The organism is Paraburkholderia haematera (assembly GCF_905220975.1).
Lineage (GTDB): Bacteria > Pseudomonadota > Gammaproteobacteria > Burkholderiales > Burkholderiaceae > Paraburkholderia > Paraburkholderia haematera.
On sequence record NZ_CAJNBK010000012.1, the window covers coordinates 115,100 to 172,770 of the forward strand.

Genomic DNA, 57,671 nt, shown 5'->3' on the forward strand with positions numbered 1-57,671 from the left:
CGATCGCCATCGGCACCATGCCGATCACCATCGCGAGCGCTGTCATCAGCACCGGACGGAAACGCGTGAAGCCTGCATCGATCGCCGCACGCGGCGCGTCGCCGTGTTCGAGCAACTGTTCGCGTGCGAAGCTGATCACGAGAATCGAGTTCGCGGTGGCGATGCCGATACACATGATCGCGCCGGTCAGTGCCGGAATCGACAGCGTGGTGTGCGTGAGAAACAGCATCCACACGATGCCCGCCAACGCGCCCGGCAGCGCCGTGATGATGATGAAGGGATCGAGCCACGACTGGAAATTCACCACGATCAGCAGATACACCAGCAGGATCGCAAAGACCAAACCGGCGAACAGACCGGAGAACGATTCGTTCATCGTCTGCACCTGGCCGCGCACGATGAGGGTCGAGGTTTTGGGGAGATCGGCTTTGGCGTCCGCGATGATCTTGCTGATGTCGTCGGAGACGCCGCCGAGATCGCGGCCGTCGGCGGTGCCGAAAATGTCGATGGTGGTTTGCGCGTTGTAGTGCGTGAGCACCGCGTTGCCGGCTTCGCGTTTCATCGTGGCGAGCGAGCCGAGAATATTGCTGCGGCCGTTAGCATTCAGCGGAATGTTCGCGAGCGATTGCAGCGAATCGATCGTGTATTGCGGCGCTTCCGTGATCACGTTATAGCTGACGCCGTTGTGCGGATTGAGCCAGAACGTCGGTGTGGTTTGCTGGCTGCCGGACAGCGTAATTAGCAGATCGCTTGCGATGTCGCGTTGCGAGAAGCCCGCTTGCTGGGCGCGCGTGCGGTCCACGTCGATAAAGATGCGCGGCAAATCGGCGGGCTGCTGGACGCGCGCGTCGGCAAGACCCGGCACCGTGCGCAGGCGATTCAGCAATTGCGCGGCGAAGGCGCGATTGCCCGCTACGTCGCGCCCGACGATCTGAATATCGATCGGTGAAGGCAAGCCGAAGTTGAGCGTCTGACTGACGATATCCGCGGGCAGGAAGGCGAACTGCACGCCGGGGAATTCATCGGTGAGCGTTCGGCGCAGGGTGCGCACGTAATTCGCGCTCGGATGATGATCGGGATTCAGCGTAATGAGCACATCCGAATCCGAGGTGCCGATCGTGCCGGTGTTGCTATACGACAGATTGATACCGGAGACCGGCAAGCCGATATTGTCGATGAGCGAATGCAGTTCGCCCGCCGGTATCAACTGACGAATCCGCGTGTCGACGCGATCGGTCACCACCGCGGTTTCTTCGACCCGCATGCCGGTTTTCGCACGCAGATGCAATGCGATGGTGCCCGCATCGACTTGCGGGAAGAAGTCGCGGCCGAGAAACGGCATCAGCAGCATCGAGGCGCCACAGCAGACGAGAAACAGCGTCACAAACAGACCCGGCCGTGCCACCCGCGCTTCGAGAAACACGCGATAGCGCGCACGAAAACGTGCAAAGCCGCGCTCGAAGGAATAGTGCACGCGCATGAACGGATTGCGTGTCTGCACGGGGGCGTGATGCAGGTCGGCCGGCGTGTGGTGATAACGCAGCAGATACTTCGCGAGCGTCGGTACCAGTGTGCGCGAGAAGAAGTAGGACGCCAGCATCGCGAACACAACCGCTTCGGCGAGCGGAATGAACAGATAGTGCGCGACGCCCGTCAGCAGAAACATCGGCACGAATACGATGCAGATGGAGAGCGTCGAGACCAGCGTCGGAATCGCGATCTGGTGTGCGCCGTCGAGAATCGCCTGCTCCAGCGTCTTGCCCTGTTCGAGTTGATGGCTGATGTTTTCGATGGCGACGGTCGCGTCGTCGACCAGAATGCCGACCGCGAGTGCAAGCCCACCCAAGGTCATGATGTTGATGGTTTCGCCGAGCATCGACAGCGCGATGATCGAGGTGATCATCGACAGTGGAATCGACACGGCGATGATCAGCGTCGCGCGCCAGTTGCCGAGGAACAGCAGAATCATCAGCCCGGTCAGGCACGCGGCGATCAGCGCCTCGCGCAGCACGCCCTGCACGGAGGCGCGCACGAACAGCGACTGATCGGCGACCGGATCGATATTCAGCGAGGCGGGCACGAGATTGCGCAGCGTGGGCATCATCTGCTTGATGCGATCCACGATTTCGAGCGTAGATGTATTGCCGCTTTTGTTGATGGTCAGCAAGGCGGCGCGCTGGCCGTTCACGCGCACGATGTTGGTTTGCGGCTGGAAGCCGTCGCGCACATGCGCGACGTCGCGGATATAGACGGTGCCGTTAGCGGTGGATTTGATCGGAATGTTATTGAGGCCGGCGAGCGAATCCGGACTGGCGTTCAGTTCCACCGAATATTCCGTCGAACCGATTTTCGCGGTGCCGGAGGGCAGGATCAGATTCTGCGCGGTGACGGCGTTGACCACGTCCATCGGCGACAGATTGCGCTCCTGCAGCTTGCGCGAATCGATATCGACCATGATCTGCCGCTGCTTGCCGCCGTACGGCAACGGTGCGGAGGCGCCGGGCACGGTGGCGAGCTGCGTCTTCAGGAAGTTGTTGCCGAAGTCGTATAGCTCCTGCTCGGTGAGCGAAGCGGACGACAGCGCGAGGCGCAGGATCGGCACCGTCGAGGCGTTGTAGCGCAGGATGAATGGCGGGTTGATGCCGGGCGGCAGCGAGCGCAATTGTGCCTGTGACAGCGCGGTGACTTCGGCGAGCGCTTCATCGATATTCGCGTGCGGCTGAAAGAAAATCTTGACCACCGCAATGCCGTTCAGCGAGGTCGACTCGGTGTGCTCGATATCGTTGACCGCCACCGACAGCCCGCGCTCGTAGTTGAGCACGATGCGCTTTTCTATTTCGTCGGCCGGCAAGCCGTTATACGACCAGATCACCGACAGCACCGGAATGTCGATATTTGGGAAAATGTCGGTCGGCGTACGCAGGATCGTCAGCGGACCGACGATGAGCAAAAGCAGGGCCAGCACGACGAATGTATAAGGGCGCCGCAGCGCCAGGCGAACGATCCACATGGCTAGTGAGGTCGACGAAAGCGGGCGCCGCCGGCGTGGCCCGCACAGCGGCCATCGCGCAGGCCGGCGTGCGGGGTGGCATGCGCCATGGGCGGATCAGGCGGATCGTTCTGGCGGTGCATGATTTTGATATATCACCCCGGCAGGGTTTATGATGGTCTCGTTACGACGCTTTACGCCCAGATCATCGGCCCGGCGCGCTGTAATGGGAATAGGGCGAAACGACGGGTGAACAGCCCCGAGTTCGCACTTTTCATGGCCCCGCAAATCGGGAACAATGACTCGAACCTCTCACGCGTCTTACGCGCAGCAGATTGGGTGCGTACGCAACGTTATTGGCGAAGCGGCGCTTTTATCATCACCTTGACCGGCGCGGAAACCATAAAGCCGGCTATAGGAGAAACGGGGAAACATCATGCAAATCGGTTCCATTGTCCGATCGGTGCATATCGCCGTGCCGAAAGATGCACGTGGGATTGTCATGCGCATTCTCGGCGACATGGCGATGGTGGCCTGGTATGCCGGCGAGCCCGGCACGTCGGAGCATCTGAACACTGAACCCTTTTTCCTTGAAGATCTGATCGATACGGGCGAGCAGGTACGCCCGGCGAGCGCGCAGGTGCATTGAAGCTGTTTGAGTCCGATTCATGGTGTTGCCACGTCGTTGCAGCTGGCAGTCAACCGCAAGGTGAGCCGGCGCCCTCGTCTTTGACGGCGGCGCGGCGCACAATGCGGACATGAACGACGACAATCTCGACCTGCAGGACGGCGCCGATAGCGCCGTTCCTTTCGCCCGGCTCAAGCCGGAAATCGTGCTCGACGCGCTCGACAGCGTGCTCAGCAGCGTCGGTGTGTACACCGACGGCCGCATGCTGCCGCTCAACAGCTACGAGAACCGCGTGTACCAGGTGGGCGTGGAAGACGGTCCGCCGGTAGTCGCCAAGTTCTACCGTCCCGAGCGCTGGACCGACGCGGCCATTCTCGAAGAACACGCCTTTGTCGCCGATCTCGCCGCGCGCGAAATCCCGGCGGTGACCGCGCGTGTTTTCGAAGGCCGCACGTTGCATACCTTCGACGGTTTCCGTTTCGCGATCTTCGAACGCCGCGGCGGCCGCGCACCCGATCTGGACCGGCGCGATACGCTCGAATGGCTGGGGCGTTTTATCGGCCGCATCCATGCGGTTGGGCAGACGCAGAACTACCTTGAACGTCCCACGCTCGACATCGACACGTTCGGCTACGAGCCGCGCGATTTCCTGCTGTCGCACCGCTTCGTGCCTGACGATGTGCGTGCCGCGTGGGAAACCGTGGTGAATCTCGCGCTTGAAGGTGTTGAACGCGCGTTCGAGCGTGCCGGCGATATTCGCATGTTGCGAATGCACGGCGACTGTCATCCGAGTAATGTGTTGTGGACCGACGCGGGCCCGCATTTCGTCGACTTCGACGATAGCCGCATGGGTCCGGCTGTGCAGGATTTGTGGCTGTTGCTGCCGGGCGAGCGTGCCGAGGCTTCGCGAGCGCTTGCCGATCTGCTCGCCGGTTATGAAGACTTCTGCGACTTCGAGCCGCGCGAACTGTATCTCGTCGAAGCGTTGCGCACGCTACGGCTGATTCACTACCAGGCGTGGCTCGCCCGCCGCTGGGACGACCCGGCGTTCCCGGCGGCATTTCCGTGGTTCAACACGCAGCGCTATTGGGAAGACCGTATTCTCGAATTGCGCGAGCAGCTCGGCGCGATGCAGGAAGGGCCGCTCTGGCCGGTTTGAACGTTTGCGCTTCTACGGCGCCTGCGAGGCCACGCTCGACGATTCCACCAGCGTCGATTTGACAATCACTTCGGCGCGCACGTCGCGCCCGATTGCTTCGATCGCGGGACGCATCTGCACGAAGTCATCGGGTGTGCAGACGTCGCTGTCGAAATGGGTGGCGCCGTCGCGCGTCATCGTCACCACGTTGCTGAGCGGGTCGAACGTGTACTGCGACTGAAAATCGACGAAGCGGTCCTGGGTTCGTTTCGCCTCCGGCATCTCGAGCACGTGGAAATTCGCGGGCAATTCAATGCGCGCGCGTTCATGCAGCTTCAGGTTGTGGCAGATGAACGGCTGCGTGCGCTGCCGTTCGCCGAGCCAATAGCGGGTGTCCGCTTCGAAGCCACCGGCCAGACTCGTCAGCGCCGGAATCGATGCCGCTGCGCCCGGCACCACGAGACTTTCGAACGTGCCTTTCATGGTGATCGTCAACGGGCCGTCGGTCACGCCGAGGTCGCTGGTGGTCAGCGTGGCGGTGCCGCGCAGGTTGACACTGCGCAGTTCCGCCTGGATCGAGTCCTCACGTTGCGCGGGCGTCTGCGTGCGCAACATCGCGCGCGCCTGTTCGGCGGTGGCGCCCGATGCCTCCAGTCGATACGTGAAGCTCGCCGAGCCGTCCGGTTCGACCTTGATCGACAGGTCGCTGCTGCGCGTCGTCAATTCGGTGGCCGGCGTTTGCGCGAGCACACTCTGACTCACCAGCACGGTAGGCCGGTTCATATCGGACGACGGCAGAAAACCGAATTCGACATTCGACGCCGTCGAGTCGGCGTATTGCTGCAAGTCCGGCAGCCACGTGATGGCGTGATTGATGACGCCGTAGCCCGGCACGCTGGGCAGCGTATAGATCGAGCCGCTGCTGATCAAAGCCGGCTCGTTGCGAATGCCGACCGCGTCGAGCAGCGCGCCATATAGCGCTACGTGATCCTTGCAGTCGCCGTAACGGTTCGCGAGGATCGCGCTTGCGCTGTGCGGGACCACCGAGCCGCGCCCAACGTAGATCGCCACATAGCGGACGTTGCGGCGCACCCAGTCGTACAGCGTCTTGGCTTTGTCGTGCGGGGTGTGGTCGCGCGCGGTGAGGTTTTGCGCGAGGCGCGTGACGGCGGGCTCGCGCGTGCTCGGGTCGGCGCTCGACGCTCTATAGCTCGCGGCGAATGCGGCGTAGTCCGGAAAGGTCGAAACCATCAACCGGTCGCCATACGATACATACGCGATCGAGCCGTGCTCGAGCCGGCTGAAATGTGCCTTGTCGTAACGATATTCGTAGCGGGTGCGGCCCTCGTGCGTGACCGGTTGCAGCACGGTGAAACCGCGCGCATCCGCATACAGCCGCTTCTCGGCGGGCAGGTCGTAGATGAGGTGAAAGTTGTGGGTCGGCGCGAGATCGGGCGGCGTGAAATCACTGAATTCGCCGGGCACGATCGGCTGCTTTTGCGTCTTGCGATAGGTGAGGTGCACGCGCGCGCCGGGCTCGACGGCGGGAAACACGATCACCTTTTCCTGGATGTCCTGAAACATCGGCGCGTCGAACGAGCGTGCTTCCTGCACGTCGCGGATCTGCTCGGGCTGCACGTCGTGACGCACGCCGTCGGCAGTGGTGGTGTATGCCTCGAGGATCTGCACGTCCGCCATATTGCGGTTGAACCAGACGTATTGTTGAGCCACCCGCGCGACGCCTGCCTCGTTATTCACGCGCAGTGTCATCGAATCGAGCTTCGAGAAGGAGCCGTCGGCGTTGACGGTGAAGGTCTGCGTCTCGCCTTCGTTGGTATAGGGATCGTCCAGTTTGGCGGCGATGCTCGCGCTCGCGGCGTGGGTGCACGCAAGCCAGCCGAGAGAAGCGAGACAGACCCAGGAGGCGAGGCGCATGGCAGTCAGGTATCCGGAACGGCAACGTTGACGGGATCGCCAGCTAGAGTCGGTTTGCGCCGCGCGGATGTCAAGCGGTTAGCGCGCTTTGCGATTGAGCAAATGTCCTAATTGTGTAATGATATCCATTCTCAATTGAAAGGCATCGCCAGCTTTCTGTCACATTTCTCCTCCTCTGTGACTGCCAGCCAGCCTCTCAGCCGGACGGCCTGGACCGCAAGCCGGGTTGGTCCGGCTCTTCCTTTCGAACTTTCCTTTATTGCTGATGTGAGCGAGCGCATTGTCGTCGCCTGTCGGCTGGGGTTTAACTTGCTGCGCCTGGAGCCTGGATGTGAACGCGCCTGATTCGATCGATATGAAACCTGCTGCCGGCGGCGGCACGCAATACACCGCTCATACGCCGGAGCGCGGTCATCATGTGATGGACGACGCCGAGCAGGCGGCGCGGCGCCAGCGTTCGCGGCGGGCGAATTTCATCAAGTGGTTGCGCAAGGTGCATGGCTGGGTCGGTTTGTGGGGCGCGGTGTTGGGCTTGATGTTCGGCGCGACCGGGTTCTTGCTGAACCATCGCGGCGGACCGTTGAAGGTGTCGTCTGGTGAGCCGCAGGTTGAAGAGATGCAGATACCTGTGCCGCAGAAAAACCTGGGTTCGCCGATGGAGATGGCGAAGTGGCTCAAGGGCGAGTTGAAGATTGACGGCAAGCCGGGGCGAGTGAAGCGGGAACCTGCGCATCCGGTGGCGTGGGGCGATCGCAGCACGATGCAGCCGGAGTTCTGGCAGGTCGGGATTGTTGGGCCTGGTCAGAATGTGCAGGCTGAGTATTGGGTTGGGAATGGGTTTGTTGCGGTGAAACGCACGCAGAACTCGTTTCTCACGACGATGAATAATTTGCATCGCGGGGTGGGGTTGAGTGTTGGGTGGGTTTTGTTGATCGATACGATCGCGGGGGGGATGGTTTTGTTGTCGTTGACGGGGGTTTTGCTTTGGACTGAGTTGAATAAGCGGCGTGTAGTGGGGGTGGTTTTGGTTGGGGGGTCGGTTGTTGCTGCTGTGGTTTGTGGTTTGATGTAGTGGTTTTTTTTTGCCTGTGCGGCGCTTTTTTTTGTATGCCTGTGGTGTTGGCCTTTCCTTGTGTTCTTAGTGGTTTATTAGCGTCGCCCCTGTGCGGGGCAGGCACCTACTTTTCTTTGCCTGCCGCAAAGAAAAGTAGGCAAAAGAAAGCGGCTCAAACCGCTAGCTCTTAAGCGGGTCCCCCGCGCAGCCACGGTAGTGGTGCATCTGGAATCTGTGTTTTCGCACATTCGGCGTGAGTGACAAGGGAGTCATACTTCCGGCGGCGCTGCGCGCGCCGAAGCCCATTTTATAAAACCGATCGCTGCGCGCCGACGCGTATTTCATGGAACCGTCTGTTCGGTTTCGCGCGAGGTTCAACCGCGACCGCGGCTCGTTGTGGCATCCCCAACGTTTCTCCAATGCGCCGGCGCTTCATTCGAAGTACGAATCACACCTGCATGCGCTGCCTCGGGTTGTCGCCGCTCGGAGCGCCAGGCGGCACGTTCCGAAACAGATGTATTTTTTGGCACCGCGCCGAGGCGAAGCCGATAGCCCCCCAAGCGCAAACGAAGCCCCAGGTTTCCCATGCAGACCCATCCGCGACGCACGCAGTGCGGAGTGGGAGCTGATGAGCCCTTGGTCACTAACGGTGAGTGTGCGGGGGCACGGATTCCAGATGCACCACTACCGTGACTGCGCGGGGGACCCGCTTATGAGCTGGCGGTTTGAGCCGCTTTCTCTTGCTTACTTCTCTTTGCGGCAGGCAAAGAGAAGTGAGTGCCGCCCCGCACAGGGGCAACGCTAATAAACCACTAAGAAAACAAGGAAAGGCCAAGAAGCCAGATCAAGGAAAGGCCAACACCCCAGGCAAACAACCCAAAAGCGCCGAGCAGGCAAAAAAATGGCGACTAGACACTACAAGCAGTGCCCCCCGAAGCCGCAACTTCCCGCGCGGCCTTAGCCCCTTCAACCTGCAACAAAGTCGGCAACGAAACCCCATTCTTAGCCGCAGTCACCTCAGCAAGAATAGAAACAGCAATTTCAGGCGGCGTCCGGCTGCCAATATAAATCCCAACCGGCCCATGCAACCGGGCCAACTCCGCATCATTCAGATCGAACTCTTTCAACCGCTCGCGCCGCGCCTGATTATTCCTTCTGGACCCCAAAGCACCCACATAAAAAGCCGGCGTCTTCAACGCCTCCATCAAAGCGAGATCATCCAGCTTGGGATCATGCGTCAGCGCAATCACCGCGCATCGTTCATCAAGCTTCATCTCGATCACCGTATCGTCCGGCATCGTCCGCACAATCTTCGTGCCGGGAATATCCCACTCCTCGGTGTACTCCTCGCGCGGATCGCAAACAGTCACCTGATAATCAAGCCCGACCGCAATATTGCACAAATAGCGCGACAACTGCCCCGCGCCAATCACCAGCATCCGGTAACGCGGCCCGTGAATTGTCAGCAGACGTTCGCCGTCAAAATGCACGCCGTCCGTCGCCTGCGCCGCATCGAGCCGCACCGCACCCGTCACCATGTCGACTTCGCGCGCCATCAGACGGCCGTCCTCCACCGCATGGCACAGATCGGCAATCCCGCTTTGCGGCGTCAAGGGCTCCAGCACCAGTTGGATCGTGCCACCGCACGGCAGGCCAAAGCGATGCGCTTCTTCCGCTGTGATGCCGTACTTCACCGCCTCCGGGCGTGTCTGTTCAATACCTCTTTGCCGCACGCGGTCGATCAGGTCGTCTTCGATGCAGCCGCCCGATACCGACCCCACCACGAGTCCGTCGTCACGCACCGCGAGCATCGCGCCCTCGGGACGCGGCGACGAGCCCCACGTCTTCACCACCGTCACCAGTAGCGCGCGATGTCCCTCTTCCAGCCAACGTGCGCTGGACTTCAGAACTTCGAGATCCACGCTTTCCATGATTTCTTCCTCTTTGTTCCGTCGCCGCCAGACTCCGCGTCCGCAGCCTCATTCGATTCCGTATTGTGCGCCGCCTCGTCAGTGGCTGCAGTGACCCCCTCGTCCGGAGCCGTTGCGCCTTCAGTGCCGCCGCCGACCTGCGCGCCAAAGCGCTTGAAAAATTCGCCCGCGATTTTACGCGCCGCGCCGTCGACCAGCCGGGAACCGATCTGCGCAAGCTTGCCGCCGACCTGGGCCGTCGCCGTGTAGCTGAGCCTGGTCGCGGCGTCGCCCTCGGGTTCGAGCGTGACGCGCGTATTGCCCTTGCCGAAGCCCGCGGCGCCACCCTGGCCTTCGAAAACGATGGTGTAAGCGTTCGGCGCCTCAATGTCGGTCAATTCCATACGCCCTTTGAACCGTGCTTTCACGGGGCCGACGGACGCGCTCAACACCACCACGTACGCATTTTCGCCATCGGGGTCGATGCTCTCGCAGCCGGGAATGCACGCGCGCAGGATGTCGGTATCGTTCAGCGCATCCCAGGCGCGCTGCTGGGAAACCGGCAGCGTATGGGTCTCACTCAATTCCATGGCGTTGCTCCTGCAGTTGTCGTGGCGGAAACGTCGCGACGAGGCGCGCGCGTGAGTTGCGCGAGATCGCGGCCGAATGCCGCCAGACTGTCCAGATTGTGAACAGGACGATGCGCGTCGACATACGGCAGGATCGCCTGCACGCCGCGCGCTTTCGGTGAAAAACCGCTGAAACGCAACAGCGGATTGAGCCACACGATACGGTGTGCGAAGCGGTGCAGGCGGGCCATTTCGGTGTCGAGCACATCGATCGCTTCGTGATCGAGGCCGTCGGTGACGAGCAGCACGGTGGCTCTGCCAGTCAGCACGCGGCGTGCCCAGCGTCGATTGAATTCGGCGAGCGCAGCGCCAATCCGTGTGCCGCCCGACCAGTCGACCACCTGATCGGTGAGCGTCGCGATCGCCACGTCGGGATCGCGCTCGCGCAGCGCGCGCGTCGCGTTGGTCAGGCGCGTGCCGAACAGGAACACCTGCAGGCGCTCACGCGATTGCAGCAACGCGTGGCAGAAGTACAGCACCGCGCGTGAATAGCTGCTCATTGAACCGGAGATGTCGAGCAGCAGTACCAGCGGCGGTTTGCGTTCCACCACTGCACGATATTTCCACACCGTCCAGTCGCCGCCCGCGCGCACCGCGTGCCGGGCGCTCGCGCGCAAGTCCGCATGCGTGCCGTGCGAAGCGGCCTTCAGGCGGCGCGTCGGTTCGGTGGCGAGCGGCAGGCGCTGGCCGCGGATCAGGTGACGCAAGGTGCGCCATTCGTCAGCGGAAAGCGTGTCGAAATCGCGATGACGCAGCCGCTCTTCAGCACTGAAGGTGACGTGTGCGTGCAGGTCGTGCTGTTCGGTTTCCTGCGGCGCTTTGTGGTGTGGCGAGGGCGGCGCGCGTACAGCAAGCGCGTCGGCGAGACGGTTGTTGCGTTTAGGCGGCGGCAGGCCGTCGCGAACTTTCGGCAGCAGTAGCGCGCGCAGCTTGCCTTCCCAATCCGGGTCGCGCCAGAACAGATCGAAGGCGGCGTTGAAGAGGTCGCGTTCGTCGGGCGCGCAGACCAACAGCGTGGCGAGCGCGGCGCGGACATCGTCGCGCCGGCCGAGGTCGATCCAGTGCAAGGCGGCGAGTGCATCGACGGATTGTGCCGGCGACATCGGCAAGCCTGCGCCGCGCAACACGCGCACAAAGTGCACGACGTTGCGGGCCAAAGTGGGCGTATCGATCGGTGCGGCCGAACTGTCGATCGAGGCATGCATCGAACGCGCGCCAACCTCGTCTGCGGGCACTCCGTTGCCAGCCGACGCGTCGCTGTTTCCGTCCGTTGCCTGTGCCATCGCCGCTACCCCGGCACCGCGAGACATTGTGCGATCTGCGCGGCATCGACGCGCGCCAGATCGTCCTGATACTTGAGCAGCACTCCCAAGGTGTTCTGCACCGATTGCGGGTCGAGTTCCGTCACCGATAGTGCCTCTAGCGCGCGACACCAGTCGATCGTTTCGGCGATGCCGGGCGCCTTGAACAGATCCATGCCACGCAGCCGATGCACGAAATCGACGGCACGCCGTTGCAATTCCGCCGACGTTTGCGGCGCACGCGCGGCCACGATTTCGAGTTCACGATCGCGCTCGGGATAGCCGATCCATTGATACAGGCAACGGCGCTTCAATGCGTCGTGTACTTCGCGCGTCCGGTTCGATGTCATCACGACGAGCGGCGGTTGAACCGCGCGCACGGTGCCGTATTCGGGAATCGATACCTGGAAGTCCGAAAGCAGCTCCAGCAAGAAAGCTTCGAACGGTTCGTCGGCGCGGTCGATCTCATCGATCAGCAGCACGCGCCGCGCGCCCGGGTGATGTTCGTCGGGCATCAGCGCTTGCAGCAGCGGACGCTTCAGCAGGAATTCGCTGCGATAGAGCGTGTCGTTGCCGGGCCGCTCGCCGGCGGCTTCGGCCAGACGCAGCGCCATGATCTGGCGCGGGTAGTCCCATTCGTAGAGCGCGCTGGCGGTGTCGAGTCCTTCGTAGCATTGCAGCCGCAGCATCGAAGTGCCGAGCATCCCCGCCGCGGCTTTGGCGAGTTCGGTTTTGCCCACCCCCGGCTCGCCTTCGACGAACAGCGGCCGCTCCATGCGCAGGGCGAGATACAACGCGGTCGCGAGTTCGCGGCTGGCGAAGTAGTTCTGGGCTACGAGTTGCGCGAGGGTGTCGTCGATTGAAGCAGGCTGCATGGGGTTCCTGAATCTGCACGGTGAGACGGGTTCTGCACGCTGAACGGGCTGAAGCGGCGGAGGCGCGGGGCAGAGGCAGCGCGGCCGCGGCGCGACGGACCAGAAGCTCAGGTCCGCAGCCTTGGCAGTGACGGACAGCCTCGGCCGGAAACGCGGCTAACGCACCATGCCGAGGCACGTCACGTCAGCCGCCAACCGCAAGGATCGCTAACCGTTCGCCTTCGTCACCGCTCGCGCGGCCAGCACCGGAATCAGATGCGCGCGATATTCAGCGCTCGCGTGCATGTCGGTGTTCAGGTCGGCGTCCGTCACGGTTACCGCTCGCGCAGCCTCGGGCGTGAAATTCGCCGATAGCGCGCTTTCCAGGTCGGCCACGCGAAATACCGAGGCCGCCGCGCCTGTCACCGCGACACGCACGCCGCTCGCGAACTTCGCAACGAACACACCGACCAGCGCGAAGTGCGAAGCCGGATTCTCGAACTTCACGTAGGCCGCGCGCTCCGGCACCGGAAACTCGACGGCCACGATCAGCTCGTCGGGCGCCAACGCGGTCTCATACATACCGACGAAGAAATCGCTCGACGAAATTCGTCGCCGATCGGTGACGATGGTCGCGTCCAAGGCCATCGCCGCAGACGGATAGCAGGCAGCAGGATCGTTGTTCGCGAGTGAGCCGCCAATGGTGCCGAGCGCGCGCACTTGCCTATCGCCAATGTGTCCGGCGAGGTCCGCGAGCGCCGGCAGCACGCGCCGAAGTTCGGCGTGATCGGCGACGTCCGCGTGACAGACGGCAGCGCCGACGGTCACCTTGCCGGCATCCACCGTGATCGATTTAAGCGCCGGAATCCGCGTCACGTCGATCAGTTGCGAGGGCTGCGCGAGCCGCAGACGCATGGTCGGCAACAGGCTTTGTCCACCGGCGAGGAATTTCGCTTCGCTGTCGGCGGCAAGGGCGGCGACGGCCGCTTTCGGATCCGTCGCGCGTTGATACTCGAATGAATACATGTCGAATGCTCCGCTCAGGATCTCAGTGGGGTTGGTTGGCGGCCTGGATCGCGGACCATACGCGATGCGGCGATGCCGGCATTTGCAGGTCGGTCACGCCGAGTGGCGCGAGCGCGTCGAGAATCGCGTTGATCACCGCCGGTGGCGAGCCGATCGCGCCCGCCTCGCCGCAGCCTTTCACGCCGAGCGGATTGTGCGTGCACGGTGTGCCCTTCGCGGTTTCGACGGTGAAGTTGGGCAGATCGGACGCATGCGGCATCGCGTAGTCCATATAGGAGCCGGACAACAGCTGGCCGCTCTCGTTGTCGTACACGCAGCGCTCCAGCATGGCCTGCCCGATGCCCTGAGCGAGCCCGCCATGCACCTGGCCTTCGACGATCATCGGATTGATCACGTTGCCGAAATCGTCGACTGCGGTGAACTGCTGGATGCGGCTCACGCCGGTCTCCGGATCGACCTCGATCTCGCAGATATACGAGCCCGCGGGATACGTGAAGTTGCTCGGATCGTAGAACGCGCTCTCTTCGAGACCCGGTTCGAGCACGTCGAGCGGATAGTTGTGCGGCACGTAGGCGGCGAGCGAGATGTCGGCGAATGCCTTGGTCCGATCGGTGCCCGCGACGCGGAATATGCCGTCCTTGAACTCGATGTCCTCCACTGCGGCTTCCAGCAGGTGCGCGGCGATTTTCTTCGCCTTCGTTTCGATCTTGTCGAGCGCCTTCATGATCGCCGAGCCGCCGACCGCAATCGAGCGCGAGCCGTAGGTGCCCATGCCGAACGGAATGCGGCCGGTGTCGCCGTGAACGATCTCCACGCTTTCCAGCGCGATGCCGAGGCGGTCCGCGACCACTTGCGCGAAAGTCGTCTCGTGCCCCTGGCCGTGACTGTGCGAGCCTGTGAACACGGTGACGGAACCGGTCGGATGCACGCGAATCTGGCCGACTTCGAAGAGCCCAGCGCGTGCACCGAGTGCCCCGGCGATGTTCGACGGCGCCAACCCGCAGGCTTCGATGTAGCACGAGTAGCCGAGACCGCGCAGCTTGCCGTTCTTTTCGGATTCCTGCTTGCGCGCGGCGAAGCCTTTCACATCCGCGAGTTCGAGCGCACGGCTCAGCGTGGCCTCGTAGTCGCCGGTATCGTACGTGAGGCCGACCGGCGTCGCGTATGGAAACGTGCGAATGAAGTTGCGGCGGCGAATTTCGGCGGGATCGAGCTTCATCTCGCGCGCGGCGGTTTCGACCAGACGTTCGACGACATAGGTCGCTTCCGGACGGCCTGCGCCGCGGTAGGCATCGACTGGGACAGTGTTGGTGAAGACCGCTTTCACCTCGGCGTAGATGGCGGGTGTCGCGTACTGGCCGGCGAGCAGCGTGGCGTAGAGGATGGTCGGCACGCTCGAGGCGAAGGTCGACAGATACGCGCCCATGTTGGCGGTCGTATGGATGCGCATCGCGAGGAACTTGCCGTCGGCGTCCATCGCCAGTTCGGCTTTGGTCACGTGGTCGCGGCCGTGCGCGTCGGACACGAACGCTTCCGAGCGCTCGGCAGTCCATTTGATCGGGCGGCGAATCTTTTTCGATGCCCACGTTAGCGCGACATCTTCGGCGTACAGGAAGATTTTCGACCCGAAACCGCCGCCGACATCCGGCGCGATGACGCGCAGTTTCGATTCCGGCAGCGACAGCACGAAAGCGGCCATCAACAGGCGTTCCACGTGCGGATTCTGATTCGCGACGTAGAGCGTGTAGCTGTCGTCCTGCATCGAGTAGCTCGCGTTGACCGCGCGCGGCTCGATCGCATTCGGGATCAGGCGGTTGTTGACGATGCCGAGCGTGGTGACGTGCGCGGCTTTGGCGAAGGCGGCGTCGGTCGCGGCTTTGTCGCCGTGGCCCCAGTTGTAGCAGACGTTGTCCGGCACTTCGTCGTGAACCGCGGGCTGGCCTGGATCGGCCGCGTGCGCGGTATCGACCACGGCCGGCAGCACGTCGTAATCGACTTCGATCAGTTCGGCGGCGTCTTTTGCGGCCTTGATCGAATCGGCGATGACGAGCGCGACCTGATCGCCGACGTGGCGTGCTTTCGTGTGCGCGATGATCGGATGCGGCGGCTCGTTCATCGGCTTGCCGTCGGTGCTGTGAATCAGCCAGCCGCACGGCAGTCCGCCGACGTTGTCCGCGGCCATGTCCGCGCCGGTGAAGATCGCGACGACGCCGGGCGACTGTCTGGCGGCAGTGGTGTCGATACGTTTGATTTTTGCGTGTGCGTACGGCGAGCGCAGGAACACGGCGTAGGTTTGTTGCGGCAGGACGATGTCGTCGGTGTACTGACCGTTGCCCGTGAGGAACCGATAGTCTTCCTTACGTTCGACGGAAGCGCCGATGAGATGGGTGTCGGGTGCGTTCATCGTCGTCTCCTCAGGCGGTGGCGGGCGCGGTGGCAGCGGCGTTGGCCGTGCTGGCGGACTTCATGCCTTCGGCGCCTTCGAGCACTGCTTTGACGATGTTGTGATATCCCGTACAGCGGCAGAGATTGCCGTCGAGCTGGGCGCGCACGTCGTCGCCGGTGAGATTGGGCTGGCGCTCGACGAGCGAGATCGCGCTCATCACCATGCCGGGCGTGCAGAAACCGCACTGCAGACCGTGGCAGTGTTTGAAGGCGGCTTGCATCGGGTGCAGGGCGCCGTCTTTGGCGAGTCCTTCGATGGTGGTAATGTCCGCGCCTTCGGCCTGGACCGCGAGGATGTTGCAGGACTTGATCGCGCGGCCGTTCAGGTGGACGGTGCATGCGCCGCACTGGGCGGTATCGCAGCCGACGTGCGTTCCTGTGAGGCGAAGTTGATCGCGAAGGAACTGGACAAGCAGGGTGCCAGGGTCGATTGAGGCGCTGATGGGCGCGCCGTTCACCATCAGACTGATGCTGATCGCCATGAAGTTGTCTCCTTATGGGGTGAAACCGGACCTTTGTTTTTCCTGCCTTCAGCTGCCTGTTCGTGGGGTCCGATGAGGGGGCTGCGGTTTTGTTGCTTTTTGCGGTTCGTTTTTTTTATGGGTCTGCCGAAAAGTAAAGCACAAATTGCCTGGCGGCGCTATTGGGTTGTGTGCCTGCGGCGCTTTGGTTTGGTTGTTTGCCGGTGGCGGTGGGCTTTGTTTGAATTTTTTTGCCTGTTCGGCGCTTGGTTGTCTGTGGTTTTATGGTTTTGGCCTTTCCTTGATTTCTTAGTGGTCTATTAGCGTTGCCCCTGTGCGGGGCGGCACTCACTTCTCTTTGCCTGCCGCAAAGAGAAGTAAGCAAGAGAAAGCGGCTCAAACCGCCAGCTCATAAGCGGGTCCCCCGCGCAGCCACGGTAGTGGTGCATCTGGAATCCGTGCCCCCGCGCACTCACCGTTAGTGACCAAGGGCTCATCAGCTCCCACTCCGCACTGCGTGCGTCGCGGATGGGTCTGCATGGGAAACCCGGGGCTTCGTTTGCGCCTGGGTGAGGGCCATCGGCTTCGCCTCGGCGCGGATGGGTCTACATGAGAAACCACCATCTTCGTTTGCGCCTGGGTGGGGGCCATCGGCTTCGCCTCGGCGCTGTCGGGTCTGCAAGACGAACGTGGGACTTCGGTCGAGGTCCGTGGCGTCACCGGCTTTGCCTCAGCGAGGTGCCAGAAAATACATCTGTTTCCAGAAGTGCCGCCTGGGGCTCCGAGCGGCGACAAGCCGTGGGAGCGCATGCAGGTGTGAATTCGTACTTCGAAGGAAGCGCTGGCGCATTGGAGAAATGTTGGCGAGCCACGGCGTCGGGCGAAGCTCGCGCGCGAAACCAGACAGATGGTTCGGGGAAATACGCTTCGGCGCGCGCAGCGCCGCCGGAAGAATGACGCCTTTGTCACCAGGGCCGAATGTGCGGGGGCACGGATTCCAGATGCACCACTACCGTGGCTGTGCGGGGGACCCGCTTAAGAACTAGCGGTTTGAGCCGCTTTCTCTTGCTTACTTCTCTTTGCGGCAGGCAAAGAGAAGTGAGTGCCGCCCCGCACAGGGGCGACGCTAATAGACCACTAAGAAAACAAGGAAAGGCCCACACCGCAGGCGAACAGAAACGAGCGCCTCACAGGCAAAAAACCTCAAATTTTCATTTGGCCAATTTGGAATGCCGCCGCGAATAGCCAAAATAAATAACCATCCCAATGAGCAACCAAACCACAAACGCCACCCAGGTCACAGCCTGAAGATTCACCATCAAAAACAGACAAGAGGCGACAGCCAACACCGGCACAACCGGCACCCCAGGGCACCGAAACGCCCGCGGCAACTCAGGATGCGTCTTCCGCAAAACCAGCACCGCAATCGACACCATCGAAAACGCGGCCAACGTGCCGATATTGATCAGTTCAGCCAGCACATTCAACGGCACCAGCGCGCCAATCAGCCCGAAGAAAATCCCCACGAGCCACGTCGTAAAGAACGGCGTAGCGAACTTTGGGTGCACACGAGAAAGCCGGGCAGGCAACAACCCATCCCGCGACATCGCGAAAATCACGCGCGTCTGACCATACGCCATCACCAGAATCACCGTCAACATGCCCAGCACAGCGCCGAGGTCGATAAAACCAGCAACCCACTTCTCACCCACCACCTGTAACGCATACGACACCGGATGCGAAATGTTCGCGAACTGCGCCGACGGCACGATACCGGTAACCACAGCGGCGACTGCGACATACAGCACCGCGCACACGCCCAGCGACGCAATGATCCCAATCGGCAAATCGCGCTTCGGATTCTTCACTTCTTCCGCCGCGGACGACACCGAATCGAAACCGATGAACGCGAAGAACATCACGGCCGCCGCGCCAAACACGCCGTTCCAGCCATTCGGCATGAACGGATGCCAGTTCGCCGGCGTCACATGGAAAACACCCACGCCGATCACCAGCAACACTACGATCACTTTGATCGCCACCATGATGTTGTTGATCCGCGCGGATTCACGCACGCCAAGCGACAACAGCGCCGTGATCGCCATCATCACGAGGAAAGCAGGCAGGTTGAACCATGTCTCGTGCCCGGGCAAGGCGCCCGGCGCCGCCGTCAGCACAACCGGCAGACTCACGCCGAAGCCCGACAACAACGATTGCAGATAACCCGACCAGCCGACCGACACCGCCGACGTCGCCAGCCCATATTCGAGCATCAAGTCCCAGCCGATAATCCATGCGGCCAGTTCGCCAAGCGTCGCGTACGAATACGTGTAGATGGATCCCGCAACAGGAATCGTCGACGCGAACTCGGCATAGGCGAGCGCGGCGAAACCGCAGGCAAGCGCCGCGATCAGGAACGACACCATCAGCGCCGGGCCGGCCTGAACGGCGCCCGTGCCGGTCAGCACGAAAATGCCGGTGCCGATAATGGCGCCGACGCCAAGGAAAGTCAGATCGAGCGCGCCGAGCGCTTTCTTCAGGCCGGCGTTCTGAGCGCTCGCGGCGATCATGTGCTCGACGCTCTTCTTGCGAAACAGGGACATTGGCGGTGGGTCTCCAGTAGTGCACGCATCTTGCGCGCCGAATGTCGGGAAAACCGTCGATTTTAGCGGATACGCGCTTGTGCACCATTCTGGGACGGTGTTTTTTCCGGCTGCGCGGCAGGCGGAAAATACTTTGGAAAGAAGATGGGGCGCGTTATTTGTCTGAAGATGTCGCGCCACGGAAAGGCTTTCGGCCGCCGTACGTCCAACCGGATGGGAATCGCGCTCTTGTCAGCTTGTCCGTCGCGATCGCATGCCATGCAGCGATCGCGGAAGGTGAGGGTCAGCCGGCCATCGCCGGATTCAGATCGACGAGACGGTTGCTCATCACATAGAAGGTCAGCTCGGCGTTATTGCGCAGCTTCATTTTCTCGAGCAGCCGGGTGCGGTACACGCTGACGGTCTTGACCGATAACGATAGCGTCGTGGCGATATCCGTCAGCCGCTTGCCGGAAGCGAGCATGCAAAGCGTCTGGTATTCGCGGTCCGAGAGCTTTTCGTGCGGCAATTGTTCGCCGTCGAAGGAGACGTAGTCCGCCAGCGCTTCGGCCATGGCCGGGCTGACGTATTTGCGGCCCGCCGCGACCTGCTGGATCGCGCCGATCATCTGCGCGGCATCGACCGTCTTCGACAGGTAGCCGGCGGCGCCGGCCTTCAGTGCGCGCACGGCGTACTGGTCCTCGCGGTACATCGAGAACATCAGCACGGCCACGCGCGGTGCCTTGCGTTTCAGACGCTTGAGCACTTCGACACCGTTCATGTCGGGCAGCGAAATGTCGAGCAGCACCACGTCGTAACTATGTTGGGCAACAGCCTCGAGCGCTTCAGCGCCACTTTGAGCCTCGGTGACTTCACGCGCCACACCGCGGTCGAGCAGCAACTGGCGGACGCCCTGACGAACGACCGCATGGTCGTCGGCGAGCAGGATGCGCAGGCTCATGTTGACGTACTCACGATTGCAGCACGCGGCGTCCGGCGCCCGATGCGCTTGCCAGCATCGCATCCCAAGCGAAGCGTGCGTGCACGAGCGTGCCGCGCGACGCGTCGCCGTCGGCGCTGCATGAGCCGACGCGACGGGCGCTGACGCGCAGCGTGCCGTCGAAGGCGGCGCAGCGCGCCTGCATGCCGCTCAGGCCGAAATGACCGCGACGGCTTCGGGCGTTGCGCGCCAGGCCGATGCCGTCGTCGCTGATGATCAACGTCAGGTGACGGCGGCCGGTTTCGATTCGCACGTCGGCGGATTCGGCGCGCGCGTGCCTGGCGGTATTGTTCAGTGCTTCCTGGGCGACCCGGAACACGGCCAGCGTGGCGTCAGCCGGCAGGCGCGTGAGCCGCGCGTCGGCGGCGCAAACGAAACTCGTGCGCAGGTTCGTGCGTGCGGCGAAGTCGCGGGTCCATTGCGCCAGCGCCCCGGCAATGCCTGCCTCGAGCGACGGCGCATGCAGTTCCGCTACGGCCTGGCGGCTGGCGGCGCACGCGGCGTCGAGCGAACGATTCGCGACGGCGAGCGCGGCGGCGCACTGCGGCGGCGCATCGGCGGGTAGCCAGGTTTCAATGCCGGCAAGCGCGAACCGCGTTGCGGTCAGCTCGGCGCCCACGCCGTCGTGCAACTCGCGCGCCACATGGCGGCAGGCCGCTTCCTGCGCCTGCACAAGTTCAGCCGACAGTTCGCGCACGCGGGCGCGCAGCAGCGCAAGTTCGCGCTCAGCAGCGGATTGCGGCGCGGCGTGTACAAGTGACGGCGGAATAGGGGCGCTAAACGGGACGACAGTCGACGGATCCATGACTTTCCCTCTCAGGAAGCAGTGTGGACGGCAAAGCGGATGCGCGTCGGCGGCGCGAAGACAAAAGAACGCATGCGAGTCTCTGGCCTCCAGTGATGTCCCTGACGCGCTGTGCGCGACGGACAAGTACTACGGTGCGGCGTAACGAAATTTACATTCAGTAACATGCAAGTTGTACCAGGGCAGGTAGGTATACCAGCCGATCGTGCGCCGCGATGATATCTCAAAAAAAGAAAAAATGCAGGTACACCAAGGGTTAGCGCGTACATCTCACGCAATGGTTGATGTTTTGTCACGCGGGGTTTGTAGGAATAATACCGACGCCAAATGTAAATGAGATGGCATCGATTTGTAACTGCGCAACAAAAAAGGAGCCCGAAGGCTCCTTTCTGGTGATGACGCGGCGTGAGCCGCTCGATCCCTGTGTCCGCTTAACCCACGAACGCCTTTTCGACCACGTAGTGACCCGGCGCATTGTTGCTGCCTTCCTGGAAGCCCAGGTCGTCGAGCAGCTTGCGCGTGTCGCGCAGCATGTGCGGGCTGCCGCACAGCATCACGCGGTCGTTTTCGAGCGAAAAGCCCGGCACGCCGAGGTCGGCGAACAGCTTTTCGGTTTCGATCAGTTCGGTGATGCGGCCGCGGTTCTCGAACGCTTCGCGCGTGACCGTCGGGTAGTACAGCAGCTTTTCCTGCACCAGCTCGCCCAGATGCTCATGCGCCGGCAGGTGATCCGTGATGTATTCCTTGTACGCCAGCTCGTCGACGAAACGGCAGGTGTGCGTGAGAACCACGCGCTCGTAGCGGTCGTAAATGTCCGGATCTTTGATGATCGACATGAACGGTGCGAGACCCGTGCCGGTGGAGAGCAGCCACAGCGTCTTGCCCGGCAGCAGGTTGTCGGCCATCAGCGTGCCGACCGGCTTCTTGCCGATCAGGACTTCGTCGCCGACCTTCAAGTGCTGCAAACGCGACGTGAGCGGGCCGTCCTGCACCTTGATGCTCAGGAATTCGAGGTGCTCTTCGTAGTTCGCACTCGCAAGGCTGTAGGCGCGGATCAGCGGCTTGCCTTCGACTTCGAGGCCCACCATCGTGAACTGGCCGTTTTCGAAACGGAACGACGGATCGCGCGTGCAGGTGAAGCTGAAAAGCGTATCGGTCCAGTGATGGACGCTCAGGACGGTTTGTGAATTCAGGTTGCTCATGGCTTCTTGGATAGTGCGAAAACAAAGGCGGCCAGTCGTTTTAGCCGGCCGGCACGGCAAGGGCGATGCTGCGCTAACCCGAGGTCGGGAATCACGCGCAATCCGCTATTTTACCGCGCCCGCTGCCTGTGGGCTGCGGCGCGGCGGTTGAGCGTGGTGAAGCGGGTTACCGGACCTCGAAGCGTCGGCGCCGCCGGTTGTTACGATCGGCGCCGCGAAGTACGTTGGCGTGGCTGCAGCCGCGCTTCAGCAAGGATACGGCGATGGGCGAAAACCGCGCAGGGTGGCTGCCATCGGCTGTCCGGCATGCGCCGGATAGGCGCGCCGCGCGGGCAACATTTTCAGGATGATACCGAAACCCGCCGTGCGCCGCAGCATTGACCCTGCTGATAAAACTGGCAAAAGTGGAGAAAACGGGCTGGAAAGGTGAGGAATGGGTCTGAACCGGTCGAGACGCGCCGCGAGATGTGACTGTGTGGACTTAGCCGGCTGTTTTGGTACACAAAGGTTGCCAGGCGGGCGTCGAGGCCGCCGAAAACTCAATCTGCATAAGCATTGTAGCGTTTGGTACTTTGGTCACGCCGGAGCCGCCGAACGCCTTTTGCCACGCTGCTTCAGCACTCTCGCTTGCAGCACGATCACCAGCAGCAGGAACACCCCGCGAATCACCGACTGCCAATACGCCGACAAGCTGATGAACCCGAGCCCGTTTTCGAAGTTCAGCAGGTTGAACACGAGCCCGAGCAACAGCACGCCCGCAATCGTCATGGCGATCGAGCCTTCGCCGCCGGTGAGCAAGGTGCCGCCGAGCACCACCGCCGAAATCGCGAACAGCTCCCAGCCTACCCCTTCGTTCGGCTGACCGGCACCGAATTGCGCGGCGAGGATCACGCCTGCCATGCCCGCCAGCAGTCCGCTTACCGCATAAGCCGTCACCAGTGTGCGGTCGACGTTCAGACCCATCAGCCGTGCCGCTTCCTCACTGCCGCCGATCGCCAGCGAATGCCGCCCGAAGCGCGTGCTGCGCAGCGCGAGCCACCCGGCCACCGCCGCTACAACCGCGACGATGCCGGGAATCGGCAGTCCGAACAGATCGCCCTGGCCGAAGTTGCCGAAGTTCGAGTCGGACGCGATCGAGACCGCATCGTTCTTGCCGAGCAACAGCGCGACGCCGTGCGCGCCGAGGCTGGTCGCGAGCGTCACGATGAAGGGCAGGATTTTCAGCCGCGTAATGATCAGGCCGTTGAGTACGCCGACGGCCATGCCGGCCGCGCAGCCGGCCAGCACCGCGACCCAGCCGCCGTACACGCTGGTCAACGCGGCGACCACGCTCGCCAACGCGGCTACCGTGCCGACCGACAGGTCGATGCCGCCCGTGATGATCACGAAAGCCATGCCGATCGAGATCAGCGCGAACATCGAGTTGTAACGCCAGAACGAGGTGATGTTGTAGGCCGAGCCGAAATGGTCGTAGCGCACGAGACCGAGCACGATCAGCACGACGAGAGCAAGCAGGATGGGAAGGTTCTTTTTCATCGCATCGAATCCGGGAGTGTCCCTGAAGCGTTGGGGTTACCGCGAGCGCCGCTGCACATAAACCGCCGCGACGATGATGCCGGCCTTCACCACCAGCGCCGCCGCGTCGGGAATGCCGTGCGCGAGCAGCGTATAGCGCAGCAACTGGATGATCAGCGCGCCGATCAGCGTGCCGCCGATAGACGCCTTGCCGCCCGTCAGCGCTGTGCCGCCGACCGCCACCGCGGCGATCGCGTCGAGTTCCACGCCGAGCCCCACCACATTCGCATCCGAGGACGAATTCACCGAGATCGAGATCAGCCCCGCCAGCCCCGCGAGCGCGGCGCACACCGTGTAAGCAATCAGCTTCACGGTGGCCGTCGGCACACCGCACAGATAGGCAGCCTTTTCGTTGCCGCCGGTGATCAGCAGATACTGGCCGAACAGCGTCTTGCGCACGATCCACGCGAACAGCACGACCAGCGCGAGCATCAGCAGCACCTGAAACGGCACGCCGGCGACCTTGCCCAAGGCGATCCATTGGAAGGCGGGCGTGTTGAACGCCTGCAGGCTGCCGTCGGTGACGACCTGGGCGATGCCGCGCCCGGCGATGAACAGCACCAGCGTCGCGACAATCGGCTGCACGGATAGCCTCGTCACCAGCAAGCCGTTGAAGACGCCACACGCCGCTGCCGCCAGCACGGGCAGCACAAACGCGAGCGCAATGCCGCCCGGCCCCGCAATGTTCAGGAACAGCATCGGCGCGAGCGCACCCGAGATCGCCATCGACGCGCCCACCGACAAATCGATGCCGCCCGTCGCCACCACCAGCGTCATGCCGATGCCGACGATCACGATCGTCACCACCTGGGTCATGTTGACGTTGAAGGTTTGCAGCGACCAGAAGTGCGGGGTGAAGATCAGGTTGAAGAGCACCATCGCGAGCAGCACGATCACTTCGCGTTGCATGGCGAGGCGCCGCCATGTCTTTGCCGTCGATGCGGGCGTGACGCGTGGCGCGGCAGAGGCTTGCATCGGCGGTGCGGTTTCGTTGTGCAACGACTCGGTGTGCAACTTAAGCGCCATGACGGTCGCCCTCCAACGCGTCTTCGATATGGGCGGCCTGGGCGGCTTCGACCAGTTGCGACGGGCCTTCGCTGCCGTAGGCGATGGCGTCCATGATCGCGGTCTCGCTCATGTCGGCGCCATTCAGTTCGGCGACGGTGCGACCGTCGCGAATCACCACTGCGCGGTCGGCCACCGCGGTCAGTTCTTCGAGTTCGGAGGCGGATAGCAGCACCGCGAGGCCCGCATCGCGCAGTTCGCGCACGATCTTCGCCACGTCCGCTTTGGCGCCGACGTCGATGCCACGCGTCGGTTCGTCGAGTAACAGTAACGAAGGTTGCGCGGCGAGCCAGCGCGCGAGCAGCACCTTCTGCTGATTGCCGCCTGACAACTCGCGAATCGGCTGATCGGCCGAGCGCAGCTTGATGCCGAGCGATGCAATGAAACGGTCGACGATCGCCTGCTGTTTCTTCACGTCGACCACGCCGTTCTTCGCCAGCGTGCGCAGGCAGACGAGCGTGAGGTTGTCGCGCACCGAGAGTTCCGGGACGATGCCTTCGGCTTTGCGGTCTTCGGTGAGGTAAGCGAGGCCACGCGCGATCGCGTCCTGAGGCGACTTCAACGCCACCACCTCGCCGCCGATCGACAAGGAACCGTGTTCGAGAGGATCGGCGCCGAACATCAGACGCATGGTTTCGGTCCGGCCCGAGCCGAGCAGGCCCGCCAGACCCACCGCTTCGCCCGCATGCACTTCAAGCGACACGTCGCTTACTTTCGGATGCGTGCCCAGATGCGTCGCGGCGATCGCCTGCTTGCCACGCCGCGCGAGATTCGCTTCGCGCGCGGCGGCGTCTTCCTGTACGACGGCGGCAAGCGTGCGGCCGAGCATGGTTGTGACGAGTTGCAGTTTGTCCATCTCCGCCATCGTGCTTTGCGCGACCGTCTGGCCGTCGCGCATCACGGTGACGCGATCGCACAGCGCGTACAGTTCGTCGAGCCGGTGCGACACGAAGATCACCGCGCGGCCGTCGTCGCGCAGTTTGCGCACCACGGTGAAGAGCAGTTCCACTTCGCGTTCGTCGAGCGAGGAGGTGGACTCGTCCATGATGACCATCTTCGCATCCGACGACACCGCGCGCGCCAGCGCCACCATCTGCTGAATGGCGGTCGAATAGCGGCCGACCGGTTTCTTCACGTCGATCTGCAAACCGAACGATTCAAGCAGGGCGGCGGCGCGTTGCTGCACTGCGCGCCAGTCGATCAGACCGAAGCGTCGCGGTTCGCGGCCGAGAAAAATGTTCTCCGCCACCGAGCGAAACGGCACGAGGTTGATCTCTTGATAGATCGTGCTGATGCCGGCTTCGCGCGCCTGTTTTGGGGTGCGGAAATCGACTTCGCGGCCTTCGAAGCGCACGTTGCCCGAACCACGCCGATACGCGCCGGTCAGGATCTTGATCATGGTCGATTTGCCGGCGCCGTTCTGGCCGATCAGCGCGTGCACTTCGCCGGCTGCCACGCTCAGATTGGCACTGCGCAACGCGGGTACGCCGCCGAAGCTGATGCCGATGTCCTGCATCTCCAGCAGCGGCGAACGGGTAAGGGGAGAGAGCGGTGTCTGCGTGCCGGATTCCGTCACGGGTGTCCTCCTGATGCGAGTGCTGCTTCATGTGCTGCGTGCGCTGTATGCATTGCTCGTGCGAGCCGCTGGGGCCGTTCGTTCGGGCGCTATGCGGGCCGTATCTCCGCACCATCGCGAACCATGTTACGCCGCATAAAAGCGAAGCGACGGCCCGTGCTGCCACGAACGCGTCGCTCCGAACCCTTCCCGTCACCCGCCCCTCCGAGGAGATTGACTCGGGGCGGGGACGTCCTGCGGGCACGGCTCCCGAAGAGGCTTTCTTCGGGGTACGGAGCGCGTGGACACTCCGTTAAAGCCCTGTCCTCAAGCTAACCGCACGTACCCACGACGGCCGGTTGTCGATCAATAGCCGTACTGCATGCTCTGCTGCACGTTGCTCTTGTCGTAGAAGCGGTCCGACACCTTGACCCACGTCGGGATTTTTTCGCCCTTCGCGTAACGCTGGGCAACGTCGCAGGCGAGCGGGCCGAAGAAAGGGCTCGATTGCACGCTTGCGCCGAGTTCGCCGGCGGCGATCGCATCCATGCCGCCCTTGGTGCCGTCGATCGTGACGATCTGGATATCCTTGCCCGGTTGCTTGCCGGCCGCCTTGATCGCGGCGATCGCGCCGAGCGCCATCTCATCGTTATGCGCGTACACGGCGGTCACGTCCGGATGCGCCTGCAACAGCGTTTCCATGACCTGGCGGCCCTTGTCGCGCGCGAAGTCGCCGCTTTGCGAGGCGATGATCGTCATGCCCGGATTCTTCGCGATGATTTCGTCGAAACCCTTCTTGCGATCGTTCGCCGCGGACGCGCCGGTGGTGCCTTCGAGTTCAATGATCTTCGCCTTGCCGCCGGTCGCCTTGACCAGCCAGTCGGCGGCACGATGCCCCTGATCGATGAAGTCCGAGCCGATGAAGGTGATGTAGTCGCGACCCGCCTTGGCCACCGACTGATCGACGTCGCGGTCGACCAGGATCACCGGAATGCCCGCTTTTTTAGCTTGCAGCACGACCGGCGCAAGCGGTTTTTCTTCGCGCGGCGGGAACACGAGCAGATCGACGTGCTGCGCGATCATGCTTTGAATGTCCGAGACCTGTTTGGAGTTGGAGCCGTTGGCGTCGGTCATCACGATCTGCCAGCCGCACTTTGCTGCGACGTCCTTGAAGCTCCTGGTTTCCGCGAGACGCCATGGATTGTTGCTTTCGGTCTGCGCGAAGCCGACCTTCAGCGGAGTCTTGCTGGGCAACTTCGGCAACGCATCGTCGGCGTGCGCCGTGGCGGCGCCGAACCCGATGGCCAGAGCCAGCAGCGAACCTGCCAGCGGACGAATCTGCTGCGTGCGCGCGTGCTTGCGCGACTGCGTGTTGAGCGACGCCATTGTCTTCCTCCAGTACCTGGTGAGGTGTATTTGCTTTTTAGTGTTTCTCCTGTCGGCCGCGCTGTTTCACTTTGACCAGACGTGCCGATTATTTCATCGAGAATTATTATCGGTCAATCACTAATAATATTAATTATTGGCTTTTCTGCCTCGGTAATTACCCTGACCGAACCGCGCTCGACGAGCGGTCCATCCAGTTTCACGAGACGATGGCGCACGGGGGCGCCGGCTGCGCGGTTGTGTTCTTCCTGCAGCAAGGTTTCGACGGCCCAGCGTCCCAGTTCGTAGTTCGGCAGCACCACCGTCGACAGGGGTGGATGCGTGTGGCGGGCAATTTCCTGGTCGTCGTAGCCGAGCACGGAAACGTCTTCGGGCACGCGCAGGCCGAGTTGTTTCAGCGCCTCGATCGCGCCCAGCGCGGTCAGGTCGTTACCGCAGAAAATGGCGGTCGGCGGATGCGCCTCGCGCATCAGCGAGAGCGTCATTTCGAAGCCGAGCCCCGAGCTCCAGTCGCCGTCGCGCACCAGTTCCGGCGCGTACGGCAGATCGGCGGTGGCGAGCGCGGTGCGATAGCCCTTGAGGCGGTCTTTCGAGGCGTCTTGCCACGGCTCGCCGTTGATATAGCCGATTCGCCGATGCCCCGACTGCAGCAGATAGTCGGTCGCCAGATGCCCGCCCGCGACCTCGGCGGGCACCACGGACGAAACCCCGCCTTCGCTCGTGTAGCAGTTGAGCAGTACGGTGGGCACTCGCGAGAGCGCCGCCGGCAGGGTGACCTTGCGGGTGTAGACGGTTGCGTAGATCACGCCGAATACGTGCGGGTTCGACAGCGTCGCGTCGAGCACCTGCTTTTCGATGTCGGCATTGCCGTGCGTTGAGTAGACGGCGAGCATCTTGCCGCTTGCATAGGCCGCATCGCGCGCGCCGTCGACGTTGACGACCGGGTGTGGACTGGTCGATATCTCGTCGGCCAGATAGACGATCAGGTTGCGTTCGTCATCCGAAACCGACACCGGTTCGCGTAGCGACAGCCGGTAGCCGAGGTCGTGCGCCGCCTTCAGCACCTTGTTGCGGGTGGCCTCGGAGAATTTCGCGCCGGTCGCGTTGTTCAGAACCAGCGAGACAGTGGATTGCGACACGCCAGTGAGCTTGGCGATGTCGGTCATGGTCGGACGGCGTTGAGTCGATTTTTTCATTGTGCGGGCCGCGCTGCGTCGGCGCGAAAGCAGGGGCATGCCGGTGGCATGGGTGGTGCTGACGGTACCACTAATAATATGCGTGCGGCAACGCACGCTAACCCGCCATTTGGGAGATTGGATCAGGCGTGAGCTGACTTGTTCCAGCAAAAAATTATTACTAATAATATTGACCGATATGCTTTGGCGTGCGATTCTCGGTCGCGCGGACGCTAACCGTTCGCCGGCCGCGCGCGGTGCGCGGTCCGTCATGGGAGATATCGATGGGCGTTCATACCGCCAACCGCCAGAGCCGCCGCCCTTGCTGACCATGCGCGACGTGTCCTTGAATCCGATCCGCCCGGTCCTGACCGGGCTCACATGGCTCGACGACCCCGCGATTGCGCAAACGCTGGTCACGCTGACGGCGGGCGCGATGCGAGTGGTGGTCGCGCCTGAAATTGGCGGCGCGCTGGCGGCTTACTACGAGTCGACGTCCGAAGGTCCGCTGCACTGGCTGCGGCCGGCCACGCGAGCCGCATTCGATGAACGCGATCCGCTACGCATGGCGAGCTTCCCGCTGTTTCCCTACTGCAACCGGATTCGGGACGCGCGCTTCCAGTTCGACGGCGCCGTAGTCGATCTGAGCGGCAACGACCCGCGTTTTGCGCACGCGCTGCATGGCAACGCGTGGCGGCATCCCTGGCGGGTGGGGGCGCGCACGGGGAGTTCGGTGGAGTTGCACTTCGAGCACGAACCGGATTCGCAGCGGCCTGGCGACTGGCCGTTCCGCTATCGCGCGCAGCAGCGCATCGCATTGATTGGCGACGCGCTGCGCATTACATTGTCCGCGCAGAATCTCGGCGACCGGCCGATGCCCTTTGGCATGGGACATCACCCGTACTATCCACGCACCGCGCAGACCCGTATTTACGCCGATGTGCAAGGCATGTGGCACGCCGACGCGGACGTGCTCCCCACCCATTTCGGCCCGCACCCCGCGGTCGAGGCGCTGCGCCACGGCATGTCGCCGGACGCATTCGCGCTCGACAACAACTTCGCCAACTGGTCGCGCGAGGCGACCATTGCGTGGCCCGACGAACACCGTCAATTGACGATGACCGCCGAAGCACCCTTCGATCATATGGTGGTATTCGCGCCCGCCAACGAGTCGCAACTATGCGTGGAACCGGTGACCAACACCACCGATTGCTTCAACGTGGCCGGCATGCAGGAGCAGGTGGGCGGCTGCGTGTTGCAGCCAGGCGAGGAGATCGCGGCGACGCTGAACTGGACCCCGCGAAGAGGCTAGTTCACTCCACTCGCAACCGTGCCATATACGGCAAATGATCGGACAGCCACGCGGTTTCCTGCGTCGGCTGGATCCATTCGACCGGCTCCATCCCGCGCACGAACATCTTGTCGAGCGCGAGCGCCGGGGAGAAGGCCGGGAAGGTGCGGCCGGATTCGCCGAGCAGCGTGGCCACTTCCCGCAGGCCGTGTTCGGCGAAGAGCGGCACGGAGTCGTTACGCCAGTCGTTGAAATCGCCGGCCAGCACCAGCGGGCCCTCCGGTGCTTCCTTTGCGATCCAGTGCGCGATCCAGCTCATCTGCCGCAAGCGCGCCGAGCGCGTCAGCGCGAGATGCGCGCACAGCAGCGTGACTGAATGACCGCCGAAGGTCGCCCGCGCCACCAGCAGTCCGCGCTTTTCGAAGCGATGTGCGGAGATGTCCCAGCGTCCGCCGAGATCGAGCGGATGCGGCGACAGAATCGCATTGCCATGCCGCCACGACGGCTTGAAGACATTCGGCCCAAGCGCGATCTCGAGTTCGGCCGCACGTGCGATCTCGGTGGCCTGGCAATGCCAAACATCGTTCAACGGATCGGCGATCGGCGAGCCGAAACTACTTGCGAGGATCGGTGAGGGCATGCGCCGTGCCATCGCTTCCTGCAAAAAATACGCGTCCGCATGGGTCGACTGAACCCAGCGCTGCATTGCCTGCCAGGCCTGAAAGCCGAGCGGCGTGCGGCCCTTATGCAGATTCCAGCTCACCGCAATGAAATCCTTGGGCGCGACGCTCTCGCGGATCAATTCTTCTGGGTTTCGCATGCCGCGTTGTCCACGTGTCCTGTTGGGGCTTCGGTTATTCGCTTGAGTTTGCCTGAGCTTGCTTAAGCCGGCGTTAATTCGCGCGGATTGGCTGCCGGGTTGCCTTAGCTCGGGCTGCTCGAAAGGCTCGCACGCACGCGATAGACCAGATTCGGATTCTTGTCGACGATTGTCCAGCTCGTCCACTGGCCGGCCGGCACCTTCAGGCCGGGATGGCTCGCGCTCACCTGACGCGGTTGCGGCGGCAGCTTGCAGCCGGTATCGGTTTGCTGCGCGGTGTCTTCCTCGAACGTTTCCTGGGCTTCGATCGACAGCGTGACCTCTTTTGCATCCGCCTGCAGCGGCGAGACCGTCAGCGTGCGCGCCAGATCGATGCTGCCGCCGGGCTGGTCTTTACAGCCGACGTTATGCTGCACCACCTTGTGATGCGTATCCGTGCGCGCCTGGCCGACGGTGGTCGTGCCGTCGAATGAATCGATCTGCTGGCCGTCGCGCATGACCTGCAACTGCCATTGCACGACCTGCTGCGACGACCCTTGTGCGTTCGCAATCGGCGAGGTACCGAACAGCGCGGCGGCTAGCACGGCGGCGATACTGGTTTTCCACATAAAAAGAGTCTCCGGTCATTGCGTCCGGCAGAGTAGTCAGAGGGCCATCTTACGCCTGATGGGCTGAACGCTTTTCTGACACCTCAAACGGGACCGGGTTCTGCAATACACCATTTCAGGCGGGCTGGGAATCTTCAGGGGAACTTCTTCGGGGGCGTTGCTGGAAACACGCCGTTGTTAGCAGCAGAGCCGCACGACTGCTGGCTTGCACGCGAATATGTCCTCGTTACACTGGACCTGAAACGGCGCCAATAAGGTGCCGCAGCAGCAGGGCCAGTCAGACGGGGTGAGCCATGACAACAGCAATGGTCAAACAGGAAATCGCCGTAGCGTCGTTCAGCCGGGTGTACGACCTCGATCAGGTCGAGCACGCGCTGAACGATCTCGGTGAAGGCGCGAACGAGGCGCTGCGCGCCACTTACGAAAAGATGCTGAAAACCGGCAATATGCGTTTCTGCGTCAAGCCGAACCGGATGCCGTCGATCGATGATCTGATCGACGCGCTGCCCAACTTTTCAGCGCCGCTCGACGACATCCGCAAGCAGGTCGCCTTGTGTCTGGAGACTGAAGACCGTCTTGAACTGATGCCAATCCTGCTGCTCGGCGATCCGGGCATCGGCAAGACGCACTTTGCCAAGCAGTTGGCGCGGCTGCTCGGCACCGCCTATCAATACGTCGCGATGAGTTCGCTGACCGCGGGGTGGATTCTGTCGGGTGCGTCGTCGCAGTGGAAGAACGCGAAGCCAGGCAAGGTGTTCGATGCGCTTGTGAACGGCAGCTATGCGAACCCCGTGATCGCCGTCGACGAGATCGACAAGGCCACCGGCGATTCGCAATACGATCCGCTCGGTGCGCTTTATGCACTGCTCGAGCACGACACCGCGCAGACCTTCATCGACGAATTCGCCGAGATTCCGATCAATGCCGGTCACGTGATCTGGATTGCAACGGCGAACGACGAGCGGTCGATTCCTGAGCCGATCCTGAACCGGATGAACGTGTACGAGATTCCGCCGCCGGATCGTGACGGCGCTCGACGGATCGCCCAATCGATCTACGACGAGATTCGCTCGGCGCATAACTGGGGTCTGCGCTTTCCCGAGACGCTCGGCGACGCCGCGCTCGACGCGCTGAAGCTGGCCTCGCCGCGTGAAATGCGGCGCGCGATTCTCAATGGGTTCGGCGCGGCACGCATCGACGGGCGCGATTGGATCGAAGCCGGCGATATCCGGCTGGATTACGGAAATCGCCGAAAACCGATTGGTTTTTGAAGTTTTTTTGCCATTTCTTGGCCTGAAAATTGCCATTCGGGGACTTTCTATGATCGCAAATCGGGTGTCCATGCCGAGAACGCGATGAATGCTCAGACAATTGTTGCTATTTGTGAGGTGCAATGGCAACTCGCCACACGGCGTCCCGCTCGCATGAAGAGTCGGGCGCCGGGCGCGTCGACGGCGTACACTGATCTTGTCCGGCCCATACGTATTAGACCTGCTCAAGACCGAATGCCCGCAGTCGTCCGCTGCGGGCATTTCTGTCTGTGCCGCGTCGTACAATTTTGCAAAGTGGTTGCGTAAGGCCAGGTGCGTTCGACAGCGAGCGGTGTGCGGTCCACGATAGCCGCACCCTGTCTTCATGGTTATCGGGTGAACGAGGCAGCGCGCGGCGAAGTCAGCCGCGTCAAGGGACATGGATCAAATCGAATGTGTAGTGATCGGCGCAGGCGTGATCGGTCTCGCGGTAGCGCGCGCTCTCGCGGCGCGCGGGCGCGAGGTGATCGTGCTGGAAGCGGCCGAAGCGATCGGTGTGGGCACCAGTTCGCGCAATAGCGAAGTGATTCACGCGGGGATCTACTATCCGCGCGGCTCGCTGAAAGCGGCGCTCTGCGTGCGCGGCCGGGAGATGCTCTACGACTACTGCGTCGAGCACAATGTGCCGCATTCGCGTTGCGGCAAACTGCTGGTGGCCACCTCGCGCAATCAGGTTCCTCAGCTCGAAAGCATCATGGCGAAGGGGCGTGAAAACGGCGTACTCGACCTGATGCGGATCGACGGCGACCAGGCGCAAGCGCTCGAACCCGCGCTCGAATGTGTGGAGGCCGTGTTTTCGCCGCAGACGGGCATCGTCGATAGTCACCAGTTGATGCTGGCGATTCAGGGCGACGCCGAGCGCGACGGCGCGGTGTGTGCGTTCCATGCACCGGTCGAGGCGATCGAGGCGAGCAACGGCCGCTTCATCATCAAGGTGGGCGGCGGCGCGCCGACCACGATCAGCGCCGCCTGCGTGATCAATAGCGCCGGTTTGCAGGCCAACGCGCTCGCGCGCAGGATTCGCGGCCTCGACGCGCGCCATGTGCCGCCGCTCTACCTCGCGCGCGGCAACTACTTCAGCATCTCGGGGCGCGCGCCGTTCAGCAGGCTGATCTATCCGATGCCGAACGAAGCCGGTCTCGGCGTGCATCTGACGATCGATCTCGGTGGCCAGGCGCGCTTCGGTCCCGATGTCGAATGGGTCGATGCGATCAATTACGACGTCGATCCGCATCGCGCGGAATCCTTCTACGCGGCAATTCGCGCCTACTGGCCCGCGCTTCCCGACGATGCCCTGCAGCCCGCTTATGCGGGGATTCGCCCGAAGCTCTCCGGCCCGGGCGAGCCCGCCGCCGACTTCGTGATTCAAGGTCCGGCCGCACATGGCGTGCGCGGGCTCGTCAATCTGTTCGGTATCGAGTCGCCGGGACTCACGGCCTCGCTGGCGATTGCGCAGCGCGTCTGCGAACTGAGCGGGCGCGCCTAATCGTCGCACCCGGGTTTTTCCCGGGTTCTTGCGCCATGCGATCAATCGGCATGCCGCGCTCGATATTTGAGCGCGGCGTCGTACCGATTCGCTTATCTCTATCATTTGAGCGCTCACGCGCGGCGGCTTCGTTGCTATCCTTGGGGACCGCTGTCACCAGAACGGCGATCAGTTCAATATAAATGGAGTGAGTCCCCATGAAGTCTTCCCGTCGTACGTTTTTGATCACTAGCATTGGTGTGGCATCCACCTTCGCCCTGTCGCGCCAGGCTTTCGCCGACGCACCGAAACTCGCCGAGACCGATCCGACCGCACAAGCGCTCGGCTACAAAGCCGACGCGACCAAAGTCGACAAGGCCAAGTTCGCGAAATACGCAGCGGGCCAGGACTGCGGCAACTGCAGCTTCTATCAAGGCAAGCCGACCGACGCCTACGCGGGTTGCCCGATGTTCGCGGGCAAACAGGTCGCGGGCAAGGGTTGGTGCAGCGCATATAACAAGAAGGCCTGATTTCGTTCAGGCCGCGCGCACGCTCAGCGGTGCGCCAAATGCGCTGCAACATGACGGCGCCGGACTGCGGTCCAATCATCGAGGCGTCTGCCGTCCTGCACGGCAGACGCCTTTTTGCTGCTTGAAAACAGCTTGCGCGCTCTTTACACTCCATGCGATTGCTGCAGCCAGCGCCGCTTTTTCCCAGTCACGCCAAAGCGCGCTAACGCACATCCACGCTGAGACGCCGTACCACGCGACACTTTTCGCAGGCTGGAGATTCGAATGGCAGCAGCGTCAAAGAGCCTCCACACACGCGCCGTCGCGGCGGCCGTGATCGGCAACGCGCTCGAATGGTACGACCTCACCGTGTTCGGTTTCCTTACGGTGGTGATCGCACAGTTGTTCTTTCCGACCAACAGCGACTATTCGTCGGTGCTGCTGACCACCGCGACCTTCGGCGTCGCATTTGTCATGCGGCCGATCGGCGGCATCGTACTTGGACTTTACGCGGATCGCGCGGGACGCAAGGCGGCGCTGTCGCTCGTCATCGCGCTGATGACGCTCGGCATTCTGCTGCTGGCGATTGCCCCGCCGTATTCCGCGATCGGCATCGGCGCGCCTTTGATGATCGTGCTCGGGCGTTTGCTGCAGGGCTTTTCCGCCGGCGGTGAATTCGGCAGTTCGACAGCTTTGCTGATCGAAGCGGCGCCGTTCTCGAAACGCGGCTTCTACGGCAGCTGGCAGATGGCGAGCCAGGCGGCGGCGCTTCTGCTCGGCGCCGTGGTTGGCGCGTTGATCACGCGCGGCCTTTCACCCGAAGCGCTGAAGTCCTGGGGTTGGCGCGTACCGTTCATTCTGGGCTTGATCATCGGGCCGATCGGCTTCTATATCCGCCGGCATCTCTCCGATTCCGAGGCCTTTCTGCACGCGCAAAAAATGGCGCGGCGCGCGACGCTCGGCGAAGTGTTCAAGTGCCACAGCCGCGACGTACTGTGCGGACTCGGTGCGGTGATCGCGCTCACCGTGACGATCTACGTGCTGATCAGCTATCTGCCGACCTTCGCGGTCAAGCAGCTGAAGCTGCCCTATGCGCAATCCTTTTACGCGGTGATCGTCGGCAATCTGCTGTTGACGGTGCTCTCGCCGCTGACGGGCGCATGGTCGGACCGGATCGGACGCAAGGGGCTCTCGCTGTGGTCGCTGGTACTGACGCTCGTCATCATCTACCCGCTGTTCGCGTGGCTCGCGGCGGCGCCGAGCGTGTCGAAACTGATTCTCGTGCAGGCGCTACTGTCGATTACGCTGTCCGGATACTACGGACCGTTCGGCGCGTTGATCGCCGAACTGTTCCCGGCGAACGTGCGCTCGATTGGTTTATCGCTCGCGTACAACGTCGCGGTGATGCTGTTCGGCGGCTTTGGGCCTTTCGTCGTGACATGGCTCATCAACACCACGGGTTCGCCGCTCGCGCCGACTTATTACGTGATGGGTGGACTGGCGCTGTCGATCGTCGCGGTGGCGTGCATTCCCGGCAAGCGGCACGCGGATCTCGATGCGCAGCGCAAACCGGCTTGAGCGCTAAGTCGGGCGGCTGCTCGAGTTGATTCGTCTAGCTGCGCGCCTGCATCAGCGGCGGCCGTTTGTCGAACCATGGCCGCGCCGCTTCGAGTTGCGCGGCGAGGCGCAGCAGTGTTGCTTCACCGCCGTTGCGCGTGGCGAACTGCACGCCGACAGGCAGCCCGCGCGCGTTCCAGTAAAGCGGCACCGACATCGCCGGTTGTCCGCTCAGATTGAACAACTCCGTGCATCCCGCCCATGCGAACGCCTTGTTCGACGCTTCGGTCAGCAGCTTCTTCAGCAAAGGTTCGAGCGGCATGGCGGCGACGGCGCGCATCTGCATGCGCTCAGCGGGTGTCGGCTGCATTTCGCCGATCTTGATCGGTGAACTGGCGAGCGTCGCGCACAGGAGCACGTCGTAGCGGCTCAGCAAATCGGTGAGGCGTTCCGTGATGCGGCGCTGTTCTTCGAGCGCGCCTGGCAGGCCGCGCTCGCCGAGTTTGCGGCCGACGTGCGCCATCACCCACGTCGAGATCTCGAATTCGTCGCGCTGCGGTTTGCGGCCGGTGACGCGATCGGCGTGCAGCACCATTTCTTCCGCCGTCACCGACCAGAGCATCAGGAACGCGTGCCGAACCGCCGCGAAATCGATACCGAGCGACACGGGTTCGATGTTATGGCCTAGCGAACTGGCGAGTTGCGCGGCGTCTTCGAGCGCGGCGCGCGAGTCGGCGGAGAGCGAGGGCGCCAGCATCGAATCAGTGACATAGGCAATGTTCAGCCGCTTGCATGGCTCGCGGCTCGCGCCAAGAAAAGTGCCGGGTGCGCCGGGCGGTCTGTCTGCATTGCCCGCCAGCAGGTCGAGCAGCAACGCGCTGTCGCGCACGCTGCGCGATACCGCGTGATCGACGCCGAGCTCGCCGGCCGCGGCCGTCGGTGTCGCACGCGGTACGCGTCCGCGGGAAGGCTTGAGGCCGAACAGTCCGCAACATGAAGCTGGAATGCGGATCGAGCCGCCGCCGTCCGATGCATGCGCGAGCGGCACGATACCCGCGGCGACCGCCGCGGCCGCACCGCCGCTCGAGCCGCCAGGCGTGTGGTCGAGACTCCACGGATTGCGGCACGCGCCGAACAGTTCGGGCTCCGTATAAGGCATCTGACCGAGCTCGGAGGTGCTGGTCTTGGCGAAGATGTTGAGGCCGGCCGCTTTCGCGAGCGTGACGACCGGAGCGTCCTCGGTAGGAATGAAGTGGCGATAGTGGCGGCTGCCCATCGTCATCCGCAACCCGGCGACCGCAGCGCCCAGGTCCTTGATCAGATAGGGCACGCCCGCTAGAGCCGCTTGCGCGCTCCCGCCATCCGCATGGTTCGCGCCGTTGGCTCTGCTCGCATCGTCACGGGAGGCACGTTGACGTGCGGCGTCGTAGTCCTTCAGGACAATCGCATTGATCGCGGGATTGACCGCCTCGGCGCGGGAGATCGCGATGTCCAGCAACTCGCGCGCGCTTGCTTCGCGGCTTCGAACCAGCTCGGCGAGGCCGATGGCGTCATGGGCGAGATAGTCTGTTTGCACGACGGAAAGGCCCTCTTGATCGAGTCTTGGGTCTGCCAGTTGCAGCCGAGGGCTGCAGACGTGGGTTACTGCCGCGAGTTACAGCCGCTCACCGAGGAAGGTCAGCGTGCGGCCATGCGCCAGCGCCGAAGCGTGCTGGTTATACGACGCGCGGTCCGAGCAGTTGAAGCCGTGATCGGCGTTCGGATAAATGTTGAACTCCGCATCGGTGCGGCCGGCGAAGCGTTCCTGAATCTGGCCGACCGCCGACAGCGGGATATGCGCATCGAGTTCGCCGTAGTGGAATTGCATCGGCACTTTGATCTTCGCGGCCTGATCGAGCTTGTTCTGGATGCCGCCGCCGTAGTAGGCAACCGCGCCGTCGAGCGAGCCTTGTGCGGCTGCCAGATACGCGAGCTGACCGCCAAAGCAGAAGCCGATCGCCGCAATCTTGCCGGTCACTTCCGGCATGGCGCGCAGCGCCGCGGCGGCTGCACCGATATCGGCCACTGCCTGGTCGACGTTGGTCTTCTGCATCAGCTCGATGCCTTTCTCGCGATCCGCGCCGTCATACGTCAATTCGACACGCGGCTGCACGCGCCAGAACACGTCCGGTGCAAGCGCGACGTAGCCGTCTTGCGCGTACTGATCCGCGATCGAGCGGATATGGCTGTTCACGCCGAAGATTTCCTGAATGATGATGACGGCCGGTCCCTTGCCGCCTTTGGGCAGCGCCAGATAACCGCCGAAACTGTCGTTGCCGGCGGGAATGTCGATCCAGCGGGAAGTCGTGCTCATGTTGCTCTCCATTGACCCGTGCGTTGATGCGCGAGGTCGGTCTGAATGAATGCCAGAGGCCTGAACGCCCGAGGCGGCCGGTCAGTTTGCCATCAAAAGAAACGCCTTGCAGCGAGGCCGGGCGCGGCCTGAGGACGCGCCCGGCGCGGCAACAATCGCGTAAGGCGAATGAAACATTCCCGATCATTCATCGCGGCGCATAAACGTTGATTCGGCATAGCTCAGGCGCGTCTTGCAGCAACCTGGGATGCGCCTTGTTTTTAAGCACAAAGCCTATTCGAAACATTAACGGTTTAACACGCTAAAAGCTTTAGGCCGCGCTGTTAGACGAAAGGCTCACCTAGCGGAAACCCGCATGGGCTGGTGCTTTCCAGCCTGTTCTTCCAGTCGGAATCGGCTCCTGTTGGATAAACGCTATTAGTGTTCATCCCACTTCCTCAAAAAAGTCCCACAATTTAATTTGATGGCCTACACTTGCGCGCAAGTACGGTTTGCCGCCTGCCACAAACAGTTCGGTGAACGTGCTGGCCAAGTGCATGAACGATGCAACCGGCGTGGTCGTCCACGGGACTGAGCGACACGTGTAGGGACGCGGGGGCACAGGGCGATTACGTTGTTTTTGGGACCGAAACTGGAGACTTACATGAACATCAAGATTCAAAAGCTGTTGCCGATCAGCGCTGCGGCCATGTTGTTTGCGTCGTTGGCAACCGGCGCGGTGGCGGACGAGGTCGTCAAGATCGGCCACGTCGCACCGTTGACCGGCGGTATCGCTCACCTGGGTAAAGACAACGAAAACGGCGCGCGCCTGGCAGTTGAGGAAATCAACGCCAAGGGCCTGACGATCGGCGGCCAGAAAATCACGCTGCAACTCGACGCACAAGACGACGCAGCTGACCCGCGTACGGCTACGCAAGTCGCGCAGAAGCTGGTTGACGATAAGGTCGTCGCAGTGGTCGGCCACTTGAACTCGGGCACGTCGATCCCGGCTTCGAAGATCTATAGCGATGCAGGCATCGTGCAGATCTCGCCGTCGGCAACGAACCCGGCTTACACGCAACAGGGCTTCAAGACGACGTACCGCGTCGTGGCGACCGATGCGCAACAAGGTCCGGCACTGGCTAACTACGCATCCAAGACCATGAAGATGAAGAGCGTCGCAATCGTCGACGACTCGACCGCTTATGGCCAGGGTCTCGCCAACGAATTCGAGAAGACCGCCAAGTCGCTCGGCATGAACGTGATGTCGCACGATGCGACGAACGACAAGGCCGTCGACTTCCGCGCAATTCTGACGAAGATCAAGGGCGAAAACCCGGACGCGATCATGTACGGCGGTATGGACGCAACCGGCGGCCCGTTCGCCAAGCAAGCCAAGCAACTCGGCCTGCGCGCGAAGGTTCTGGCAGGCGACGGCGTGTGTACCGACAAGCTGTCGGACCTGGCTGGCGACGCAACCGACAACATCGTCTGCTCGGAAGCCGGTATGGCGCTCGAGAAGATGGCTGGCGGCGCAGCGTTCCTTGCCAAGTATCAGAAGCGTTTCGGTCAGCCGATCCAGATCTACGCTCCGTTCACGTATGACGCTGTGTACATCATCGTCGACGCTATGAAGCGTTCGAACTCGACCGATCCGGCGAAGATCCTGGCAGCTATGCCGGGCACCGACTACAAGGGTGTGATCGGTGAAACCACGTTCGACTCGAAGGGCGACCTTCAGCACGGCGTGATCTCGCTGTACAACTACAAGGGCGGCAAGAAGACGCTGCTCGACGTAGTGAAGATGTAAAAACCGCATGACCGAAGGCAGCTTTGTTTGTCTTCGGTCAAGTAGTTAAAAGGCACGCGCGCCGCAAGGCTTGCGTGCCTTTTCTTTTGGGCATCCGCGTGCGAGGCTGACGGGTTTGAGAACATTGATTGGGAGAATGCCGTGACCACCGAGATACGTTCGATCGATAACGGCTGGCGCCGCTGGATTGCCGAGAATCTGCTGCTCGACGCACCGCCGCCTGCCATGCACGGTGCACTTGTCGGACATGGTTTCGACCCGGCCGAGGCCGCCCGCGAAATCGAGACAGCGCTCGCGAGTCCTTACTTTGAGGGGGCCGTGCGTTTGCGCAATCGTTTGCGCAAACGCGAATGGATATTGTCGGTGTACGGCACGCTCAATCGCATGCGTGCTGGAAGCGGTGTGATCGAAAGGCGCGAGTGTCTATCGCGTGACGAGTTTTTTGAGCAGTACTACTTTCAGAACCGGCCGGTCATCATCACCGGCGCTTTCGATTTCTGGCCGGCGCGCACGCAGTGGAGTTTCGACTACTTTCGCGAGCGTTGCGGGGATTGCGAAGTCGAAGTGCAGTTCGGCCGCGAGTCGGACGCGAATTATGAGATCAATCAGCCGAAGCTCAAGCGCATGATGCGCTTTGCCGATTATGTCGATCTCGTCGAGCGCAGTGGCCCGACTAACGATTTCTACATGACCGCCAATAACACCTCGCAGAATCGCGCGGCACTCGCAGCGTTATGGTCCGATGTGCCGGCGATCGGCGAATATCTCGATGCCGGATCGCCCGATACCGGTTTTTTCTGGATGGGACCGGCTGGAACGAAGACGCCGTTTCACCATGATCTGACCAATAACTTCATGGCGCAGGTGATTGGCCGCAAACTGATCAAGCTGGTTCCGTTGTCCGATACACCGCATATGGCGAACACGCTGCATTGCTATTCGCAGGTGGACGGCAGTGCGATCGACTACGAACGTTTCCCGTCGATGCGCAATGCGCATTTGATGGAATGCACGCTCGAACCCGGTGAATTGCTGTTTCTGCCGATCGGCTGGTGGCATTACGTGGAAGGGCTCGATGCGTCGGTGACGATGACGTTCACCAATTTTCTGCAGCGTAACGACTTCTCGCGGGATTACGTTACGTATCACGAACTGTGACTGTACCCCTGCCGGTTGCGAAGATAAAAAAACGGCGAGCCGGTTGACCCGGCTCGCCGCCCCCCTTCGACGCTTGTTTTTATCGCGCCGTTATTTACTGTCGTTATTCGTATTCGTCACTTCTTTGTCGCCAGGCTGCCCAGACCGCCGAGCAAGCCGCCACCCGTGGTACCGCCCGCCGAGCCCGCCGTACCGGTCAATGCACCGGTGACGGTGTTCAGCAGACCCGTGATGGGCGCGAGCGGATTGCTGGTGCCGCCACTGCCGCTGCCACTGCCGCTGCTGCCGCCACTGCCGCTACTTGTCGCACCGCTCAATGCGCCGGTGACCGAACTCACCACTCCTGTCAGCGGTGCAAGTGGGCTGCCCGAGCCGCCGGAGAGGCCGCCGAGGCTGCCGGTTACCGTATTGAGGACGCTGGTCAGCGGTGCAAGTGGGCTGCTCGAGCCGCTGCCACCTGTCAGGCCGCCACTCAAGGTGCCGGGCAACGCGGTGAGAATGCTGGTCAACGGCTGAAGTGGATTGCCCGAAGCACCGCCGCCGCCGCCCGGATTCAGAATGCCGGTGAGGCCGCCGAGCGGGTTGCCGCTGCTCGAGCCGCCCGCGGTCAGCAGGCCGCCGGCGGACGTGACGGTGTCGCCGAGCTTGGTCACGACATTGCCGAGGTTCTGGCCGATCGCGTTGTTGGTCGCGCTGCTGACCTGGCTGCCCGCGCTGTCGAGGCCATGACCGATGGTCGACAGCAGGCCGTTCAGCGGTGAACCGAGACCGGTCGTATCGCCGACGGTTTGGGTCGTCTGCGCCAACGTGCTGGTGATCGGCGTGATCGCGGTGCTGACGGTTTGCGTCACTTGCTGGATCGGGCCGTTTGTCAGCTGCGAGCCGAGTTGCGTACCGAGACCGCTGACGGCATTGCCGAGCGTCGAGACCGTGCTGCCGAGCGGCGTGGTCAGCGGGCTGAGCGGCGCGGTGGGACCGCTGCCGAGACTCGTCACGAGCTGGCCTGCGCTGTTGACGGCCTGGCCGGCGTCATAAACCAGGTTGCCGCTGCTCGCCAGCGTCGTACCGAGCGGATCCTTGGAATTGCCGAGCTGGCCGAGGCCGTTCACTGCGCCTGTACCGACTGCCGTTACACCGGCGCCGAGATTCGAGACGACGTTGCCGAGCGCGGTCGTGGTGGCCGGGTTCGCGCCGGGGATCGGCGTGAGACCGATCTGACTGCCGACCGCGGAGACGGTTTGGCCGGCAGTGGTGACTACGTTGCCGGTGTTCTGGACGACGATGCCGATCGGATTGGCGCTGGATGGCGTCGGTGTGGGCGTCGGTGTGGGCGTCGGTGTGGGCGTCGGCGTCGGCGTCGGAGTAGGCGTGGGCGTGGGCGTGGGCGTGGGCGTGGGCGTGGGCGTGGGCGTGGGCGTGGGCGTGGGCGTCGGAGTCGGCGTCGGCGTCGGCGTCGGCGTCGGCGTCGGTGTGGGCGTCGGAGTAGGCGTCGGAGTAGGCGTCGGAGTAGGCGTCGGAGTCGGAGTCGGAGTCGGCGTCGGTGTCGGTGTCGGTGTCGGAGTCGGAGTCGGAGTCGGAGTCGGAGTCGGCGTCGGTGTCGGTGTCGGAGTCGGAGTCGGCGTCGGAGTCGGAGTCGGAGTCGGCGTTCCGCCTCCGCTTCCCGATCCGGAACCCGAGCCGCCGCCGGCACCACCGCCCGTACCACCACCGGCGCCGCTACCGGCCCCGTTCGGGATGGTGGGCTTGACCAGCGTACTTCCGCATCCGGTTAGAACGATCATCGACGTCACGCACATGGCGATCGCCGACATTTTGAAATTGCGATTCATGGTTTGCTCCCCCGTAATTTGAAAACTGTTGGGGAGCTAACTGCAAGGCCTATGCCATTTATGCCTGCATGACCGTCGCACGGAATAAATTAATACAAATCAACAGGTTATGGGTGTTGGCGTGAGATGGTGAAGAGGTTGCTGCAGCCGATGTGGCGAGGAACACATCAGCGCGCCCGCCCCACGTAACGTAACGTAAGGTCGAGAGTTTTCATATGGCATGACATCCGCCGATGCAGCAACAGGGCGCGTCCCCGTCAGATCTTCAAACGCCGCAGCACCTTTGGACCCGCGATCGCGATCAGCGCGGAACACACGGCCACGACGGACAACCCGATCGGCAAACTGGTCACCTGCGTCACTGCGCCGATGATCACCGGCCCGAGCAACAGCCCGAAGTACGCCAGCCCGGCCACATGCGCGAGCCCTTCGGCCGCGTGAATACCTTTGACGCTCGCCGCTGCCGCGAACAGGACGGGCATCATGTTCGCGAGTCCGAGACCCATCAGCGTGAAGCCAATCAGCGCGGCCACCGGATTCGGCAGCAGCAGCGCGCCGACCATCCCCGCGCACGCAAGCGACGCGCTCGCCATCACGAGTTGCGGTGCGCCGAAGCGGGCGCGCACGGCGTCGCCGGCAAAACGCGCCGCTGCCATGCCTCCTGAAAACGCTGCGTAGGCCGCGCTCGCCAGGGCCGGCGTGGACAGCACGACGTCGCGCATGTATACGGTGGCCCAGTCGTACATCGCGCCTTCAGCGATCAACGCGACCAGCGCCATCGCGCCGAGCGCCCACAAGGCCGGCGATCGCCAGCGGTTGGCACGTGGCGTGGCGGCGTCGGGATGATCGGCGTGCGGTACGTGTGGCAGGACGGAAGGGCAGGCCGCGACCAGCACCAGCGCGCTGACGGCGGCAGCCAGCGCGAGATGCACAGCCGGCGCCATGCCGCGCGACAGCAAGGCGCCGCCCACGGCCGCGCCGAACATCCCGCCGACGCTGAACATGCCGTGCAGCGACGACATGATCGGCTTGCCGAGCGCCTTCTCGACGGCGCTGGCTTCCGCGTTCATCGCGACGTCGAGCGTGGCCATGCCGGCGCCGAAGATGGCCAGTACGATCAGCAACATCCAGTAAGCCGGCACGATCAGGATCAGCGCTGCACACGCCGTCATCACGAGGCCGCCGGTCAGGCAGGCGCGGCGCGTACCGACCCGCGCGATCCATGAGGCATTCGCCGCCATTGCGCCGATCGAGCCACCGGCCACTGCCAGCAGCGCGAACGAGAGCAGCGCCGGGTTCAGATGGAAGCGGTCGCGCACAGTCGGCACATGCACACCCCAGGACGCGTACATCATGCCGGCGATGAAGAACACCGCCATGGTGGCGACCCGGGCGCGCTGCCGTGCGGTGTCGGAGAGATCGCGATGAGCGGCGGGGAGGCGGGCAAATTCGGAGGAGCGGTCGGACACTGAAATCTCGTGGAGGGCACGCATAAGAAAGCGCGCTGAAAGCGAATTTCCGATTCTAACGAAGCGCGCTGTCTTATGCTTGAAGCGGATTGATCCACCACTTATCCATCGAGGGCCGCGCACTTGAACATTCCCGCTCACGCTCCGCTGCATCTGCTGCATAGGGCTGCTATCGGTACGCTCGCGACTCACGCGCGCCAGCCGGAAGGCTTTCCTTATCCTTCGGTGCTGCCGTTCGCACCGGACCCCCAGCATCGCCCGACGATCCTCGTGAGCCGGCTCGCCGAGCATACGCACAATCTGCACGCCGACCCGCGCGCCGGCTTTCTGGTTGTCGACGCACCGGACGGTGACGTGCTGAGCGGCCAGCGCGTCACCTTGCTCGGCACGTTCGAACCGGTCGACTCGACCCCCGACGTCGTGCAGCGTTATCTGCGCTATCACGCGGACGCGGAACGATACCTGGTTCTCGGCGATTTCACGTTCTGGGTGATGAGGCTTGAACGGCTGCGCTACATCGGCGGCTTCGGCACAATGGGCTGGCTCGGCGGCGCCGAACTCGACCCGCTGCCGCCACTCGGCTTCGATGAAGAAAACGCGCTGATCATGCACTTCGCCGGTCATTTCTCGAGTGCCCGGGGCCTCCAACTGCTCGGCGTAGATCGATATGGTGCCGATCTGACGCTAGACGGTGTGCGCACCCGTTTCGCCTTCGACGACGCTAAACGCAATATCGAAACCTTGCATGCTGCGCTCGAAGATTGCATCCAGCGGCACGCCGATTAAGTTTTGATTGCTGTTTCGGGAAAACACTCATGCCGCATTAACGGTGCTGCGCGCGTGTTGCAATATGATCCGACGTTTCATGTTAAAGCTTTCATGGCGTGAAATGTTGAAGCAGATTTCTTATCTTAAATTTCATTTTTTGATAGTTAATTCAATCGTTGCTGATCTGCGGCCACGTTTTTCAGCAAAATGCGAAATTATCTATTTGAAAGGGTCCGCGTAACATCGCGTTCGAATGAAATTTTTTGAAACGAATTGTGATTAATTTTACAGCGGCGCTTTTGTAGTTTTTCTATTTTGTGTTAATCTCGCCATCAAATTCCGAGGCAAGATCACTTCAAAGGGCAAGCTGGCTTGAGACTGGCAGTCATTTATGCAAACCACAAAGGAACCTATGTCTTCCTACAAGGAACTACTCGCCCAGCGCGAGAAGCTCGAAAAGCAGATCGAAGAAGCAAAGTCGCGTGAATACGCAGAAGTGTTGAATGAGATCAAGCAGAAAATGGCTGATTACGGCATTTCGCTGACTGAACTCGGCGGTGGCCGTGGTGCCAAAGCGGCTAAAGCCGGTCGTCCGCGTGCAGGCGTTGCGCCGAAGTATCGTGACCCGGATAGCGGCAGCACGTGGTCGGGCCGTGGCAAGCCGCCGCGCTGGATCGCAGGTCTGGATCGCGAGAAGTTTCTGATCCAGAAGTAATACCAATACGGTCAATCAGCGGCGCTCGCAGTCCCCGCTGTAACCAGAAAAAACCGCGTACCGTCAGGGCGCGGTTTTTTTATTGCCTCTGCGAATTGCAGTGACTCTTTGTCACACGCACTCCATGAAACTGGAACGCGAATGCTTTTCGTTTAGATAAGCAGCTGATTTAAAAGGATTTTTTGTGGTCTCTTCCACGCATATCGAGGTGCGCCGGGTAGAATACAGGCATTGAACTTTTCACGCCGTTTCAGAGATGCCATCCACCGCCGCTGTCCAGTCCGCCGAGAAACATCGCGTCGCGCGCAAAAGTACCTTTGTCAGTATCGCGCTCAATACGGTGGTGATGGCGCTGCAAATCGTCATCGGGGTGTTTGCCCATTCGCAGGCGTTGGTCGCCGACGGTATCCATTCGTTAGCCGATCTGATTTCCGATTTTGTGGTGCTAATCGCTAATCGGCACAGCGGCGCCAAGCCCGACGCGGATCACAATTACGGACACAGTCGCTATGAAACGGTTGCGTCATTGTTTTTGGGTGCGCTGCTGATTGTCGTCGGCGTCGGTATGTTGTGGCGAGCCGGGACGCGTCTCGCCGATTTGCAAAGCATCCCCGCCGTGCATATGAGCGCGCTCGCGGTCGCGGTTCTGGTGCTGATTTCCAAAGAAAGCCTGTTTCGCTACATGCTGCGCGAAGCGCAACGCGTGCGTTCCGCGATGTTGATTGCGAACGCATGGCACGCCCGCTCTGACGCCGCTTCGTCACTGGTGGTCGCGCTTGGTATTGTCGGGAGTCTCGCAGGCGTGCGCCTGCTCGATCCGATCGCCGCGGCGATTGTCGGCTTTATGGTGGCGCGCATGGGCTGGACGTTCGGCTGGGACGCGCTGCAAGACCTTTCCGACCGTGCACTCGACGAAGCCGCTTCCGCCGACATGCGCGCGCTGTTGCTTGCAACGCCCGGCGTGCGCGACGTGCACGAAATGCGCACCCGCAAGATGGGCGACTTCGCGCTTGTCGACGCGCACATTCTGGTCGACCCGTTGATCTCGGTATCGGAAGGGCACTACATCGCTGAATCGGCACGCTTGCGCGTGCTGGCGGACAACCGCGTGCTCGACGCGCTGATCCATGTCGACCCGGAGAACGACGCGGTTGCGCGCCCGCCCGTCAATCTGCCGACCCGGGAGCGGGTCGTCGCCGAAGTCGACGCGGCATTTGCCGCGGGCGGCGTGAAGGCCGCGTCGGTCAATATGCACTACTTGAGCACGGGGCTCGATGTTGAAGTGGTTTTGCCGGCGACGGGTTTACACACGGCCCCAAGTGATGCGGCCGGTCTCGCTCGTGTCGATCTGGACGCGCTCAGGCGCAGCCTGGGTGCCCGCAAGCTGGAGGTGCTGCAAGGGTTGGACACACGGCCGGCGGAAAGCGGCGTCTCGGCGGAAGCCGGGCCCGGGAGCTCGATCGCTCGCGCCAAGGCTGCCGAACCGCATGGCGCCGCCTGACTGACGTTATTCGAGCCGAACCGCCCGGAAGGCTCGAGCCGCCGCTTCACGGTCTTACAGCGGCAACTGCGTATCGAATTTGATTTCGCGCAGCACGACGCTCGTGCGCACCTGTGCGACAGCGGGAATCTTGAAGATGCGTTCGTGGAGAAAGCTGTCGTACGCCTTGATATCCGGCGCGACGATCTTGAGGATGTAGTCGGATTCGCCGGTCGTGCTGTAGCACTCGGTGACCTCCGGACAGGTGGCGATTTCCCGCTCGAACTGTTCGACCCCGCCCTCGGTGTGGCGCGTGAGATGAATATGCGCGAGCGCGCAGACGTGCAGCCCCAGCTTTTCGCGATCCAGCAATGCCGTGTAGCGCTGGATCACCCCCGACTGCTCCATATCCTTGATACGGCGCCAGCATGGGGTGCTCGATAGGCCGACCTGGTCGGAAATCTCTTGCACGGACCGGCGTGCGTCGAGCTGCAACAGGCGCAGGATTTTTTGAGAGAACGTATCGAGTGTCAACTGCGCCTCCGTTGGCGTCGCCTTATCAACGCATGGTAGAGGGCTCGAAAACGAAACGCAATGTAAAACGGCTTCGACGAGGGAGATTCCCTAATTTGCCGGTTCCTCAGCGGCGTTTTGTCCTGAGCCGTCCCCATCTTGACCGGCTGCCAGCGTGGCCGCCTGGACCGCGCGCAGATCCTTGAGCATGTTGCAAAAGAGCGCGCCCTGCTCGATCGCGTCGTCCAGCGCGACATGCGTGTGCGGGTGTTCGTCGAACCAGTGCTTCGGGAACCGTGGCTTGATGTTCTTGCGGTACGGCAGGCCGGTCAGTGCGAAGGCCAGCGTCTTGATGTCGAGCGCCGACCACGAAAACGGGCAGCGGCCGACAAACCGCATCATGTACCAGAACATATAGGTGAAGTCGAAACCGGCCGGCATCGCGACGAACACCGGCTTGCCCGGCAACGCCTCGACCCATTCGACATAGGCCGTCAGCGCGGCCTGCGGATCCTGCAAATCCTTGCGGCAGGCCTCCCATGCTTCCGGCTGCGTCTTCCACCATGCTTCCTGCACCGGATGCGGCTTGGCGCCTTCGAGTAAGTCAAGATTCGCCGAAAAGGTGGCGATCAGCTGCTTGTCTTCCGTGTACGCGGCGGAGGCGAAGCTGAGCATCGAATGCGGACCGGGAATCGGGCCGTCCGCTTCGACATCGGTGCTCACATAGATTTCGCTGCTCATGCTTTGACTCCGTCGGCCACATACGGATTGGAGCGGCGCTCGGCGCCGAACGTGGAGGTGGGGCCGTGGCCCGGAACGAAGGTGACATCGTCGCCGAGCGGCCAGAGTTTTTCGCGGATCGCGCGTATCAGGTCGGCGTGATTGCCGCGCGGAAAATCCGTGCGGCCGATCGAGCCGGCGAACAGCACGTCGCCCACCAGCGCGAGCCGGTGCGCGCGGCTGAAGAACACCACGTGGCCCGGCGTGTGGCCAGGGCAGTGATACACCTCGAGGGTTTCGTCGCCGAATTGCACGGTCTCGCCGTCTTGAAGCCAACGATCCGGTTCGAACGCCTCGGCCGCAGGAAAGCCAAAGCGCGTGCTTTGATCCGGCAGCTTGTCGAGCCAGAAACGCTCGTCGGGATGCGGACCTTCGATCGGCACGCCGTAATGCGTGGCAAGCGTCTTCGCGCCGGCGCAGTGATCGATATGGCCATGCGTGAGGAATACTTTTTCGACCGTCACGTTCTGGCGCGCGATCTCGCCCTGGATGATATCCAGGTCGCCGCCCGGATCAACGACAGCCGCACGTCCGGTTGCCTCGCAAACGAGCAGCGAGCTGTTCTGCTGGAACGGCGTGACAGGGATCAAGGTGACTTTCATGGGTGACGGCGCCGCTGGAAAAATGTTGATTGTACCGGCGTCTCGCCGACGCTCGCCGGGGGCGCTGAAACCTTGCTGCAGCGGGCTTTTGGCTGCCCATTTTTGCAGCAGGAGTGAAAATTCATCAAGGTTTTCAGTCGCTTGCCATCCCAAAATTTTCTTTTGGGTATAATGGCCTCCATGCACAAGGAATTGTGTATGCCACAAGGCGATGCGTCCCCATCAAAAATGGGCACGCGGATTGCCACTCAAGTATGGGCTGTCGCAGTTTTGGGCGGCCATCAGGTATCGATGCATTCGATGCACACGTCTTACCCAGCCAGGCGCCGCGCGCCTGCAACGGACTTAAATGCCGTGACGCTGGGTGGGGCCTACGCCGCTGTTCCTGCGCGCTGAGTTCCGCGCGCAAGAACGTGTTTGCCACGTTCGATGGCGGCATGTGGGGTCTGGTCAGGCTGCCGGGGACAGGTTGCGCCAGACGTGAAAATTAACCGTGCGGTAGCGGCTGGGTGAGCCGCATCCGGGCTTTGACGTACTGCGCTTTTCAGCGCGGCGCGTTGTCGTCCATTGCCGCCGGAGTCGCAGGCAACACGCTCAACTTTTCGCGTGATGCGGCTCGACAATTTGATTGCACGTCTTATGAAAACTCGGTTATCCCGTGGTCTGGGGACTCTTTTTGCCTTTTTTGTGCTGGCCGGTTGTGCCACGCCGCCGGGCGCGGGCACTACGTCCGAAAGCGGCATGCCGCTGAGCACGAAGAAAGCGCAGGCAGGTTCCTTCGGCCCGCAAGCTTTTGGCAGCGCGCCGGCTTCCGACGCAGCCGCCAGAGGCACATCGCTAGCCGATGCCCAGCCGCTTACTGACGATGGTTCCAACGTTTCGGACTTTCATCAGACCGGTCGTGCCTCGTGGTACGGCCGCGGCTTCCATGGCCGCCGCACTGCCAACGGCGAACGTTTCGATATGCACGCGCTGACCGCGGCACATCGTACGTTGCCGCTCGGGTCGTATGTCCGCGTGACCAATCCGGCCACCTCGCGCTCGGTGGTTGTGCGAATCAACGACCGCGGCCCGTATGCGCGCGGCCGGATCATCGACCTGTCGATGGCAGCCGCAACCGCGCTCAACATGCGCCATGCCGGTACGGCGAAGGTCAAGATTGAAGGTTTGACGCAGCAGGAAGCACGTGCTGAGCTGAATGAAACACTGGCGTCGAACTCGGTTTCGGGCGCAGAGAAGTAATGTAACGGCCGCGGGCGCACCGCAAGTGCGTTCGTGACGCCGGGCTACACGGCGGCAACTCTGCCGTGTTTGCCGAAAGAAGAAGGGCCGCATCGTGCGGCCCTTTTCTTTTGCCTTTCCTTCTGCCTGTCGGCTTTATTCCTCGTCTTTCTTTAGCGCCAGCGCGCGTGTGTAGAGTGCGTTGCGCGACGCGCCGGTGATGGCCGCCGCGACTTTTGCCGCGCTGCTCACCGTCAACTCTTCCAGCAGGATGCCCAGCAGCGCGTCGTGATCGTGTTCGCCCTCGGCTTCCGGCTGCGCGCCTTCCACCACCAGGACGAACTCACCGCGTTGCCGGTTCGGATCGGCGGCGAGCCACGTTGGCCCTTCGGCCAGGGTGCCGCGGTGCAGCGCTTCATGTAACTTCGTCAATTCCCGTGCGATCAGCAGCTTGCGCTCACCGCCAAATACGTCGGCCAACGCCTGCACCGTTTCGACAATGCGGTGCGGCGCTTCGTAGAACACCATCGCGTGAGGATGGTTCGCGAGCACTTGCAGTGCCGCGGCGCGTGCTTTTGCCTTCGGCGGGAGGAAGCCAAGGAACGAGAACGTCGCGACCCAGTCGCCGGCCGCGCTCAACGCGGTGGCGAGCGCGCTTGCGCCGGGCAGTGGAATGACCGCGAAACCGGCTTCACGCACCGCGTCGACGAGTTTCGCGCCGGGGTCCGAGATGCCGGGCGTGCCCGCATCGGACACATAGGCCACGCGTTCGCCCGCTTGCAGGTGTTCGATCAGGCGCAGCGCCGCGGCCCGCTCGTTGTGCTGATGAACCGCGACGAGCGGTTTCGAGATGCCGTAGCGCGCGAGCAATTGGCCTGTGTTGCGGGTGTCTTCGGCGGCGATGCGATCCACCAGCCCGAGCACATGCAACGCGCGCAGCGTGACGTCGGCGATGTTGCCGATCGGCGTGGCCACCACATAGAGCGCGGCGGCAGGGTACTGCTGCCCTTGCGCGAGTTCGGAGAGAGGAGTCATGAGGCAGAAGACGCAGACAGACAGAACGAGGCCGCCATTGTGCCACCCAATCCCTTCACACAACTTTTCGGGACCGACCGGGTCCAAACTCGTCGGCGCGGCGTTCGAGGCACGTGCGATGGAGTTTTTGCAACGGCAGCGTTTGCGATTCGTCGCGCGCAACGTGCTGTGCCGGGGCGGCGAGATCGATCTGGTGATGCGCGAGCGCGACGGCGCACTGGTGTTCGTCGAAGTTCGCGCGCGTGCGCAGCAGCGTTACGGCGGCGCGGCAGCGAGCATTGGGTGGCAAAAGAAGCAGCGCATCGTGCGTGCCGCGCGGCACTATCTCGCAACCCACAGCAGGCATTCGCACGATGAGCCAGCGTGCCGTTTTGACGTAATTGCATTCGAAGCGGGCCGGCTCGTGTGGCTGCGCGACGCATTTCGCGCCGACGAAGTCTGACGCGGTGCGCGGAGAACGCACGTGAGTGCGATAAACTTGCGCTCGCGTACGGGCCTCATGGACGGCGCCGGCATAGAGAACGCAGCGAGGAAGCAGCGTATTTCGCGATGATTTTGCGCTTACGCGCAGCGTTGCCGGCAGGGTTCATCGGAGCGATACGACTTCACAACACGACCGCGCACTGCGGTCCATTCGCGGTAGAAAATAGAGACTCGATGTCAGTCGAACGCATTCAACAACACTTCCGCGATAGCGCGGCAGTCAAACTCGAAGCCCTCGAAACCCTGTCGATGCCGATCGCCGCTGCGATCGACACGATGTTCGGTGCGCTTGCCAACGGCAGCCGTATTCTTGCGTGCGGCAACGGCGGCAACGGCGGCTCGGCGGCCGACGCCCAACATTTCGCCGCCGAACTGATTGGCCGCTTCGAGCGTGAGCGCCCGGGCCTGCCGGCGATCGCGCTGACCACCGATACGTCCGTGCTCACCGCCATCGCCAACGACTATTCATTCGAGCAGATTTTTTCGAAGCAGGTATGGGCCCTTGGCCAGCCCGGCGACGTGCTGCTGGCTATCACCACGTCCGGCAATTCCGCCAATGTACTGGCCGCGATCGAGGCCGCGCACGAGCGCGAAATGATCGTGGTTGCGCTGACCGGTAAGGGCGGCGGCCGCATGCAGGAAGTACTAAGCGATACCGATATCCACATTTGTGTGCCGTCCGATCGCACCGCGCGTATTCAGGAAGTGCATTTGCTGACCATCCATTGTCTGTGCGACGGCATCGATGCCATGTTGCTGGGCGAAGACTGATTCCGAAGGAGAGCTAGTTGATGAGCGTATTCCGCGTCAAGAAGACACTGGTGAGAACCGTGCTGGTGGTTGGGTTCGCGGCGGGATTGTCCGCGACGTTGCAGGGTTGCTTTCTGGCCGTTGCCGGTGCGGCGGGCGGCGGCGCGCTGGTGGCGACCGACCGGCGCACGCTCGGCGCGCAGACCGAGGATCGCGAGTTGCAGGTGAAAGCACTGTCGCAGATCAGCCAGAACTTGCCCGACAATGCGCACGTCAACGTGTCGGTGTTCAACCGCCGCGTGCTGCTGACCGGCGAAGTGGCGGGGGAGGTGTCGAAGCAGCGCGCGGAGACTATCGTACGTGGCTTGAACAACGTGAACACGATCGTCAACGAACTGGCAATCATGCCGGCGAGCTCGTTCTCCTCGCGCACCAATGATACCTACCTGGAAACGCGCGTGAAGACCGCGCTGATCGCCGAAAAGAACATCTCGGCGAACAACTTCAAGGTTGTGGCTGAGCGTGGCTCGGTGTATCTGATGGGTCTTGTCACGATGGACGAAGGCAATCGCGGGGCCGACGTGGCGAGCCGGGTGCCGGGTGTGACGCAGGTTGTGAAGGTGTTCCAGTACATTCAGCCGCAGGAAGCGGCGGCGGCGGCCGCCGCGGCAAGCACACCGGCGACCGCTTCGCAGCCTGACGCGGGCGCGCCGACCGTTGGCGCGATTCCCGATTCATCGGTGAGTTCGCGTCCGCTCGATCAGCAGGCGCCGGCGCCGGTCAGCAATTCGAACGCGGTGCATCCGGGTAATCCAAAGGCAACGACGCCATGAAGCGGCGCGTTGGTTTCGTTGCCGCGATGTTGACGGTTAGCGCGTTGACTGGTGCTTTTACCTCTTCAGCACGCGCAGCCGATGCGCCGCGCGGTCAGGTCGTTGCGAACTCGAATGCCTGCATGGGGTGCCACGCGGTGGACCGCAAACTGGTCGGCCCGTCGTTCCAGCAGGTCGCTGCAAAGTACAAGGGCGATGCGCAAGCGCCGGCAAAATTGGCGCGCAAAGTGAAGGACGGCGGCGCTGGTGTATGGGGCATGATTCCGATGCCGGCGCACCAATCAATGAGCGATGCGGACATCCGCTCGGTAGTGGATTGGGTGCTGGCTGGCGCGCCGGCCAGGTGATGTTTTGCCGCTCGTTTTGCCACCCCCGAGGGCTTGGCAAAATGGAAAATGCTTATGCTAGAATTGTTTGCACGTTGGGGGGGTAGCTCAGCTGGGAGAGCGTCGCGTTCGCAATGCGAAGGTCGGGAGTTCGATCCTCCTCCTCTCCACCACGGAACGCTTTAAAAACAACGCACTGCATCTTTCGATGCAGTGCGTTGTTTTGCATTTGGCTCCAGCGCTTCGCCCCATTCTCGTAAAAAGCCTCACCGAATTCCGCCCGGCGCCCGGCTTCAGCACCAATCGCGCCGTAAAACCGAAGGCTACCCGGCGCAATCAGATTGCGCGCAAGCAGCCATGGGCGAGGGCGAGCGCCTGATGAAGCCGATCAGCGCCGCCCGCGTAAAACGCGTTCGCCGAAGACTCGATCAGAACTTATCCCACCCATCGCCGGCGGCGACAGTTCCCGTAGCAAGCGCTGCGACCGGCGCAGCAGCACCAGTAGTCCGCGCAGCGCGCTTCGGGGCCGCGGCAAATTCGCTCCGCGGGGCCTCGCGTCGGGCAGGCGCAGCTGCAACCTCGGGCGCGGCATCCTTCAGCTGAAAAAACGCCACAACCTCATTCAACTGTTGCCCCTGGTCTTCCATCGACCGTGATGCCGCCGCCGCCTCTTCCACCAGTGCCGCATTCTGCTGCGTGACGTTGTCCATCTGGGTAATCGCCAGATTGACCTGCTCGATCCCACGGCTTTGTTCAATGGATGCCGCCGCGATCTCCGACATGATGTCGGTCACTCGCGCGACTGCCTGAGTGACTTCGGCCATCGTCTTGCCCGCCTCGCCGGCCTGCGCCGAGCCATCGCGGATCTTGTCCACGGAGTTGGCGATCAGATCCTTGATCTCCTTTGCCGCGCTCGATGAACGTTGCGCCAGGCTTCTGACTTCGCTTGCGACCACCGCGAAACCCCGTCCCTGCTCGCCCGCCCGCGCGGCTTCGACGGCTGCGTTCAGCGCGAGGATGTTCGTCTGGAACGCAATGCCTTCGATGATGCCCGTGATGTCCGCGATCTTGGTCGAGCTATCGCTGATGTCGTGCATCGTGTTCACCACCTGGCCGACAACCTCGCTACCCTTTTGCGCCACCGACGATGCATTCGCCGCCAGCATGCTGCCTTGCTGCGCGTTGTCGGCGTTCTGCTTAACCGTGGAGGTGAGTTCCTCCATGCTGGAGGCGGTTTCTTGCAACGACGCCGCCTGCTGCTCGGTACGCTGGCTCAGGTCCATATTGCCCGCCGCGATCTGGCGTGCCGCACCGGCAATGCTGCTACTGCTGTCGCGCACGCGTCCGACGATTGCCGTCAGCCGTTCGTTCATCTCGCGCAGAGCTGTCAGCAGTTTGCTGGTTTCGTCGTTACCGTCGACGGTGATACGCGTGCGCAGATCGCCTTCCGACACGGTGCGCGCGACGTTGATCGCAAAACGCAGCGGTCCTGTCACCGAACGCGTGATCACCACACATGCGCCGACGGCGAGCCCTAACGCGATCAGGCAGATCGCGATCAACAGATTGCGCTGGTTTTCGTAATGCGCCGTGTACTCGTTGACCAGTTGTTCCTGGCGCGAGCGCGTGTAATCGGCATACGCGTTGGTCGCGCGAATCAGCGAGGCGAGCAGCGGCCGGCAATGATCGTCCATCTCGACGATCGCGTCGTCACGCTTGTTGGTAAGCGCGAGATTGACGATGTTGAGGGCAACCGGACCATAAGCCGATTCAACCCGATTGATCTCGGCGACGAGGCTGCGTGCTTTCTCCGACGTATCGGTCGCAATCGCAATCATGTCGTTGAGCTTTTTCAGGTCGGTTTGCACGTCTTCGTGCGCGCGCGTTACATCAGCTTTCTCTATTTCGAGGTCCTGAGGTTTGGTCACGAGCACGAGATTGCGTGCTGCGATCGCCCGCCGATCAACTGCGGTTCGAACCTGTACCGCCATGTCGGCGCGTGCGTTGATGCCGTGCACGTAGTTGGAAAACCCATCGGTGGAATCGCTCAGCGCCTTCAGGGAAAGGCCGGAAACCGCGACGACAATGAAAGACAGCATGCCGAAGCCGGCAATGAGTTTGGTCTTGATGGTGAGGTTTTTGAGTGCCACGATTTTTTTCTCCAATAACGAAACGTTGAGGTGTTCGCAATGGACTCTCAGGTCCGGGCATGGGAGCGTCTATCTGGCTGCCGATCATCGCGGCAGCCCCGCGCGGTTTACCCCTCGTGCCGCTCATAAGACGCGTCGCCAAGGCGCGTCAAACGTTGGGCAATAAATGGGTATCCCATTTACCGGTTATCGGATCGAATTCTCACATACTGAAGGAATAGCGGGTATTTCTCTATTAAGCTTGCATGCGATGCGCGAAGACGGTGCCATTTTCTATGGGTTTAAGTATATTTAGGCATCTAATGAAAACATCAGTCTTACATTTGTATTTCATTTTCGTGCTGTGGTGAGCAAATGACTGCCTGGCGAGCGTCAAGCAACAAAAAATGGCTTGAACAAACGAATGCTCATGGCTATGATTGAGCAATCACTCATTTATTGTTTGTCGTCGAAGCAAACCACCTATCCACGTATGGCCCGTCCGAAAAGCGAAGACAAACGCAACGCCATCCTTGCCGCTGCCGCCGAGGTCATTGCCGAGCAGGGCCTGGGCGCGCCCACCGCGCGCATCGCGAAACTCGCGGGCGTGGCTGAAGGAACGTTGTTCACTTACTTCGAGAACAAGGACGAGTTGCTGAACCAGCTCTACCTGGATATCAAGGCGGAACTGCGCGAAGTGATGATGACGACTTACCCGAAGCAAGCCAGCGTGCGCGATCGTGTGCAACACGTGTGGAACAAGTTCGTCGACTGGGGCGTGGCGCAGCCGCAAAAACGCCGGGCAATGGCGCAACTGTCCGTGTCGGAGCGGCTGACTGACTGCTCGCGCGCAATGGGCATGGAGTCCTTTGCGGACATCAACACAATGATTCAGGCAAGCGTGGCGAGCGGCGCATTGCGTGATCATCCGCCGGCTTTTCTGTCGGCGATCATGGCGGCACTGGCCGAAACCACCATGGATTTCATCGCTCGCGAACCGGCCAGCGCCGACCGCTATCGCAAGGCCGGCTTTGAAGCGTTCTGGCACGCGATTGCCCAGAACTAAATTTTTTATCTGATTAATGAGCGCTTACTTGCTCATTTAACTTAAGGAGCGCACGATGTCGAAGGTCTGGTTGGTAACGGGAAGTGCCCGCGGGCTT

The 57,671-nt window shown here is 62.3% G+C and carries 49 protein-coding genes and 1 tRNA gene (2 of these 50 running past the window's edge); 21 read left to right on the top strand and 29 right to left on the bottom strand.

The window, feature by feature from the left end; translation table 11 throughout:
- On the bottom strand, positions 1-3,010 hold the 5' portion of the coding sequence (locus KHO23_RS21070) for an efflux RND transporter permease subunit (RefSeq protein WP_211613174.1). Its footprint begins 173 nt before the window's first position; the window shows 3,010 of its 3,183 coding nt (coding positions 1-3,010); its start codon is at positions 3,008-3,010; the stop codon falls past the left edge of the window.
- A gap of 415 nt (positions 3,011-3,425) precedes the next feature.
- Here KHO23_RS21070 and KHO23_RS21075 point away from each other — a divergent pair, with 415 nt between their 5' ends.
- Together KHO23_RS21075 and KHO23_RS21080 are read left to right on the top strand one after the other, a co-directional pair.
- The gene (locus KHO23_RS21075) at positions 3,426-3,638 is read left to right on the top strand and encodes a hypothetical protein (protein ID WP_063494501.1); all 213 of its coding nucleotides are present in this window, start codon (positions 3,426-3,428) and stop codon (positions 3,636-3,638) included.
- 109 nt (positions 3,639-3,747) lie between these two features.
- Complete coding sequence (locus KHO23_RS21080; RefSeq protein ID WP_211613175.1) at positions 3,748-4,776, top strand: serine/threonine protein kinase; 1,029 nt, start codon at positions 3,748-3,750, stop codon at positions 4,774-4,776.
- 12 nt (positions 4,777-4,788) lie between these two features.
- Here the strand turns inward: KHO23_RS21080 and KHO23_RS21085 are convergent, their stop codons facing one another.
- Positions 4,789-6,690, bottom strand: a complete 1,902-nt coding sequence (locus KHO23_RS21085) for a DUF3857 domain-containing transglutaminase family protein (RefSeq protein WP_211613176.1) — start codon at positions 6,688-6,690, stop codon at positions 4,789-4,791.
- A 331-nt stretch (positions 6,691-7,021) separates the two neighbouring features.
- Here KHO23_RS21085 and KHO23_RS21090 point away from each other — a divergent pair, with 331 nt between their 5' ends.
- Positions 7,022-7,762: a PepSY-associated TM helix domain-containing protein gene (locus tag KHO23_RS21090; RefSeq protein ID WP_211613177.1), complete on the top strand. Its 741-nt coding sequence runs from the start codon at positions 7,022-7,024 to the stop codon at positions 7,760-7,762.
- 890 nt (positions 7,763-8,652) lie between these two features.
- Here the strand turns inward: KHO23_RS21090 and KHO23_RS21095 are convergent.
- The 16 genes from KHO23_RS21095 to KHO23_RS21170 all read right to left on the bottom strand — a co-directional run bounded on the left by KHO23_RS21095 (position 8,653) and on the right by KHO23_RS21170 (position 28,706).
- On the bottom strand, positions 8,653-9,675 hold the full coding sequence (locus KHO23_RS21095; RefSeq protein WP_211613178.1) for an XdhC family protein: 1,023 nt from the start codon (positions 9,673-9,675) through the stop codon (positions 8,653-8,655).
- Positions 9,648-10,244, bottom strand: a complete 597-nt coding sequence (locus KHO23_RS21100; RefSeq protein WP_211613179.1) for a CoxG family protein — start codon at positions 10,242-10,244, stop codon at positions 9,648-9,650. The genes KHO23_RS21095 and KHO23_RS21100 overlap by 28 nt, the downstream gene beginning before the upstream one ends.
- Positions 10,235-11,488, bottom strand: a complete 1,254-nt coding sequence (locus KHO23_RS21105) for a vWA domain-containing protein (RefSeq protein WP_211613223.1) — start codon at positions 11,486-11,488, stop codon at positions 10,235-10,237. The genes KHO23_RS21100 and KHO23_RS21105 overlap by 10 nt, the downstream gene beginning before the upstream one ends.
- Positions 11,489-11,571: 83 nt before the next feature.
- Positions 11,572-12,459 carry an AAA family ATPase gene (locus KHO23_RS21110; RefSeq protein ID WP_211613180.1) on the bottom strand — a complete coding sequence of 296 codons (888 nt, stop codon included), beginning with the start codon at positions 12,457-12,459 and terminating at the stop codon, positions 11,572-11,574.
- A 207-nt stretch (positions 12,460-12,666) separates the two neighbouring features.
- Positions 12,667-13,464, bottom strand: coding sequence for an FAD binding domain-containing protein (locus tag KHO23_RS21115; RefSeq protein WP_211613181.1), 798 nt, complete (start codon positions 13,462-13,464; stop codon positions 12,667-12,669).
- Between the two features lie 22 nt (positions 13,465-13,486).
- Positions 13,487-15,868: a xanthine dehydrogenase family protein molybdopterin-binding subunit gene (locus KHO23_RS21120; RefSeq protein ID WP_211613182.1), complete on the bottom strand. Its 2,382-nt coding sequence runs from the start codon at positions 15,866-15,868 to the stop codon at positions 13,487-13,489.
- 10 nt (positions 15,869-15,878) lie between these two features.
- Entirely contained in the window at positions 15,879-16,391 is a 513-nt protein-coding gene (locus tag KHO23_RS21125) for a (2Fe-2S)-binding protein (RefSeq protein WP_211613183.1), read from the bottom strand.
- Positions 16,392-17,581: 1,190 nt separating this feature from the next.
- On the bottom strand, positions 17,582-18,973 hold the full coding sequence (locus KHO23_RS21130; RefSeq protein ID WP_211613184.1) for an amino acid permease: 1,392 nt from the start codon (positions 18,971-18,973) through the stop codon (positions 17,582-17,584).
- Positions 18,974-19,256: 283 nt separating this feature from the next.
- Entirely contained in the window at positions 19,257-19,913 is a 657-nt protein-coding gene (rqpR, locus tag KHO23_RS21135) for a response regulator transcription factor RqpR (RefSeq protein WP_211613185.1), read from the bottom strand.
- A gap of 10 nt (positions 19,914-19,923) precedes the next feature.
- Positions 19,924-20,757 (bottom strand): sensor histidine kinase, encoded by an 834-nt coding sequence (locus KHO23_RS21140; protein ID WP_211613186.1) that lies wholly within the window; start codon positions 20,755-20,757, stop codon positions 19,924-19,926.
- Positions 20,758-21,188: 431 nt separating this feature from the next.
- A complete protein-coding gene (locus tag KHO23_RS21145; RefSeq protein WP_120297358.1) occupies positions 21,189-21,959 on the bottom strand; it encodes a ferredoxin--NADP reductase in 771 nt (256 codons plus the stop codon).
- A 576-nt stretch (positions 21,960-22,535) separates the two neighbouring features.
- Positions 22,536-23,495, bottom strand: coding sequence for an ABC transporter permease (locus KHO23_RS21150; RefSeq protein WP_211613187.1), 960 nt, complete (start codon positions 23,493-23,495; stop codon positions 22,536-22,538).
- A gap of 36 nt (positions 23,496-23,531) precedes the next feature.
- Positions 23,532-24,509, bottom strand: coding sequence for an ABC transporter permease (locus KHO23_RS21155; protein ID WP_236066939.1), 978 nt, complete (start codon positions 24,507-24,509; stop codon positions 23,532-23,534).
- A 40-nt stretch (positions 24,510-24,549) separates the two neighbouring features.
- The gene (locus KHO23_RS21160; RefSeq protein ID WP_236066940.1) at positions 24,550-26,115 is read right to left on the bottom strand and encodes a sugar ABC transporter ATP-binding protein; all 1,566 of its coding nucleotides are present in this window, start codon (positions 26,113-26,115) and stop codon (positions 24,550-24,552) included.
- Between the two features lie 405 nt (positions 26,116-26,520).
- Entirely contained in the window at positions 26,521-27,540 is a 1,020-nt protein-coding gene (locus KHO23_RS21165) for an ABC transporter substrate-binding protein (RefSeq protein WP_211613190.1), read from the bottom strand.
- A gap of 113 nt (positions 27,541-27,653) precedes the next feature.
- On the bottom strand, positions 27,654-28,706 hold the full coding sequence (locus tag KHO23_RS21170; protein WP_211613224.1) for a LacI family DNA-binding transcriptional regulator: 1,053 nt from the start codon (positions 28,704-28,706) through the stop codon (positions 27,654-27,656).
- A gap of 340 nt (positions 28,707-29,046) precedes the next feature.
- Between KHO23_RS21170 and KHO23_RS21175 the strand changes: the two genes are divergently transcribed.
- Entirely contained in the window at positions 29,047-30,027 is a 981-nt protein-coding gene (locus tag KHO23_RS21175) for an aldose 1-epimerase (RefSeq protein WP_211613225.1), read from the top strand.
- A 1-nt stretch (position 30,028) separates the two neighbouring features.
- Here the strand turns inward: KHO23_RS21175 and KHO23_RS21180 are convergent, their stop codons facing one another.
- Both KHO23_RS21180 and KHO23_RS21185 read right to left on the bottom strand, forming a co-directional pair.
- Positions 30,029-30,826, bottom strand: coding sequence for an endonuclease/exonuclease/phosphatase family protein (locus tag KHO23_RS21180; RefSeq protein ID WP_211613191.1), 798 nt, complete (start codon positions 30,824-30,826; stop codon positions 30,029-30,031).
- Positions 30,827-30,930: 104 nt separating this feature from the next.
- Positions 30,931-31,434, bottom strand: a complete 504-nt coding sequence (locus KHO23_RS21185) for a hypothetical protein (RefSeq protein WP_211613192.1) — start codon at positions 31,432-31,434, stop codon at positions 30,931-30,933.
- Between the two features lie 293 nt (positions 31,435-31,727).
- Between KHO23_RS21185 and KHO23_RS21190 the strand changes: the two genes are divergently transcribed.
- The 4 genes from KHO23_RS21190 to KHO23_RS21205 all read left to right on the top strand — a co-directional run bounded on the left by KHO23_RS21190 (position 31,728) and on the right by KHO23_RS21205 (position 36,296).
- Entirely contained in the window at positions 31,728-32,705 is a 978-nt protein-coding gene (locus KHO23_RS21190; RefSeq protein ID WP_211613193.1) for an AAA family ATPase, read from the top strand.
- Between the two features lie 418 nt (positions 32,706-33,123).
- The gene (locus KHO23_RS21195; RefSeq protein WP_211613194.1) at positions 33,124-34,230 is read left to right on the top strand and encodes an NAD(P)/FAD-dependent oxidoreductase; all 1,107 of its coding nucleotides are present in this window, start codon (positions 33,124-33,126) and stop codon (positions 34,228-34,230) included.
- 197 nt (positions 34,231-34,427) lie between these two features.
- Positions 34,428-34,739 carry a high-potential iron-sulfur protein gene (locus KHO23_RS21200; protein ID WP_211613195.1) on the top strand — a complete coding sequence of 104 codons (312 nt, stop codon included), beginning with the start codon at positions 34,428-34,430 and terminating at the stop codon, positions 34,737-34,739.
- Positions 34,740-35,003: 264 nt separating this feature from the next.
- Positions 35,004-36,296: an MFS transporter gene (locus KHO23_RS21205; RefSeq protein ID WP_211613196.1), complete on the top strand. Its 1,293-nt coding sequence runs from the start codon at positions 35,004-35,006 to the stop codon at positions 36,294-36,296.
- Between the two features lie 34 nt (positions 36,297-36,330).
- Here KHO23_RS21205 and KHO23_RS21210 read toward each other — a convergent pair whose 3' ends face one another.
- Positions 36,331-37,851, bottom strand: a complete 1,521-nt coding sequence (locus KHO23_RS21210) for an amidase (protein WP_211613197.1) — start codon at positions 37,849-37,851, stop codon at positions 36,331-36,333.
- 78 nt (positions 37,852-37,929) lie between these two features.
- The gene (locus KHO23_RS21215; protein WP_211613198.1) at positions 37,930-38,628 is read right to left on the bottom strand and encodes a dienelactone hydrolase family protein; all 699 of its coding nucleotides are present in this window, start codon (positions 38,626-38,628) and stop codon (positions 37,930-37,932) included.
- Positions 38,629-39,271: 643 nt separating this feature from the next.
- Here KHO23_RS21215 and KHO23_RS21220 point away from each other — a divergent pair.
- Both KHO23_RS21220 and KHO23_RS21225 read left to right on the top strand, forming a co-directional pair.
- The gene (locus KHO23_RS21220) at positions 39,272-40,417 is read left to right on the top strand and encodes a branched-chain amino acid ABC transporter substrate-binding protein (protein ID WP_211613199.1); all 1,146 of its coding nucleotides are present in this window, start codon (positions 39,272-39,274) and stop codon (positions 40,415-40,417) included.
- A 141-nt stretch (positions 40,418-40,558) separates the two neighbouring features.
- The gene (locus KHO23_RS21225; RefSeq protein WP_211613200.1) at positions 40,559-41,575 is read left to right on the top strand and encodes a cupin-like domain-containing protein; all 1,017 of its coding nucleotides are present in this window, start codon (positions 40,559-40,561) and stop codon (positions 41,573-41,575) included.
- A gap of 116 nt (positions 41,576-41,691) precedes the next feature.
- Here the strand turns inward: KHO23_RS21225 and KHO23_RS21230 are convergent, their stop codons facing one another.
- Together KHO23_RS21230 and KHO23_RS21235 are read right to left on the bottom strand one after the other, a co-directional pair.
- A complete protein-coding gene (locus KHO23_RS21230; RefSeq protein ID WP_211613201.1) occupies positions 41,692-43,404 on the bottom strand; it encodes a collagen-like triple helix repeat-containing protein in 1,713 nt (570 codons plus the stop codon).
- 257 nt (positions 43,405-43,661) lie between these two features.
- Positions 43,662-44,873, bottom strand: a complete 1,212-nt coding sequence (locus tag KHO23_RS21235) for an MFS transporter (RefSeq protein WP_211613202.1) — start codon at positions 44,871-44,873, stop codon at positions 43,662-43,664.
- 123 nt (positions 44,874-44,996) lie between these two features.
- Here KHO23_RS21235 and KHO23_RS21240 point away from each other — a divergent pair, with 123 nt between their 5' ends.
- From KHO23_RS21240 to KHO23_RS21250, 3 genes are all read left to right on the top strand, one after another.
- Positions 44,997-45,659 carry a HugZ family pyridoxamine 5'-phosphate oxidase gene (locus KHO23_RS21240; protein ID WP_211613203.1) on the top strand — a complete coding sequence of 221 codons (663 nt, stop codon included), beginning with the start codon at positions 44,997-44,999 and terminating at the stop codon, positions 45,657-45,659.
- Positions 45,660-46,053: 394 nt separating this feature from the next.
- Positions 46,054-46,356: an H-NS histone family protein gene (locus tag KHO23_RS21245; protein ID WP_054037926.1), complete on the top strand. Its 303-nt coding sequence runs from the start codon at positions 46,054-46,056 to the stop codon at positions 46,354-46,356.
- Between the two features lie 256 nt (positions 46,357-46,612).
- Positions 46,613-47,857 (top strand): cation diffusion facilitator family transporter, encoded by a 1,245-nt coding sequence (locus KHO23_RS21250; RefSeq protein ID WP_211613204.1) that lies wholly within the window; start codon positions 46,613-46,615, stop codon positions 47,855-47,857.
- 54 nt (positions 47,858-47,911) lie between these two features.
- On the opposite strand, the gene KHO23_RS21255 is transcribed toward KHO23_RS21250, so the two are convergent.
- The 3 genes from KHO23_RS21255 to KHO23_RS21265 form a co-directional block, all read right to left on the bottom strand.
- Positions 47,912-48,370 (bottom strand): Lrp/AsnC family transcriptional regulator, encoded by a 459-nt coding sequence (locus KHO23_RS21255; protein WP_012431468.1) that lies wholly within the window; start codon positions 48,368-48,370, stop codon positions 47,912-47,914.
- A gap of 90 nt (positions 48,371-48,460) precedes the next feature.
- Complete coding sequence (locus tag KHO23_RS21260) at positions 48,461-49,090, bottom strand: 3'-5' exonuclease family protein (protein WP_211613205.1); 630 nt, start codon at positions 49,088-49,090, stop codon at positions 48,461-48,463.
- Positions 49,087-49,731, bottom strand: coding sequence for an MBL fold metallo-hydrolase (locus KHO23_RS21265; RefSeq protein WP_211613206.1), 645 nt, complete (start codon positions 49,729-49,731; stop codon positions 49,087-49,089). The genes KHO23_RS21260 and KHO23_RS21265 overlap by 4 nt, the downstream gene beginning before the upstream one ends.
- 639 nt (positions 49,732-50,370) lie before the next feature.
- On the opposite strand from KHO23_RS21265, the gene KHO23_RS21270 reads away from it, so the two are divergent.
- Positions 50,371-50,973, top strand: a complete 603-nt coding sequence (locus KHO23_RS21270) for a septal ring lytic transglycosylase RlpA family protein (protein WP_407946061.1) — start codon at positions 50,371-50,373, stop codon at positions 50,971-50,973.
- 135 nt (positions 50,974-51,108) lie between these two features.
- Here KHO23_RS21270 and rsmI read toward each other — a convergent pair whose 3' ends face one another.
- Positions 51,109-51,987: a 16S rRNA (cytidine(1402)-2'-O)-methyltransferase gene (gene rsmI, locus KHO23_RS21275; RefSeq protein WP_211613208.1), complete on the bottom strand. Its 879-nt coding sequence runs from the start codon at positions 51,985-51,987 to the stop codon at positions 51,109-51,111.
- On the opposite strand from rsmI, the gene KHO23_RS21280 reads away from it, so the two are divergent.
- The 5 genes from KHO23_RS21280 (at position 51,986) to KHO23_RS21300 (ending at position 54,552) form a co-directional block, all read left to right on the top strand.
- Positions 51,986-52,429, top strand: a complete 444-nt coding sequence (locus KHO23_RS21280; protein WP_211613209.1) for a YraN family protein — start codon at positions 51,986-51,988, stop codon at positions 52,427-52,429. The two genes, rsmI and KHO23_RS21280, sit on opposite strands and share 2 nt — an antisense overlap.
- Before the next feature lie 215 nt (positions 52,430-52,644).
- A complete protein-coding gene (locus tag KHO23_RS21285) occupies positions 52,645-53,241 on the top strand; it encodes a phosphoheptose isomerase (protein ID WP_211613210.1) in 597 nt (198 codons plus the stop codon).
- 20 nt (positions 53,242-53,261) lie between these two features.
- Positions 53,262-54,053 carry a BON domain-containing protein gene (locus KHO23_RS21290; RefSeq protein ID WP_211613211.1) on the top strand — a complete coding sequence of 264 codons (792 nt, stop codon included), beginning with the start codon at positions 53,262-53,264 and terminating at the stop codon, positions 54,051-54,053.
- Positions 54,050-54,400: a c-type cytochrome gene (locus KHO23_RS21295; protein ID WP_211613212.1), complete on the top strand. Its 351-nt coding sequence runs from the start codon at positions 54,050-54,052 to the stop codon at positions 54,398-54,400. The genes KHO23_RS21290 and KHO23_RS21295 overlap by 4 nt, the downstream gene beginning before the upstream one ends.
- 76 nt (positions 54,401-54,476) lie before the next feature.
- Positions 54,477-54,552, top strand: a tRNA-Ala gene (locus tag KHO23_RS21300).
- A 255-nt stretch (positions 54,553-54,807) separates the two neighbouring features.
- Here KHO23_RS21300 and KHO23_RS21305 read toward each other — a convergent pair.
- On the bottom strand, positions 54,808-56,529 hold the full coding sequence (locus KHO23_RS21305) for a methyl-accepting chemotaxis protein (protein WP_211613213.1): 1,722 nt from the start codon (positions 56,527-56,529) through the stop codon (positions 54,808-54,810).
- 472 nt (positions 56,530-57,001) lie between these two features.
- Here KHO23_RS21305 and KHO23_RS21310 point away from each other — a divergent pair, with 472 nt between their 5' ends.
- Together KHO23_RS21310 and KHO23_RS21315 are read left to right on the top strand one after the other, a co-directional pair.
- A complete protein-coding gene (locus KHO23_RS21310) occupies positions 57,002-57,574 on the top strand; it encodes a TetR/AcrR family transcriptional regulator (protein ID WP_211613226.1) in 573 nt (190 codons plus the stop codon).
- Between the two features lie 55 nt (positions 57,575-57,629).
- Positions 57,630-57,671, top strand: the beginning of a protein-coding gene (locus tag KHO23_RS21315; RefSeq protein WP_211613214.1) for an SDR family NAD(P)-dependent oxidoreductase. The gene runs 834 nt beyond the window's last position; the window shows 42 of its 876 coding nt (coding positions 1-42); the start codon lies at positions 57,630-57,632; its stop codon lies beyond the right edge, outside the window.

Excerpts from the sequence above, each read along its gene's own strand:
- KHO23_RS21075 (WP_063494501.1), top strand. The coding sequence starts at position 3,426 with ATGCAAATCGGTTCCATTGTCCGATCGGTGCATATCGCCGTGCCGAAA.
- KHO23_RS21080 (WP_211613175.1), top strand. The coding sequence starts at position 3,748 with ATGAACGACGACAATCTCGACCTGCAGGACGGCGCCGATAGCGCCGTT.
- KHO23_RS21085 (WP_211613176.1), bottom strand. The coding sequence starts at position 6,690 with ATGCGCCTCGCCTCCTGGGTCTGTCTCGCTTCTCTCGGCTGGCTTGCG.
- KHO23_RS21095 (WP_211613178.1), bottom strand. The coding sequence starts at position 9,675 with ATGGAAAGCGTGGATCTCGAAGTTCTGAAGTCCAGCGCACGTTGGCTG.
- KHO23_RS21100 (WP_211613179.1), bottom strand. The coding sequence starts at position 10,244 with ATGGAATTGAGTGAGACCCATACGCTGCCGGTTTCCCAGCAGCGCGCC.
- KHO23_RS21105 (WP_211613223.1), bottom strand. The coding sequence starts at position 11,488 with ATGCATGCCTCGATCGACAGTTCGGCCGCACCGATCGATACGCCCACT.
- KHO23_RS21110 (WP_211613180.1), bottom strand. The coding sequence starts at position 12,459 with ATGCAGCCTGCTTCAATCGACGACACCCTCGCGCAACTCGTAGCCCAG.
- KHO23_RS21115 (WP_211613181.1), bottom strand. The coding sequence starts at position 13,464 with ATGTATTCATTCGAGTATCAACGCGCGACGGATCCGAAAGCGGCCGTC.
- KHO23_RS21120 (WP_211613182.1), bottom strand. The coding sequence starts at position 15,868 with ATGAACGCACCCGACACCCATCTCATCGGCGCTTCCGTCGAACGTAAG.
- KHO23_RS21125 (WP_211613183.1), bottom strand. The coding sequence starts at position 16,391 with ATGGCGATCAGCATCAGTCTGATGGTGAACGGCGCGCCCATCAGCGCC.
- KHO23_RS21130 (WP_211613184.1), bottom strand. The coding sequence starts at position 18,973 with ATGTCCCTGTTTCGCAAGAAGAGCGTCGAGCACATGATCGCCGCGAGC.
- rqpR (WP_211613185.1), bottom strand. The coding sequence starts at position 19,913 with ATGAGCCTGCGCATCCTGCTCGCCGACGACCATGCGGTCGTTCGTCAG.
- KHO23_RS21140 (WP_211613186.1), bottom strand. The coding sequence starts at position 20,757 with ATGGATCCGTCGACTGTCGTCCCGTTTAGCGCCCCTATTCCGCCGTCA.
- KHO23_RS21145 (WP_120297358.1), bottom strand. The coding sequence starts at position 21,959 with ATGAGCAACCTGAATTCACAAACCGTCCTGAGCGTCCATCACTGGACC.
- KHO23_RS21150 (WP_211613187.1), bottom strand. The coding sequence starts at position 23,495 with ATGAAAAAGAACCTTCCCATCCTGCTTGCTCTCGTCGTGCTGATCGTG.
- KHO23_RS21155 (WP_236066939.1), bottom strand. The coding sequence starts at position 24,509 with ATGCAAGCCTCTGCCGCGCCACGCGTCACGCCCGCATCGACGGCAAAG.
- KHO23_RS21160 (WP_236066940.1), bottom strand. The coding sequence starts at position 26,115 with ATGCAGGACATCGGCATCAGCTTCGGCGGCGTACCCGCGTTGCGCAGT.
- KHO23_RS21165 (WP_211613190.1), bottom strand. The coding sequence starts at position 27,540 with ATGGCGTCGCTCAACACGCAGTCGCGCAAGCACGCGCGCACGCAGCAG.
- KHO23_RS21170 (WP_211613224.1), bottom strand. The coding sequence starts at position 28,706 with ATGACCGACATCGCCAAGCTCACTGGCGTGTCGCAATCCACTGTCTCG.
- KHO23_RS21175 (WP_211613225.1), top strand. The coding sequence starts at position 29,047 with ATGCGCGACGTGTCCTTGAATCCGATCCGCCCGGTCCTGACCGGGCTC.
- KHO23_RS21180 (WP_211613191.1), bottom strand. The coding sequence starts at position 30,826 with ATGCGAAACCCAGAAGAATTGATCCGCGAGAGCGTCGCGCCCAAGGAT.
- KHO23_RS21185 (WP_211613192.1), bottom strand. The coding sequence starts at position 31,434 with ATGTGGAAAACCAGTATCGCCGCCGTGCTAGCCGCCGCGCTGTTCGGT.
- KHO23_RS21190 (WP_211613193.1), top strand. The coding sequence starts at position 31,728 with ATGACAACAGCAATGGTCAAACAGGAAATCGCCGTAGCGTCGTTCAGC.
- KHO23_RS21195 (WP_211613194.1), top strand. The coding sequence starts at position 33,124 with ATGGATCAAATCGAATGTGTAGTGATCGGCGCAGGCGTGATCGGTCTC.
- KHO23_RS21200 (WP_211613195.1), top strand. The coding sequence starts at position 34,428 with ATGAAGTCTTCCCGTCGTACGTTTTTGATCACTAGCATTGGTGTGGCA.
- KHO23_RS21205 (WP_211613196.1), top strand. The coding sequence starts at position 35,004 with ATGGCAGCAGCGTCAAAGAGCCTCCACACACGCGCCGTCGCGGCGGCC.
- KHO23_RS21215 (WP_211613198.1), bottom strand. The coding sequence starts at position 38,628 with ATGAGCACGACTTCCCGCTGGATCGACATTCCCGCCGGCAACGACAGT.
- KHO23_RS21220 (WP_211613199.1), top strand. The coding sequence starts at position 39,272 with ATGAACATCAAGATTCAAAAGCTGTTGCCGATCAGCGCTGCGGCCATG.
- KHO23_RS21230 (WP_211613201.1), bottom strand. The coding sequence starts at position 43,404 with ATGAATCGCAATTTCAAAATGTCGGCGATCGCCATGTGCGTGACGTCG.
- KHO23_RS21245 (WP_054037926.1), top strand. The coding sequence starts at position 46,054 with ATGTCTTCCTACAAGGAACTACTCGCCCAGCGCGAGAAGCTCGAAAAG.
- KHO23_RS21250 (WP_211613204.1), top strand. The coding sequence starts at position 46,613 with ATGCCATCCACCGCCGCTGTCCAGTCCGCCGAGAAACATCGCGTCGCG.
- KHO23_RS21260 (WP_211613205.1), bottom strand. The coding sequence starts at position 49,090 with ATGAGCAGCGAAATCTATGTGAGCACCGATGTCGAAGCGGACGGCCCG.
- KHO23_RS21265 (WP_211613206.1), bottom strand. The coding sequence starts at position 49,731 with ATGAAAGTCACCTTGATCCCTGTCACGCCGTTCCAGCAGAACAGCTCG.
- KHO23_RS21270 (WP_407946061.1), top strand. The coding sequence starts at position 50,371 with ATGAAAACTCGGTTATCCCGTGGTCTGGGGACTCTTTTTGCCTTTTTT.
- KHO23_RS21280 (WP_211613209.1), top strand. The coding sequence starts at position 51,986 with ATGAGGCAGAAGACGCAGACAGACAGAACGAGGCCGCCATTGTGCCAC.
- rsmI (WP_211613208.1), bottom strand. The coding sequence starts at position 51,987 with ATGACTCCTCTCTCCGAACTCGCGCAAGGGCAGCAGTACCCTGCCGCC.
- KHO23_RS21285 (WP_211613210.1), top strand. The coding sequence starts at position 52,645 with ATGTCAGTCGAACGCATTCAACAACACTTCCGCGATAGCGCGGCAGTC.
- KHO23_RS21290 (WP_211613211.1), top strand. The coding sequence starts at position 53,262 with ATGAGCGTATTCCGCGTCAAGAAGACACTGGTGAGAACCGTGCTGGTG.
- KHO23_RS21295 (WP_211613212.1), top strand. The coding sequence starts at position 54,050 with ATGAAGCGGCGCGTTGGTTTCGTTGCCGCGATGTTGACGGTTAGCGCG.
- KHO23_RS21310 (WP_211613226.1), top strand. The coding sequence starts at position 57,002 with ATGGCCCGTCCGAAAAGCGAAGACAAACGCAACGCCATCCTTGCCGCT.